This is a genomic window from Achromobacter sp. D7-1, from assembly GCF_059760445.1.
This window is the reverse complement of the sequence record NZ_JCBAMT010000065.1, coordinates 1-41,037: the sequence shown is the minus strand read 5'-3', so window position 1 is coordinate 41,037 and position 41,037 is coordinate 1. Positions and strand designations below refer to the sequence as shown.

At 68.3% G+C, this 41,037-nt stretch carries 45 protein-coding genes; 21 read left to right on the top strand and 24 right to left on the bottom strand.

Features of this window, described 5'->3' with window-relative positions; genetic code table 11:
* Positions 1 to 61: 61 nt before the first annotated feature.
* Both AC6LKD_RS23725 and AC6LKD_RS23720 read right to left on the bottom strand, forming a co-directional pair.
* On the bottom strand, positions 62 to 1,027 hold the full coding sequence (locus tag AC6LKD_RS23725) for a Bug family tripartite tricarboxylate transporter substrate binding protein (protein ID WP_013392978.1): 966 nt from the start codon (positions 1,025 to 1,027) through the stop codon (positions 62 to 64).
* A 28-nt stretch (positions 1,028 to 1,055) separates the two neighbouring features.
* Positions 1,056 to 3,128, bottom strand: coding sequence for a metallophosphoesterase (locus AC6LKD_RS23720; protein ID WP_498117651.1), 2,073 nt, complete (start codon positions 3,126 to 3,128; stop codon positions 1,056 to 1,058).
* A gap of 108 nt (positions 3,129 to 3,236) precedes the next feature.
* Between AC6LKD_RS23720 and AC6LKD_RS23715 the strand changes: the two genes are divergently transcribed.
* Both AC6LKD_RS23715 and AC6LKD_RS23710 read left to right on the top strand, forming a co-directional pair.
* The gene (locus AC6LKD_RS23715; RefSeq protein ID WP_013392980.1) at positions 3,237 to 4,052 is read left to right on the top strand and encodes an IclR family transcriptional regulator; all 816 of its coding nucleotides are present in this window, start codon (positions 3,237 to 3,239) and stop codon (positions 4,050 to 4,052) included.
* A 68-nt stretch (positions 4,053 to 4,120) separates the two neighbouring features.
* Complete coding sequence (locus tag AC6LKD_RS23710; protein WP_207471718.1) at positions 4,121 to 4,576, top strand: BPTD_2524 family lipoprotein; 456 nt, start codon at positions 4,121 to 4,123, stop codon at positions 4,574 to 4,576.
* A 36-nt stretch (positions 4,577 to 4,612) separates the two neighbouring features.
* Here the strand turns inward: AC6LKD_RS23710 and AC6LKD_RS23705 are convergent, their stop codons facing one another.
* On the bottom strand, positions 4,613 to 5,035 hold the full coding sequence (locus AC6LKD_RS23705; protein WP_013392982.1) for a PaaI family thioesterase: 423 nt from the start codon (positions 5,033 to 5,035) through the stop codon (positions 4,613 to 4,615).
* Between the two features lie 103 nt (positions 5,036 to 5,138).
* On the opposite strand from AC6LKD_RS23705, the gene dinB reads away from it, so the two are divergent.
* Positions 5,139 to 6,218 (top strand): DNA polymerase IV, encoded by a 1,080-nt coding sequence (dinB, locus tag AC6LKD_RS23700; protein ID WP_498117650.1) that lies wholly within the window; start codon positions 5,139 to 5,141, stop codon positions 6,216 to 6,218.
* 83 nt (positions 6,219 to 6,301) lie between these two features.
* Here the strand turns inward: dinB and AC6LKD_RS23695 are convergent, their stop codons facing one another.
* The 19 genes from AC6LKD_RS23695 to AC6LKD_RS23605 all read right to left on the bottom strand — a co-directional run bounded on the left by AC6LKD_RS23695 (position 6,302) and on the right by AC6LKD_RS23605 (position 22,149).
* Positions 6,302 to 6,763 carry a GatB/YqeY domain-containing protein gene (locus AC6LKD_RS23695; RefSeq protein WP_013392984.1) on the bottom strand — a complete coding sequence of 154 codons (462 nt, stop codon included), beginning with the start codon at positions 6,761 to 6,763 and terminating at the stop codon, positions 6,302 to 6,304.
* A 78-nt stretch (positions 6,764 to 6,841) separates the two neighbouring features.
* Positions 6,842 to 7,282 (bottom strand): excinuclease, encoded by a 441-nt coding sequence (locus AC6LKD_RS23690; RefSeq protein ID WP_492275437.1) that lies wholly within the window; start codon positions 7,280 to 7,282, stop codon positions 6,842 to 6,844.
* 47 nt (positions 7,283 to 7,329) lie between these two features.
* Positions 7,330 to 8,553, bottom strand: a complete 1,224-nt coding sequence (locus tag AC6LKD_RS23685; protein WP_498117649.1) for a beta-ketoacyl-ACP synthase — start codon at positions 8,551 to 8,553, stop codon at positions 7,330 to 7,332.
* Entirely contained in the window at positions 8,553 to 9,284 is a 732-nt protein-coding gene (gene fabG, locus AC6LKD_RS23680; protein ID WP_498117648.1) for a 3-oxoacyl-ACP reductase FabG, read from the bottom strand. The genes AC6LKD_RS23685 and fabG overlap by 1 nt, the downstream gene beginning before the upstream one ends.
* Entirely contained in the window at positions 9,281 to 9,736 is a 456-nt protein-coding gene (locus AC6LKD_RS23675; protein WP_498117647.1) for a hotdog family protein, read from the bottom strand. Before AC6LKD_RS23675 ends, fabG begins: the two co-directional genes overlap by 4 nt.
* Complete coding sequence (locus tag AC6LKD_RS23670; RefSeq protein ID WP_498117645.1) at positions 9,733 to 10,932, bottom strand: beta-ketoacyl-ACP synthase; 1,200 nt, start codon at positions 10,930 to 10,932, stop codon at positions 9,733 to 9,735. The genes AC6LKD_RS23675 and AC6LKD_RS23670 overlap by 4 nt, the downstream gene beginning before the upstream one ends.
* Entirely contained in the window at positions 10,929 to 11,486 is a 558-nt protein-coding gene (locus AC6LKD_RS23665; RefSeq protein ID WP_498117644.1) for a DUF3261 domain-containing protein, read from the bottom strand. The genes AC6LKD_RS23670 and AC6LKD_RS23665 overlap by 4 nt, the downstream gene beginning before the upstream one ends.
* Before the next feature lie 8 nt (positions 11,487 to 11,494).
* Positions 11,495 to 12,742: an NAD(P)/FAD-dependent oxidoreductase gene (locus AC6LKD_RS23660; protein WP_085947859.1), complete on the bottom strand. Its 1,248-nt coding sequence runs from the start codon at positions 12,740 to 12,742 to the stop codon at positions 11,495 to 11,497.
* A 15-nt stretch (positions 12,743 to 12,757) separates the two neighbouring features.
* Positions 12,758 to 15,109, bottom strand: coding sequence for an MMPL family transporter (locus AC6LKD_RS23655; protein ID WP_498117643.1), 2,352 nt, complete (start codon positions 15,107 to 15,109; stop codon positions 12,758 to 12,760).
* Positions 15,093 to 15,710 (bottom strand): outer membrane lipoprotein carrier protein LolA, encoded by a 618-nt coding sequence (locus tag AC6LKD_RS23650; protein WP_498117642.1) that lies wholly within the window; start codon positions 15,708 to 15,710, stop codon positions 15,093 to 15,095. Before AC6LKD_RS23650 ends, AC6LKD_RS23655 begins: the two co-directional genes overlap by 17 nt.
* A complete protein-coding gene (locus AC6LKD_RS23645) occupies positions 15,707 to 16,150 on the bottom strand; it encodes an acyl-CoA thioesterase (protein WP_498117640.1) in 444 nt (147 codons plus the stop codon). The genes AC6LKD_RS23650 and AC6LKD_RS23645 overlap by 4 nt, the downstream gene beginning before the upstream one ends.
* A complete protein-coding gene (locus tag AC6LKD_RS23640; protein ID WP_498117638.1) occupies positions 16,143 to 17,066 on the bottom strand; it encodes a lysophospholipid acyltransferase family protein in 924 nt (307 codons plus the stop codon). Before AC6LKD_RS23640 ends, AC6LKD_RS23645 begins: the two co-directional genes overlap by 8 nt.
* Positions 17,063 to 17,815: a glycosyltransferase family 2 protein gene (locus AC6LKD_RS23635; protein WP_498117637.1), complete on the bottom strand. Its 753-nt coding sequence runs from the start codon at positions 17,813 to 17,815 to the stop codon at positions 17,063 to 17,065. Before AC6LKD_RS23635 ends, AC6LKD_RS23640 begins: the two co-directional genes overlap by 4 nt.
* A complete protein-coding gene (locus AC6LKD_RS23630) occupies positions 17,802 to 19,502 on the bottom strand; it encodes an ApeI family dehydratase (RefSeq protein ID WP_498117636.1) in 1,701 nt (566 codons plus the stop codon). The genes AC6LKD_RS23635 and AC6LKD_RS23630 overlap by 14 nt, the downstream gene beginning before the upstream one ends.
* A 3-nt stretch (positions 19,503 to 19,505) precedes the next feature.
* Positions 19,506 to 20,054 (bottom strand): COG4648 family protein, encoded by a 549-nt coding sequence (locus tag AC6LKD_RS23625; RefSeq protein WP_498117635.1) that lies wholly within the window; start codon positions 20,052 to 20,054, stop codon positions 19,506 to 19,508.
* Positions 20,051 to 20,305 (bottom strand): acyl carrier protein, encoded by a 255-nt coding sequence (locus AC6LKD_RS23620; protein ID WP_013392999.1) that lies wholly within the window; start codon positions 20,303 to 20,305, stop codon positions 20,051 to 20,053. Before AC6LKD_RS23620 ends, AC6LKD_RS23625 begins: the two co-directional genes overlap by 4 nt.
* A 17-nt stretch (positions 20,306 to 20,322) precedes the next feature.
* A complete protein-coding gene (locus tag AC6LKD_RS23615; protein WP_013393000.1) occupies positions 20,323 to 20,583 on the bottom strand; it encodes a phosphopantetheine-binding protein in 261 nt (86 codons plus the stop codon).
* Between the two features lie 4 nt (positions 20,584 to 20,587).
* Positions 20,588 to 21,427, bottom strand: coding sequence for a lysophospholipid acyltransferase family protein (locus AC6LKD_RS23610; RefSeq protein WP_498117634.1), 840 nt, complete (start codon positions 21,425 to 21,427; stop codon positions 20,588 to 20,590).
* Positions 21,424 to 22,149, bottom strand: a complete 726-nt coding sequence (locus AC6LKD_RS23605) for a beta-ketoacyl synthase chain length factor (protein ID WP_013393002.1) — start codon at positions 22,147 to 22,149, stop codon at positions 21,424 to 21,426. Before AC6LKD_RS23605 ends, AC6LKD_RS23610 begins: the two co-directional genes overlap by 4 nt.
* 112 nt (positions 22,150 to 22,261) lie before the next feature.
* On the opposite strand from AC6LKD_RS23605, the gene AC6LKD_RS23600 reads away from it, so the two are divergent.
* The 7 genes from AC6LKD_RS23600 (at position 22,262) to AC6LKD_RS23570 (ending at position 29,030) form a co-directional block, all read left to right on the top strand.
* Positions 22,262 to 22,918 (top strand): 4'-phosphopantetheinyl transferase family protein, encoded by a 657-nt coding sequence (locus tag AC6LKD_RS23600; protein WP_498117633.1) that lies wholly within the window; start codon positions 22,262 to 22,264, stop codon positions 22,916 to 22,918.
* 89 nt (positions 22,919 to 23,007) lie between these two features.
* A complete protein-coding gene (gene hmpA / locus AC6LKD_RS23595) occupies positions 23,008 to 24,225 on the top strand; it encodes an NO-inducible flavohemoprotein (protein WP_498117632.1) in 1,218 nt (405 codons plus the stop codon).
* Positions 24,226 to 24,286: 61 nt separating this feature from the next.
* Positions 24,287 to 24,724 carry an Rrf2 family transcriptional regulator gene (locus AC6LKD_RS23590; protein ID WP_013393005.1) on the top strand — a complete coding sequence of 146 codons (438 nt, stop codon included), beginning with the start codon at positions 24,287 to 24,289 and terminating at the stop codon, positions 24,722 to 24,724.
* A gap of 108 nt (positions 24,725 to 24,832) precedes the next feature.
* A complete protein-coding gene (locus AC6LKD_RS23585) occupies positions 24,833 to 26,083 on the top strand; it encodes a D-amino acid dehydrogenase (RefSeq protein ID WP_498117631.1) in 1,251 nt (416 codons plus the stop codon).
* Positions 26,084 to 26,239: 156 nt separating this feature from the next.
* A complete protein-coding gene (locus tag AC6LKD_RS23580) occupies positions 26,240 to 27,142 on the top strand; it encodes a DMT family transporter (RefSeq protein WP_013393007.1) in 903 nt (300 codons plus the stop codon).
* A 73-nt stretch (positions 27,143 to 27,215) separates the two neighbouring features.
* Positions 27,216 to 28,175, top strand: a complete 960-nt coding sequence (locus AC6LKD_RS23575) for a proline dehydrogenase family protein (RefSeq protein ID WP_498117630.1) — start codon at positions 27,216 to 27,218, stop codon at positions 28,173 to 28,175.
* 21 nt (positions 28,176 to 28,196) lie between these two features.
* Entirely contained in the window at positions 28,197 to 29,030 is an 834-nt protein-coding gene (locus tag AC6LKD_RS23570) for a helix-turn-helix transcriptional regulator (RefSeq protein ID WP_498117629.1), read from the top strand.
* On the opposite strand, the gene AC6LKD_RS23565 is transcribed toward AC6LKD_RS23570, so the two are convergent.
* The gene (locus AC6LKD_RS23565; protein WP_498117628.1) at positions 28,949 to 29,620 is read right to left on the bottom strand and encodes a flavodoxin family protein; all 672 of its coding nucleotides are present in this window, start codon (positions 29,618 to 29,620) and stop codon (positions 28,949 to 28,951) included. The genes AC6LKD_RS23570 and AC6LKD_RS23565 overlap by 82 nt on opposite strands.
* A gap of 129 nt (positions 29,621 to 29,749) precedes the next feature.
* On the opposite strand from AC6LKD_RS23565, the gene AC6LKD_RS23560 reads away from it, so the two are divergent.
* The 10 genes from AC6LKD_RS23560 to AC6LKD_RS23515 all read left to right on the top strand — a co-directional run bounded on the left by AC6LKD_RS23560 (position 29,750) and on the right by AC6LKD_RS23515 (position 38,650).
* Positions 29,750 to 30,640, top strand: coding sequence for a LysR substrate-binding domain-containing protein (locus AC6LKD_RS23560; protein WP_498117627.1), 891 nt, complete (start codon positions 29,750 to 29,752; stop codon positions 30,638 to 30,640).
* Entirely contained in the window at positions 30,637 to 31,656 is a 1,020-nt protein-coding gene (locus AC6LKD_RS23555; RefSeq protein ID WP_013393012.1) for an AraC family transcriptional regulator, read from the top strand. Before AC6LKD_RS23560 ends, AC6LKD_RS23555 begins: the two co-directional genes overlap by 4 nt.
* A gap of 146 nt (positions 31,657 to 31,802) precedes the next feature.
* Positions 31,803 to 32,771, top strand: coding sequence for a Bug family tripartite tricarboxylate transporter substrate binding protein (locus tag AC6LKD_RS23550; protein WP_013393013.1), 969 nt, complete (start codon positions 31,803 to 31,805; stop codon positions 32,769 to 32,771).
* Positions 32,772 to 32,920: 149 nt separating this feature from the next.
* Positions 32,921 to 33,976: a beta-keto acid cleavage family enzyme gene (locus AC6LKD_RS23545; RefSeq protein WP_013393014.1), complete on the top strand. Its 1,056-nt coding sequence runs from the start codon at positions 32,921 to 32,923 to the stop codon at positions 33,974 to 33,976.
* A gap of 49 nt (positions 33,977 to 34,025) precedes the next feature.
* Entirely contained in the window at positions 34,026 to 35,015 is a 990-nt protein-coding gene (locus tag AC6LKD_RS23540) for a Bug family tripartite tricarboxylate transporter substrate binding protein (RefSeq protein ID WP_013393015.1), read from the top strand.
* A gap of 6 nt (positions 35,016 to 35,021) precedes the next feature.
* Positions 35,022 to 35,480 (top strand): hypothetical protein, encoded by a 459-nt coding sequence (locus AC6LKD_RS23535; RefSeq protein WP_498117626.1) that lies wholly within the window; start codon positions 35,022 to 35,024, stop codon positions 35,478 to 35,480.
* Positions 35,477 to 35,842, top strand: a complete 366-nt coding sequence (locus AC6LKD_RS23530; RefSeq protein WP_013393017.1) for a hypothetical protein — start codon at positions 35,477 to 35,479, stop codon at positions 35,840 to 35,842. The genes AC6LKD_RS23535 and AC6LKD_RS23530 overlap by 4 nt, the downstream gene beginning before the upstream one ends.
* Before the next feature lie 104 nt (positions 35,843 to 35,946).
* Positions 35,947 to 36,852, top strand: a complete 906-nt coding sequence (locus tag AC6LKD_RS23525) for a LysR family transcriptional regulator (RefSeq protein ID WP_013393018.1) — start codon at positions 35,947 to 35,949, stop codon at positions 36,850 to 36,852.
* Between the two features lie 157 nt (positions 36,853 to 37,009).
* Positions 37,010 to 37,648, top strand: a complete 639-nt coding sequence (locus AC6LKD_RS23520; RefSeq protein WP_492275439.1) for a glutathione S-transferase family protein — start codon at positions 37,010 to 37,012, stop codon at positions 37,646 to 37,648.
* A 27-nt stretch (positions 37,649 to 37,675) separates the two neighbouring features.
* Positions 37,676 to 38,650 (top strand): pyridoxamine 5'-phosphate oxidase family protein, encoded by a 975-nt coding sequence (locus AC6LKD_RS23515; protein ID WP_498117625.1) that lies wholly within the window; start codon positions 37,676 to 37,678, stop codon positions 38,648 to 38,650.
* 7 nt (positions 38,651 to 38,657) lie between these two features.
* Here AC6LKD_RS23515 and AC6LKD_RS23510 read toward each other — a convergent pair whose 3' ends face one another.
* On the bottom strand, positions 38,658 to 39,113 hold the full coding sequence (locus AC6LKD_RS23510; RefSeq protein WP_013393021.1) for a winged helix-turn-helix transcriptional regulator: 456 nt from the start codon (positions 39,111 to 39,113) through the stop codon (positions 38,658 to 38,660).
* 128 nt (positions 39,114 to 39,241) lie between these two features.
* Between AC6LKD_RS23510 and AC6LKD_RS23505 the strand changes: the two genes are divergently transcribed.
* Entirely contained in the window at positions 39,242 to 40,465 is a 1,224-nt protein-coding gene (locus AC6LKD_RS23505; RefSeq protein ID WP_498117623.1) for an MFS transporter, read from the top strand.
* The last annotated feature ends 572 nt before the right edge of the window (positions 40,466 to 41,037 follow it).

Below are 41,037 nucleotides of genomic sequence, written 5' to 3'. Positions count from 1 at the left end.
TGCCATAGCGGCGCGGGCGGTGTCGAACCGCCCGCGGGCCCGCGCCGGGCGAGGTCTACGCCTACTGCGGCTCCAGGCCGGTCGCCTTGACGATGGCGCCGTACTTGGCCATTTCGGCGCCGATGTAGGCCTTGAATTCCTGGGGCGGCTTGTAGGCAATGGCCAGTCCCTGGCCTTGCAGCTTTTCCTTTACGTCGGCGGACTGCAATGCCTGGGCCGTGTCCTTGGAGATACGGTCCACCAGGGCCGGCGGCATGCCGGCGGGGCCGAACAGGCCGAACCAGTTGGAAATGTCGAAGTCGTCCAGGCCCACCTCCTTGGCCGTCGGCGTCGAGGGCAGGACGTCCTGGCGCCGGGGGCCGGCGATGAACAGCGGGTGCAGCTTGCCGGCGCCGATCTGGCCGATGATGGCCGGCGCGGTGGCGAAGAAGATGTCGATCTGGCCGCCCACCAGGTCTGCCACGGCCAGGGCCGTGCCGCGGTAGGGCACATGCGTCAGGTTCATGCCTGAGCGCACCCGCAGCAGTTCGCCTGCCAGATGCTGCTGGCCGCCCATGCCGGGCGAGCCGTAGACCAGCGGCGCTTTTGCGCCCTGGCGCTTCAGGTCGGCGTAGGTGGTGGCGGGCAGCTTGGGACCGCTGACCAGCACCAGCGGCGCATCCGCGACCAGGGCGATGGGCTGCAGGTCCTTCAAGGGGTCGTAGCGCATCTGCTTGTAGACCAGCTTGTTGATCGAGACCTCGGGCGTGTAGGCCAGCAGCAGGGTGTAGCCGTCGGGCGTGGCGCGCGCTACCTGTTCGGCGCCTATCATGCCGCTGGCGCCGGACTTGTTCTCCACGATGACCTGCTGACCCCAGCTCGTGCTCAGCTTGGCCGCGAGGATGCGGGCGATCACGTCGGTGGCGCCTCCCGGCGTGTAGGCGACGATCAGGCGCACCGGCTTGTCGGGGTAGGGCTGGGCCTGGGCGAACAGCGGCAGGCAGGCGGCGGCCAGCAAGCCCGCGAGTTTGATTGCGTATCGAAACATGGGGTGGCTCCTGTGCGGTTGCGTGAGTTCAGTTGCGCTGGATCAGCAGCAATGCCTGGCCGGGCAGAGGCAGGCGCGCGTACCCGGTCCAATCGTCCCCTGCTTGCAGCACGCGCTGGGCCGTCAGATCGACGACGCGCTTGAATGCGCCAGCCTCGACCTGGCGTTGCAGCGCCGGGCCGCAGCCGTAGGCCAGTTCATAGGTCTGCCCGCCAGACTGGTAGCGGCACAGGCGCAGGCCGGCCTCGCCGTCGATCCGTTCAACCGATCCGTCGCCCGCGGCTTGGCCTGCGAAGACCGCGTTCAATGCCGCCAGCGCCAGTCCAGCCGGCCGCGGGTCGTAGCGGCGGTCGATCAGGCCGTTGCGCGGAAAGTAGCCCCGGTCCACGTCCATGAAGGTGTCGAAGGAATAGCTGACCGTGTCGGTGGTCCGGGCCGCCAGGAAGGCTTCGGCCACCAGCGCGGCGATGGCGGTGTCGTCGTCGTTCGCCGCCGCCAGGCGGTCGGCCAGCTTGACGCCCACGTTTACGGTCGCGCCCCAGTCCCGCGCCTGGCTGGCCAGTTGCTGATGCGTGGCAATGAGGTCGGCGCCCCAGTCCAGGCGCACGGTGAAACCGTCCAGGTTCTTCTGTGCGAAGTGCGGCAACAGGGCGGTCTGGGCCGCCTCCAGTTCGGAGGCGCGCAGTCCCGTGTTGACGAAATGGCTGTAGTGCTTGCCGTCGAAGTGCTCGTCGTCCGCGCCGGTCCTGATCTTGCAATAGAGCAGGCGGGCGTCGGTATGTTCGCGCAGGCGCTGCAAGGCCGCGCCCGCGTCCGCCAGCGCCTGGGCGTTGAGGTTGATCTCGATGGCAGCAATGGCCACGCCGTGCTGGCGCGCCTGTTGCAGCAGTTTGGCGTCCGGCAGGCCCAGCGAGGTCAGCACGAAGCGGTGGCCGACGTCCGACATGAGGCGGGCGCGGCGCAACGTCTTGTCGTCGCGCAGGTCCTGCGCCGGAATCTTGAGGGTGCGCAGCCCCATCTCCCACATGGACATCAGGGGGTAGTCGTTGCGCGCCAGCTTGCGGCCGAATTCCTGCACGCCGCCGGTGCAGGGGATCTCGACGATTTCGGCCCAGGGGTGCCGCATCTCGACCGCGATGCCGTCGCAGGCGGCGGTCTTGGTGTGGACCGTGGGCAGGGTGCGCGCCGCCGTCTTGCCGTCATCGGCTACGCCGCGCATGGCGCCATGCGTACGGATCAGCTTGGCCACATGGCCCTGCTCGTGCACGTCGACGATGAAATAGCCGAATTTCTCGACGTCGCCGCGGCCGAATTCGTCCGCCGGCGGCACGCGATAGAACTCCGAGAAGTCATGCCGCAGGAAGGCGGTGGACGGCAGCATGTAGATCTCCGCGCGGCCGATGACGTCATACCAGAAGTTGTGGACGTGGCCGGCGAAAACGCCTTCCACGCGCGGATCGGCCAGGCGCGACAGCAGCCAGCCGCGGCCGGGCTCGTCGATGTTGTCGTAGGAGCCGCGCTCGTCCGCATCGTGCAGATAGGGCGGATAGTGCAGCGACACGAACACGCGGCCGCTGGCGCTGGCCAATTGCTCATCGATCCAGGCGCGTTGCGCGGCATCCGCCGCCAGTCCGGAGTTGAACAGCAGGGAGTTCAGGAACAGGAAGCGGGCGCCGCCATGGTCCACCGCGTAATAGTCCGGCCCGAACACCTGGCGGTACTTGTCGAGGTAGTCGTCGCAGACGATGTCGGCCGGCATCCAGTCGATGCGCTTGTCGCCGACGTCATGGTTGCCGGGTACCAGGTGCAGGGGCATGTCGATCTGCCCGGCGATGGCCTTGAAGCGACCGGCGGCCTCCTCGAACGAGGGCATGCTGGGCACCGGGTGGACGATGTCGCCCAGGTGGATCGTGAAGGCGGGGGCGGGATCGAGGGCGGCAATGTCGGCGAAGACGTGCCGCGCGCGGGCATTGGCGCGGGCGTTGGTAGCAAAGGGCGATGCGCAGGTGTCTTCGGATTCGTTGACGTGGGTGTCGGCCACGACGGCAAAGCTGAACAGGCGGGCGCCCAAGGGCTGGCGGGAAAAGCGGGGATTCGTCATCAACTGGCCTTTCAATTTCAATAAATGGAATTCAAGTGTTTATAGTGAACGGAATGTTTGTATTTCGGCAGGCGATATACTGTCAATGCTCCGGAACCCTAGGCCGCCATGCATTCCAAAACCCCGCTCAACTACGAACTCGAATCCCGCGCCTCGCTGGAAGCGCACCCGCGATTTGCCTCCACGCTCTCCAATGGCCTGGACGTGCTCAAGTGTTTTTCTGCGTCCGAGCCGCAGTTGGGCAACAAGGAAATCGCCGAAATGCTCGGCCTGACGCGCCCGACCGTGTCCAGGCTGACGTTCACGCTGGTGGGGCTGGGCTATCTGCGGCGCGACGAACGCACCGGCAAGTACTCGCTGGGTCCGGCCGTGCTGACGCTGGGCTATCCCCTGCTGGTGCATCTGACGTTGCGGCAGCTGGCCGCGCACGACATGATCGAACTGGCGCGCTATGCCAAGGGGCCGGTGTCCATGGCCATCCGCGACCGGCTGCAGGTGGTCTATGTGGAAACGGTGCACGATGGCGCGTCGAACGCCTCGCGCCCGGATATCGGGTCGGCGCGCCCCTTGCTGCGTACCGCCACTGGGCGCGCGCTGCTCTACGCGCAGACGCCGCAAGAGCGCGAGCTCATCTGCGGCCGCCTGGCCGAGGAGTATCCGGAGGACTGGGAGCGTTTCGGACCGTCATTGCAGCCGGCGTTCGAGGCCATCGATCAGCACGGCTTCTGCGTGGTCAGCAAGGATTGGCGGGCCGAGCTGTGCGGCATCGCCACGCCCATGCGCTATCGATCCAATGACCTGCCGCTGGCCTTCAACGTGACGATTCCGTCCGACAACCTGGACGAAAAGCATGTCTACGAAACCCTGGGCCCGCGCCTGCGGACCCTGGTCAAGAACCTGGAGTACCGCATCGGGATCATGTGAACGAGGGCGGCGTTTATCGCGCGCGGCGGATATGCGGGATAATCGCGGGCACTGATCTGGAGATACACATGTACTGGAAACTGGTCGCGGCTTCGGCGCTGGCCCTGGGCCTGGCAGGCTGCTCGATGGGCATTTCGTCCGGCGGTTCGTCGCCGCACAGCGAATTCAAGGCCCCGGTGAGCTTCAAGGATGCCTACGACGCGGCGATCCGGCAGGCCAATGCCTGCCTGCGCAGCACCGACAACGCCTACCGCGTGGTGGACACCCTGAACGAAAGCGCGCAGTCCGGGGTGGTGCAGGTGCTGGCGCCCTACAGCGACAATGAAATGACGCGGGTCGAATTGAAGGCGGCCGGCCCCAAGACCACCGATGTGCGCATCGTGGTGTGGGGCAAGGGCACCTGGGACGCGGCCGCGATGCGCGCGATGCAGGACGCGGTCTATTACAGCCTGGTGTCGTGCAGCAGCTACATGCCGCTGGACCCGCGTCCGCCGGTCAAGCCCTCGCGCGACCTGCCCAACTGACGCGCAGGCGCCGGCGGCTTGCCGCCGCCTGCGCGCTCAGTCGCCGCCAGGACGGCGGCGGATGATCTTGAACGTGGCGGTGGCGCGCGCTACCAATTCACCGTCGGCGCGCCGGACCTCGCCTTCGCAGAAAGCGATCGAGGCGCCGCGGCGCAGGCAGCGCGCCTCGATCACCAGGTCGCCCGTGCCGGGCGACAGGAACGAGGTGTTCATGTCTATGGTGGCCATGCCTTCGGTGCCGTCGGCCGAGCCGCGCGCGGCGGCGCTGAGGGTGAAGTCCAGCACGCTCATCAGCGTGCCGCCATGCACGTCGCCGCGACTGTTGGTCAGGTCGGCGCGCCAGGGCAGCGAGGTGCGGGCGTAGGCCGGCGCGATGCTCTCGGGCACCAGGCCGACGAAATGCATGAAGGGAATGGTCAGGCCGAAGTAGTCGGTTTGGGTGGTTGAGGGTGCAGTCATGGACCGTTGCGGGCGGGAATGGGAAGTCGGTTGTCGCCGGTCATAATATATGTTTTTGCCACGGGACTTCAGGCGATGAACGGCTCATGGGGGCAGCACCACCATGAATGAATTACGCAAGATCGTGCACGTGGACATGGACGCGTTCTACGCGTCCGTGGAACAGCGCGACAACCCGGACCTGCGCGGCAAGCCCGTGGTCGTGGCCTGGACCGGACCGCGCTCGGTGGTGTGCGCCGCGTCCTATGAGGCGCGGCGTTTTGGCATCCATTCGGCCATGTCCGCGGCCCGGGCCGAGCGCCTGTGCCCGCATGCGATCTACGTGCCGCCGGATTTCAACCGCTATCGGGATGTCTCGCGCCAGGTCAGGCAGATCTTCGCCCGCCATACCGACCTGATCGAACCCTTGTCGCTGGACGAGGCCTACCTCGACGTCACGGTCAACAAGCTGGGGCTGCCTTCGGCCACTGAGGTCGCCCAGGTCATCCGGCACCAGATCCGCGAGGAAACCGGACTGACGGCCTCGGCCGGCGTCGCGCCCAACAAATTCCTGGCCAAGATCGCGTCCGACTGGAACAAGCCGGACGGCCTGTTCGTGGTCCGGCCTGCCAAGGTGCTGGCCTTCCTGGAACCCTTGCCGGTGCGCAAGGTGCCGGGCGTGGGCAAGGTGACGCAGGCGCGCCTGGAGCAGTTGGGCATCCATACGGTGGGGGACCTGGCCACGCACAGCGCCCAGGAACTGGAGCACTATTTCGGCCGCTACGGCCGGCGCCTGTACGAACTGGCGCGCGGCATCGACGAGCGCGAGGTGCAGACCGACCAGCCCTTGCAGCAGGTCTCGTCGGAGACCACGTTCTCGCAGGATATCCGCCTGGACGCGGTGGGCGAGGCCATCGACCGCATGGCGGAACGCGTGTGGGACCAGGCGCTGAAGAAGGGCGCCTTGGGCCGCACCGTGGTGCTCAAGCTGAAGACGGACCGTTTCCGCATCCTGACGCGCAGCCAGACCAGCCCGGGTCCGCCCGGATCGGCGGCGGAGCTGGCAGCCGTTGCCAGGCTGCTATGCGAGCGCGTGGATTTGCCGCCGGAGACGTTGTACCGGCTGGCGGGGGTGGGAATGAGCAACTTCGCCGACCCGCAGGAGCAAACGCGCCAGCCCGATCTGTTCGGGGGCGCGTTCTGAACTGAGCGGGGCGGCTGGCTACCGTGCCTGGCGGGAAGCCTGAGCGGCAGCCAGGCACGGGCGGCAGCCAGCCCCGGCAGGGCTCAGGCCAGGCGGGCCTTCACTTGCTGGGACAGCGCGGTCATGTCGGCGCGGCCGGCCAGGGCCTGCTTCAGCAGGGCCATGACCTTGCCCATGGCGGGCGCGCCGGTCACGCCTTGGGCGGCCACTTCGGCCAGCGCGGCGTCGATGGCGGCCGCGACTTCCTCGGGCGTGGCGGCTTGCGGCAGGAACTCCTGCAGCACCAGCAGTTCGGCCTTTTCCTGTTCGGCGGTTTCGGTGCGGCCGGCCTGTTCGAACGCGGCGATGGACTCGCGGCGCTGCTTGACCTGCTTTTCGATGATGGCGGTGATCTCGGCGTCGTTCAGGTCGCGGCGTTCGTCCACTTCCTTCTGCTTGACGGCCGCCAGCAGGAAGCGCAGCGTGGTCAGGCGTTCGGCGGCCTTGGCGCGCATCGCGTCCTTGACGGCATCGGAGAGGCGGGTCTTGAGCGTAGCAGTGCTCATGGGTAAACCTTTGTGGTGTTGCGTCAAACAAGCAGTGTAAACCGGCGGCCGGCGATCTGGCAGTGGCCGTGCCGCCCCTTACTTCACCTTGGCCAGGTCGCCGCGCAGGGCGACGCCGGCCACCATGGCGCCGGCATGGCATTCGTAGTCGGTCTTGCTGCTGTATTCGTTCTTGCGGTAGTAGCTGACGATATTGGTCACCGCGTTCGCGCCGGCCTTCTTGGCCGCTTCGTGCAGCGCGATGATGGCGGATTGGGCCACCCACAGGCAGGCGTCTTCGTCCTTCTTGGCGAAGGCGTTGGTCTTGCGGTTGGTGATGACGCCCGCTTCCAGCACCGCGCCCTTGGGGCCGGTGCCGGCCAGGTAGAACTTGACGCTGCCGTCGATCTTGCCGGCGGCCTGGGCGGCTTCGACCGCGGCCTGCATCGGCAGATGGACGGTACGATCCGCGGCGAGGGCCGGCGCGGCGCAGGCCAACGACAGGAACAGGGCGGCGGACAGCTTGTAAGAGACGTTCATGGCAGGCATTCCATTCATTTGAGGGGAAAACGCGGCTGATGCGGACATCATCGCCAGCGGCGGAAAATCAACGACGTGTTGATGCCGCCGAAGGCGAAGTTGTTGTTCATGACATATTCGTTACTCATGCCGCGGCCTTCGGTCAGGTAGTCGAGTTCGCCGCAGCGCGGGTCGACGTTGCGCAGGTTGAGCGTGGGCGCATACCAGTCGCGATTGAGCATTTCGATGCTGAACCAGGACTCCAGCACGCCGCAGGCGCCCAGGGTGTGGCCCAAATAGCTCTTTTGCGAGCTGATCGGCATGCGGCTGCCGAACAGGCCGTGGGTGGCCTGGGTTTCGGCGATGTCGCCCTGTTCGGTCGCGGTGCCGTGGCCGTTGACGTAGCCGATGGCCTCGGGCGGCAGGTTGGCGTCGGCCAGCGCCATTTCCATGGCGATGCGCATGGTGCTGGCCTCGGGCCGCGTGATGTGGGTGCCGTCCGAATTGCTGCCGAAGCCGACGATTTCCGCATGGATGCGCGCGCCGCGCGCCAGCGCATGGTCCAGCGATTCCAGCACCAGCATGCCGCCGCCTTCGCCGATCACCAGGCCGTCGCGGTCGCGGTCGTAGGGGCGGGGCGTGAGCTCGGGCGTGTCGTTCTTCTGGCTGGTCGCATAAAGCGCGTCGAACACCAGGGCTTCGCTGGCGCAGAGTTCTTCCGCGCCGCCCGCCAGCATCAGCTCCTGGCGGCCGTAGCGGATGGCCTCGTAGGCATAGCCTATGCCCTGGCTGCCCGAGGTGCAGGCGCTGGACGTCGGAATGATGCGGCCCTTCAGCTCGAAGAAGATGCCGACGTTGGCCGCGGTCGTGTGGGGCATCATGCGGACATAGGAGTTGGCGTTCAGGTCGTCCGTCACCCCATTGAGCAGCATGTTGCCGAAGGCGCGGATTTCCGCCGTGCTGCCCACCGAGGAGCCGCAGGCCACGCCCATGCGGCCGTCGGCGATGCGCGGATCGCCCAGCAGCGCCGCGTCATCCAGCGCCAGCTCGGCCGCCCGCACCGCCAGCTGGGAAACCCGCCCCATGCTGCGCAGCTGCTTGCGGGTCCAGTGCGCGGGCGTCCGGAAGTCTTCGATGGGGCCCGCCAGGCGGGTATTGAGTTCGGCGTAGCGCGACCAGTCGGGCATGACGCGGATCGCGCTGCGGCCCGCCTGGAACGCCTGCTGCACGCTGGCCCAGTCGTTGCCGAGCGCGCTGATGCCGGCCATGCCGGTGATGACGACGCGCTTCATCAGCACAGCCCTCCGTTGACGGCGATGACCTGGCGCGTGATGTAGGCGGCGCCAGGAGACATCAGGAACACGACGGCGGCGGCCACTTCCTCGGGGCGCCCCATGCGCTGCGCCGGCACGGCCTTCAGGATTTCCTCGACCGGCACGTGCTCGTCGATCATGTCGGTGTCGATCAGCCCCGGCGCCACGCAGTTGACGGTGATCTGGCGCTTGGCCAGTTCCACCGCCAGGGCCTTGGCGGCGCCGATCAGGCCGGCCTTGGACGCGCTGTAGTTGACCTGGCCGCGGTTGCCCACCAGGCCGGACACGGACGCCATGCAGACCACGCGGCCGGCTGCGCGGCGGCGGATCATGGGCATGGCGAGCGGGCTGAGCACGTTGTAGAAGCCGTCCAGATTGGTGCGCAGCACCTGGTCCCAGTCATCGCCGGTCAGGGCGGGAAACGCGCCGTCGCGGGTCAGGCCGGCGTTCAGCACCACGCCGTAATAGGCGCCGTGCGCGTCGATGTCGGCCTGCAGCGCGACGGCGCATTGCTGGCGGTCGGCCACGTCGAATTGCAGCACGCGCGCCTGGCGTCCGCGCGCCTGGACTTCGGCCTGCACGGCGTGCGCCTGGTCGAGTTGCTGGCGGCAGTGCAGCACCAGGTCGTGGCCGGCGTCGGCCAGGGCCAGCGCGATGGCGCGGCCGATGCCGCGGCTCGAGCCGGTTACGAGGATGGGGGCAGCGCTCATTCGGGTGATTCTTCCTGGATAAAAGCGGTGGGGTCCTTGGGCTGATAGACGTTCAGCCTGGCCTCGGCCAGCAGGCGCGCGTCGTCGCGCAGTTCGCATTCGAAGACGCTCATGCCGCTGGCGTCGACCAGCCCGCGGCGCGCGTGGATGGTCAGGCGGGCGCCGGCAGGCAGCGCGTCGGCATGGCATTCGTAGCGCCGCGTGCCGAGCAGAAAGCCCAGTTTGACGGGCTCGCCGGCCTGGCGCGCCTGGCAGCCGGCCCAGGCGCCCACGGCTTGCGCCATCAGCTCCATGCCCATCCATGGCGGCAGCGAGCCGTCGGGCAGCGAGTAGGGACCGGGTTTGACCATGGCGCGCGCGGTAATGCGGTCGGCATCCTGGCTGCAGACCTCGTCGATCAGGATCATGTCGCCGGCGTGCGGCAACAGGCTGGAGATGGGCCAGGACGTCATGGCTGCGCTCCCAGGACCAGGCTGGCGTTGTTGCCGCCGAAGGCGAAGGAATTGCTCATGGCCAGGCGTGGCCGGCCCTGCGCGTAGCGGTGCTGCGCGGTGCTGAAATCCAGCGCCGGCAGCGCCGGATCGGCCTGGCCGTCCCAAACGTGGGGCATCAGCAGGCCAGCGGCATTGCCGGCGGACAGGGTGGCCCAGGCCAACGCCGCTTCCAGCGCGCCGGCCGCGCCCAGCGCGTGGCCGGTGAGCGCCTTGGTCGAGGCGCAGGGCACGCCCTGCGGAAAGACGGCATGCATGGCCTGGCTTTCCATGGCGTCGTTGTGCGTGGTGCCAGTGCCGTGCAGATTGACCCAGCCTATGTTGCCCGCGTCCACGCCGGCGGATTGCAGGGCGGCCTGCATGGCTGCCCGCGCGCCGGCGCCGCTGGGCTCGGGTGCGGACATGTGCCAGGCGTCGGAGCTGGCGCCGCCGCCCAGCAGCGCCACGGACCGCTCGTCGGCGGGTTCGCGCTCCATCAGGAACAGGACGCCGGCTTCGCCGATATTGATGCCGCGGCGGTTGGCCGAGAATGGCAGGCACAGCGTGTCGTCGATGGCTTCCAGTGTGGCGAAGCCGTTGATGGTCAGGCGGCACAAGGTATCGGCGCCGCCGCAGACCACCGCGTCGCACAGGCCCGAGGCCAGTAGCCGGCGCGCTGACAGCAGGGCGCGGGCGCTGGAGGTGCAGGCCGTGGATAGCGTGTAGGCCGGTCCGGTGACGCCCAGCCAATCCGCGAAGAACGCGGCGGGCGACGACAGGGCCTGGCGGCGGTAGTCGTAGCTGTCCGGCCACGCGCCCTGCGCCGCCAGTTGGCGGAAGGCGGGCGCGTTGTCATTGACGCCGGAGGTGCTGGTGCCCAGCACCACGGCGACGCGGGCGGCGCCATGGCGGGCCACCGCGGCGCGCAATTGCGGTTCGATCTGGAGCGCGGCGGCCAGCAGCAATTGATTGTTGCGGCTGCGATGATGGGCGGGCAGCGTCTCGGGGATGGGAGGCAGCGCGCCTGCATGGCCGCCCAGCATCAGCGTGCGGCCATGAACCCAGTCCGATTGCGGACGCATGCCCGAAGTGTCGCCGGCGAATGCGGCGCGGGCCACGGCGTCGATGCCGGCGCCCAGCGCGCACACCACGCCGGGCGTACCCAACCAGCTGTTCATGGCTGCTCCTTCAAGGGCGAGATCCGCCAGGTGACCCTGTCGGCGGTGGTGATGGTGAATGTGCCGGCTTGCGCGGCTTGCGGCCAGCGCACGCTCCAGCGCGGGCGGCCGCCTTCCAGCAGCTCGCGTTGGGACGCGCCGCCGTCCTGCCGGCTGGCGCGCCAGTGGCCGGCGCCGTAGGCCGCGTCCAGCTCCGCTTCGGGCGTCCACGCGAAGATCAGGGCGGCGAACAGATCGCGCGCCTGGGCGTTGGGCCGCAGGAAGCCGTCATTGCGCCATTGCCCGTGTTCCAGCATCTGCCGCGCCTGCGGTACGCCCATGGGGTCGAACAGCGACCAGCGCAAGGCGGCGCCTTCGCGCTGCACCACCAGCAGCGTGTCCAGGGCGGGCTGGCCGGCGGCGGACTGCACCACGTGCAACTGCCGCGGTAGCGAAAAGTCCGCGTCGCGCGCCGGCACGGGCGGCGCGCCCGCGCAGCCCGCCAGCAGGGCGAGCGCCGCGGCCGCGGCCAAGGCGCGCGCGGCGGAGAGGAGGAAGCTGCGGGCGGCGGCCATGGTCGGGATCAGGCGGGCAGCGGCTGCGTTTCGGCGCCGCGGCAAAGCTCGCTCAGCATGCGCAGGCGGCGTTGCGGGTTGGCGACGAAGGGGTTGTTCTGGTCCCAGGCGTAGCCCGCCAGGATGGAACTGATCATGCGGCGGATCTCGGGCTGCGCGTTCTCGTAGAAGACCACGTCCTGGAATTCGCCGCTGTACCAGCCCTGGACATAGGCGCGGAACGTTTCCACGCCCACCATCAGCGGATCGGCGAAGTCGGCCTGCCAGTCGACCTGGTCGCCGCTCAGTTGGCGATGCAGCGCGTCGGCCGCCAGCTTGGACGAGCGCAGGGCGATGGTGACGCCGGAAGAAAAGACCGGGTCCAGAAATTCTGCCGCGTTGCCCAGCAGCGCGTAGCCGGGGCCGTGCAGTTGCCGCACGCTGGCCGAATAGCCGCCGATGGTATTGGCGGGCGTATCCCAGACCGCGTTCTGCAAGACGCGCTTGAGGTTGGGCGCGGCATCGGCCATCTCGCGCAGCGTGGCCATCAGGTCCTGGCCGGGGCCGCCGAAAAGGTTCTCGCCGCCGACGACGCCGAACGAGCAGCGGCCATTGGAGAAGGGGATCAGCCAGTACCAGATGCCGCGTTCTTCCGGGTGCACGCTGATCAGGATCTTCTCGCGGTCGAAGCCGGGATCGTCGATGCGGTCTTCGATATGGGTAAAGATGGCCTTGCGTGGCGGCATCGACGAGGGGCGCTCCAGGTCCAGCAGGCGCGCCAGCACGCGGCCGTAGCCGCTGGCGTCGAGGACGAACCGGCTCTTCACCTGGTAGGGCGTGCCGTCGGCGCGACGCACGTCCAGCAAGGGGCCGTCGCCGCCGAAATCGGCTGCCGTCACTTCCTGCAAGTAGCGCACCTCCACGCCCTGGCGGGCGGCATCGTCCGCCAGCACTTTGTCGAAGTGCGCGCGCTGCACCTGGAACGTGGTGCCGGGGCCGGCGCTGAACTTGTCGCGGAAATCGAAGTGCGTGTAGCGGTCGCCGCAGGCGAAGGCCGCGCCGTTCTTGACCTGGAAGCCAGCGGCTTGCACCGCCGGCAGCATGCCTGCTTCTTCCACGAATTCCAGGCAATGGGCCAGCAGGCTTTCGCCGATGGAAAAGCGCGGGAACTGCTGGCGTTCCAGCATCAGGACATCATGTCCTTGTCGTTTCAACAGGGCGGCGGCGACCGCGCCCGCGGGGCCTGCGCCGATGACTACAACTTCCCGATGTTCCATGCCAGGTATGTCCATTTAGTTATTGAAAGCAGGATGCGGCGCGGTCTCGCGCGGCGGGTTGATCCAGGGCGCCCAGAGCAGCGAGAAGGCCACGCCCAGGGCCACCGCGAGTCCGAAATTGGCGATGGCGGGGGTCTGGCTGATGGCGAGCAGGCCGAAGGACAGCAAGGTGGTGGCGGCGCCCAGCAGGATGCCGACCAGGCTGGCGGCCGCGCCCGCGACTCGCTCGTACATGAAGATGGCGTAATCCACGCCGATGGCGGAAACCAGCAACAGGCCGAACAGGCTGAACAGGGTGAGCGGCTGGCCCAGGTAGCCCAGCGCGGCCAGGCTGCATGCGGTGGCCGCCAGCGGCACGGCCAGGATGCGCCAGGCGGCGGCGCGTCCCAGGGTCAGCAGCAGCAGGGCGGCCGCGACCACGTAGGACAACAGCTTGAGTTCGGCGGCTTCGACCCGCGTCGCCGCGAACATGCGGTTCAATTCGCCGCTGCGGTCCACCAGCGTGACGTCCGGCGCGGCGCGGGCGATGGCCTCCAGCGCGGACGCGTCGCGCAGGCCCAGCAATGTCACCATGCCTGCGGCTTGCCCATCGCGCATGCCCAGCCACAGCGGTCGCCAGCGTTCCGCCAGCGGACCTTGCAGCGCTTCGTCGATTGTCTGCGGCGGCAGCGCGGCCATGGACTGGAGTTCCTGGCGCAAGGCTTCGTAGGGGATGCCGAGGTCGGTGACCGGCTTCCAGACTTCCGGTTGCGTGGCCAGCGCGGCCAGCTTCGAACCCAGCGCCTGCTGCGCGGCGGCTGGCGAGACCAGCTGGCTCAAAGCGTTGTAGGCAGCGAGATCGCCGCGCGCAACCAGGGTATCCAGCGCCTGCGACACCAGCGCCTGCCTGCGCAGCAGTTCGTCGGCATCAGGCGCGCGCACCAGGAAGAATTGGCTGGTCGGCATGAAGCCCGTGATTTCGCCGATCTGGCGGGCCTGTTGCAGCAAGGGCGCGGGCAGGCTCAGCCACTGCCGCAGATCGTCCTGGATGCTCAGCCGGCCGATGCCGCCGGCGGTGGCGGCGAACAAGGCCAGGGCGCCCAGCCAGAGCATGGCGCGGCGGCCGGCCACACGTGCGCGCGCGCGCAGCGCGGCCTCGGCAAAGCGCAGCAGCGGCTGCCAGGGGCGGGGCCGCCAGCCATCCATCCAGGCCGGCAACTGGCACACGGTGCAGGCGTACGCGCCCAGCAGGCCGGCGGCCGAGAACACCGCGGTCTGCGTCAGCGCCGGAAACGGGGTGAACGCCAGCGCGACGTAGCCGACCAGGCTGGCGGCGAGGCTGATGGTGAGCCCGGGCAGGACGCGCCGCAGGGCGGGCCAGGCCTGCCAGTCGGCCATGCCGTAGCTCTTGCCCAGCCAGTGCATGGGGAAATCCACCGCGACGCCGATCAGGCTGGCGCCGATCACCAGGGTCAGGACGTGGATGGAGCCGAACACGGCCACGCAGGCCACCGCGCCCGTCAACAGTCCGACGGCGACCGGCACGAAGGCCAGCAGCGCGCGCACGCGCCGCAGCGCCAAAAGCAGGACCAGGACGATGCCGATGGTGGCCACGGTGCCGATCCAGCTGCTTTCTGCGACCGCTTGCGCCCGGCCCGCGGCCGCGTACAAGGGGCCGCCCGCCACCAGCAGTTCGGCGCCGGCCGCGCTCAGGGCCTGGCGGTCCAGTTCGAGTTGAGCGGCGATCTGCTGGGGGGCAGCGGCGTCGAAGGCGTCGCCGCGGGTTTCGGCGCGCACCAGCACCCAGCGCCTGCCGCCGTGCTCGGCCTGCAGGGTACCCGTGCCCATGTCGTACTGCACGGCGCCGCCGGGGCGCAGCGCCTGCTCGGCGCGGCGCGTGAGGCCCAGCCAGTCCTGGTCCACCGGCACCAGGCCGGAGGACGAAAACGGGTCCGACAGTTCGCGCGCGCGGCGCTGGGCGTAGGCGGCGGGGTCGGTCTCAAGCTGGCGCCGGTCCGCCGCAGGCAGCATGGCCAGGCGGCCGGACAGCAATTGCGCGCGCAGCGCGGCCACGTCGACCTGCAGTTCCACCTGCACGGATGAGTACAGGCCGCTGTCCGTCCAACGCTGCGCCAGCAGGCGCGCGGGCGTGGCGGAGTCCGCGCCGGAAGTCGCGGCGACCAGCGCGATGAGCTGGCGCGACAAGGGCTCCTGGATGCGGGCCTCGGCCAGCTGACGCGTGGCGTCGGCGCCGGCTTGCGGCACCAGTTCCATCAGGTTGGCCGACACCGGCCAGCCGTGGCGGCTTTGCCAGGCGCCGGCGCAAAGAATCAGCAGCAGCCCCAGCTTGAACAGCCGCGGCAGCCAGCGCTCAATCGGCGAACGCACGTTGCTCCTCGGCGCTCAGGGCCTGCGCGGCTTGCGCATCCGTCATCTGCAGCACGCTGCGGTCGCCCTGCGTCTCGCGCAGTTCGATGCGGTCCACCAGCGCGCCGCCGTTGATCTGGATGTTGTCGAAGATCTGGCGCAGCAGGACCGAGCGCGGCGTCAGCAGCAACTGCCATGCTTCCGCCCGGCCGGTGAGCGTCAGGTCGAAGTTTTCGCGCAGTCCGGCGGTGTCTCCCGCCAGCACCGACAGGAACAGCCGGTTCTCGCGGCCGGCACCGGAATGCTGCGGCAGGGCCTGCCATTTGCCGGCTTCGTCGCGCCGGAAGATGCCGTTGGCGTTGATGCGCAAGTCCTGCGCGATCGGCGTGCGCAGCAGCCATAGCAGGCCCTTGCCCGCCGCCAGCGTGAAGTCGCCGCGGCTGGTCAGCGGCTGCGGCAGCGAGCGCAGGAACTTCTGCTGCACGAAGTGGCCGCGCACCACGGGCGTGGCGCTCAACTGCCGCTGCAGATCGACCAGGTCGAAGGCCCGGGCGGCAAAGGGCAGCAGCGCCAGGGCCAGCAGGGCACACAGGCGGCGCGCGAAAACCAGGCAGCGCTTCATGCGGGTGTCTCCATCGATTGCAGCTTGCGCTTCACGGCATCGACCAGCGCCGCGGGCGAGGCCAGCTGCATTTCGCGGGTCTGGATGCAGACCGCCACCTGTTCGGACGTGGCGCGCGTCAGGCGCTGGCCGCTGGCGGCGTCCAGGATCAGATAGTTGATCTTTAGGCGGTGTTCCCATTCCACCAGTTCGGCGCGCACCAGCAGGCGCTGGCCGAACTGCGCGGGTTGCGCATAGCGCAGATGCAGGTCGATCACTGGCCAGGCGTAGCCGCTGGCGCGCATGGCGTCGTAGTTGTGCCCCAGCCGGTCCAGCAGTTCGCAGCGGGCCTGCTCCAGGTACTTCACATAGTGGCCGTGCCAGACGACGTGGAGCGAATCGACGTCGAAGAAGGGCACGCGGATTTCGACTTCAGCGCCGATGGCGCCTCGTTTACGCATCGTCTTTCCAGAAGGGATAAAAGTTGAACCATTGCAGCGGCGCCTGGCGGCAGTGCGCGGCAAGCCGGCAGGCATAGCGCTGGGCCACTTCGGCGATCCGGGCCTGGCGCGTGGCGCGCGTCCATTCGATGCAGTCGGACAGGCGTTCCATCGCCACGCGGTAGCGCGCGCCGTGGCGCGTGCAGAACAGCAGATTGACCGGGCAGCGCAGCAGCCCGGCCAGCAGCCAGGGGCCTTGCGGGAGCAGGGCGGTGGCGCCCAGGAAATCCACGGGCGTGCAGCGGTCGCCTTGCAGCGGCACGCGGTCGCCGGCAATGGCCAGCCATTCGCCGCGGTCCAGGCGCTGCGCCAGGTCCAGCATGGCGGGAGCATCCAGCTCGCTGACCTGGATCATGCGCAGCCCGCCGCCGGCGTCATGCAGCAGGCGGCTGAAATGAGCCGCGTGCTTGTCATGGACCAGCACGTTGAGATGCAAGGTGCCGCTCTGTTCCGCCAGCGCGCGGCAGACCTCGATATTGCCCAGGTGCGAGCCGACCAGGATCTGGCCGCGGTTCCTGCCCATCTGCGCGTGCAGGCCGTCGGGGTCGGAGATGTCCAGGTCGGCCATGGCGATCTTGCCTTGCCAGACATCCAGCTTGTCCAGGATGGCGTTGGCGAACGCGAGGTACTGGCGATAGACGGGCATGCGGCGCGGCAGCGGCTCGGCCAGCGCCCCGGATTGCGCCAGCCGGCGCTGGTAGGCCGCGATCGAGCGCCGGGCGCGGCCGCCGGAGACATAGAAATACAGCACGACCATCCAGACCACGGGCGCGACGAGTCTGCGTCCCAAAGTGCGTGCCGCCCAGGTGGTCAGGCGCATCAACGCGGCGCTGCCGCGTTCGGGCTGGCCGGCCCAATGCTGGTCGGCGGCGCTCATGGCTGCGGGCCTCCCGCAAGCCGCCGCCACAGCAGGGCCGGCGAGCGCGCCAGCATGCCAAAGAAGAGGCGCGCATGCATGCGGCTGATCAGCAGGTTGTCGCGCAGGCCCTTGAAGTGCGAGATGCCGCCTTCCGGATAGGCCACGCGCGTCGGCAGCCACACCATCGCCACGCCGCGCCAATGCAGTCGCACCAGGACGGCGATGTCGAAGTCCATGCGCCGGCCCACTTGTGCGCCGTCGATCACCGGCAGCACCCGGGCCAGCGGGTAGACGCGAAAGCCGCACATGGCGTCGGGGATGTCGAGCGAAAGCGTATTGATCCAGACCCACACGCGCGTCAGCCAGCGGCCGTAGAGGCGGCTGCGCGGCACGTCGTCGCCATAGACCGGCGCGCCGCAGATGAGGGCGCGGGGCTGGGCGCGGGAGGCTGCCGCGAAGGCGGCCGCGTCCGCCAGGGCGTGCTGGCCGTCGGCGTCCACCTGCAAGGCATGGGTATAGCCCAGCGCGGCCGCCGCGCGCAGCCCGTCCTGCACCGCCGCGCCCTTGCCGCCGTTGGCCGCGCGCCGCAGCAGATGCGTATGCGGTTGGGCCGCCAGCGCATCCAGCGTGGCCGCGCAAGCCGGCGCGGAGCCGTCGTCCACCAGCACGCAGGGCAGGCCCTGCGCGGCGAGTTGCGCGTGCACCGCGATTACCGTGGCGCCGTGGTTGTACACGGGAATGAGCGCGCACAGCTTATGCGGGGTCATGGCTGCCCGCCTGCAGAATGCGGCCGGAAGAGCAGGGCGCGTCGTTGAGCGTGAAGGCGAAATACAGCTTCTGCTTCGAGGCGTCCCATTTCAGCGCCAGCACCGCCACGTCGCCCGGGCGCAGCAGCCGTTGGAATTTCAGGGCTTCCATGCCCGCGAAGCGCAACTCGGGATGGAGGTCGCGTTGCGCCAGTGACATGGCCCAGCCGATCTGGACCACCCCGGGCACCACGGGGGCGGTGGGGAAATGGCCGCTGAAATGGGCCAGGTCGCAGGGGATTTCCAGCGTGTAGCGGCGTTCGTGGTCCGCCGGGGGCGGTAGCGCCACCGCTACGGGCGCGAGCGGCCGGGGGCCGGCTGCCGCCTCGAATGCGCTGCGCGGCAGCTTGCCCTGGGCGTTGGCGGGCAGCTGTGCAAAGAAGCGCCAGGTGCGGGGGATGGCCAGCGATTCGAAGCCTGCGCTCAGGTGCGCGCGCAAGGCGTCCACCACCGCCTTGCGGCCCTGGTTGCGCAAGGCATGCAGGCCGCCGGCCGACAGGGCCACCAGGGCCGCCAGGCGCGCGGCCCCGGCTAATGCGCCCAGGCGCGCCTCCGCCACATAGGGATGGCGCGCCAGCGCCTGCTCCAGCATGGGCAGGGAAATGCGTTTTTCCTCGATCTTCACGATGCGGTCGAGGCGCCCAAGCAGGCGGAAGCCGCCATCGGCGAGTTCCGCGCCATCGGCGGTCTGCGCCTCGGCCGGGTTGACCCAGGGCGATTGCACGCGCAGCGCGCCTTCGTCGTTGAGATCCACGGTCACGCCAGGCAGCGGCCGCCAGGAGCTGTTGCCTTCGCGCCAGGCGACGGCCCCGGTTTCGGAGCTGCCGTAGATCTCGCTGGGGCGCAGGCCCAGATGCTGCGCGATATGGTCGGAGGCCTCGGCGGGCAGTTCGCCGCCGGAGGAGTGGACGCGGGTCAGCCGGCCGCGCAGCCGGGTCCAGTCCAGCCGTTGTCCCAGGCGGCGCAGCAGCGCGGGGCTGGCGATCCAGGTGCAGGCTGGATGGCGCAGGCTGGCCTGCTGCAGCTCTTCGGGATAGAGACGTTGCAGCCGGTCCAGCTGGCGTCCTGCGCACAACGGCCACAGCACTCTGAAGGGCAGGCCGTACATGTGCTGCGCCGATACGCTGCCCAGCACGGGACCGTGCGCATCGGGCCATTGCTGCTGCAGCGCACGGACTTCTTCCATCAATTGCCGCCAGTGCTTGGCGATATGCTTGGGCGTGCCGCTGGAGCCGGAGGTGCACAGCACCAGCGTCAGCGCCGGGTCCAGCGCGGCGGGCGCCAGCGGCGCGCCGTCTTGCAGGTCGGCCAGGCGGCATAGTCGTTGCGCCGGCAGCGGCAGTTCCGCGTCGCTCAGCCAGGCGTCCACCGTGGCGTCGAGCGTGGCGCAGGTCTGCGCCTGGGCGTCGCCCGGCAGGATCGCGACCACGCCGGCGCGCCAGCAGGCGAATAGCGCGATGGCCATCTGGGCTGCGTCTTCGAACCAGAGCGCGACGCGCCGCAGCGACCGCGCCTGCAAGGCGCCGGCGGCCTGCAGGCTGGCGCGCGCGAATGCCTCGCGCGTCAGGGGCGGCTCATCGGCGACCAGGGCGCCGGCCAGGTCGGGCGGGACGGGCAGCAGCAACTGCGCGAGATCGGTCCAGGCCATGCTTTACGCCGCCTTGGCGGCCGCGGGGCGCAGCAGCCATTCGCCCGCCATCAGCAAGCCCATGAGCACATAGCTCACGGCGCCGTTGTAGGCGGTCCACCAGCTCCAGGGTCCCCAGGCCGCCAGCGCCGCGGCCACGCTGCCGTTCAGGACAAAGAAGGCGCACCACACGCGGGTGACGTTGCGGGTGTAGCGCACGCCCTCGAGCGGCAGGTCGGGGTGGCGCAGCCGGGCCAATTGTTCGATCACGGGGCGGCCGCGCCGCAGGCTGGCGCCGAAGATCGCCAGCATCATGCCGTTGACCAGCACCGGATACCAGCGCAGCCAGGCTTGCGAATTCGAGATGGCCAGGATCAGGCAGAACGCCACCGCCACGGCGGGCAGCAGGCGCGCGCCCGGCCGGGCGGTATCCGCGGTCAGGCCGCGGGCCAGCCACAGCAGCGCCAGCGGCAGGGCCAGCCACGCGGCGCTCACCCGCCCCAGCGCCGCATGGACGGCGAAGGGATAGGCGATGCCGGCCACGGCCAGGGCTGCCGCCACGCCGCGTTTCATGCGGCGGGATCCTGCTTCTGGCACATGGCTTGCACCACGTCTTCGACGGTGCGAACCGTGCGGAAGTCATTGGCGTCGAGCTTGCGGCCAGTCTGGCGGCGTACGTGGTCGATGAGGTCGATGGCGTCGATGCTGTCGATCTCCAGATCCGTGTACAGGTTCGCCTCGGGCGTGATGCGTTCCGGTTCGATCTCGAACAGTTCGACCAGCGCGCCGCGCAGAGTATTGAAGATTTCGTCGCGGGTATGCATCCTGGACTCCGTATCCATTAGGCGCGGCGTTGCGCGCTGACAAACTCGGCCAGCTTGGCGATGCTGGCGAAATGCTCGCGCATGTTGCGCGTTTCGGGATCGATGGTGATGCCGTAGCGCTTCTGCAGCGCAAGGCCCAGCTCCAGGGCGTCCACCGAATCCAGCCCGAGCCCGTCGCCGAACAGGTGGGCGTCGCTATCGATATCGTCGGGCGCGATGTCTTCCAGGCCCAGCGATTCGATGACGAGGGTCTTCAGTTCAAATTCCAGTTGGTTCATCCGGCTAGGACTCCACTTCCACCGCCTGGGGCGGTTGTTCGTTCATGAGTGCGCCGGCGGGCGCGGCATGCGCCAGCTCGGCTTCGAAATAGGCGTGCAGGTAATCATTCATCTTGCGCCCTGCGATCGGCAGCGGATGCGCGCCGCTCCAGGTGGCGGGGTCGATGTCCTCTCCCACGCGGATCACGTAGCGCATGCGGCAGGGCGGGATCCGGTACCAAGGTTCGCCCTTGGTCAGGCTGCGGGGATTCATGCTGATGACCACGGGCGTCACCACGCGCGCGCCGCGCAGCGCGATGGCGCAGGCGCCGCGATGGAAGCGCGGCATGGCGTCGCGCGGCGTGCGCGTGCCTTCGGGAAAGACAATCAGGGTTTCGCCTGCGCGCAGCGCGTCTGCCGCGCGGTCGAACATGTCGAAGCTTTCGTCATTGGTGATGTACCCGGCATTGGCCACCGGGCCGCGGGTGAACGGATTGGTCGCCAGGCCGTGCTTGACGATGCAGTTGGCGTTCTTGACGTGGCCGACCAGGAACACCACGTCCAGCAGCGAAGGGTGGTTGGCCAGGATCATCTGGCCGGGCTGGCCGAGCCGTTCGGCGCCCTTGAATTCCACGGTCAGGATGCCAGTGCGGACCATGAAGCGGATGAACAGGCGGAAGGTGCGGTTCAGCGCGCCGCGCGCTCGGCGTTGGCGGTCCGCCTTGTCGCCGGGCAGCAGACGCTGCGGCGGGAACACCAGCACGCGCAACAGCACGCCGCCGATCCCGAAGAGAGTGAAGGCCATGCCTGTGGCGAACAGGCGCCAGAGCCAGAAGTCCTGCCGGGCAGGCGTAGCGCTCGTCATGCAGTGCGTGTCCAGGTCCATAGTCGGGAGCGGTTGGCGTGTCGCCAGTCGGGCGTGCGCAGCAAGAGGTGGCGCAGCAGGTTCAGGGGATTGGGCCAGGCCTGCGCCGCGTCGGCGGCAACCGGGGTTTGCGGGGCCAGGGTCAGCGTCCAGTCCGCGCCGGGGCGCAGGTGCAAGGCGAGCGCATAAGAGTAAGGCGCGTCATCCACCCAGGAGGTGTAAGGCGCGGGCGGACGTTCCTCGGCCAACACCACAAGCACGTCCTGGTGGCCTGCATCGAACAGCATGGACGCTTCGATGAAGGCATGTTCCAGGCCATCGTCTTCCGCCGACAAGGCCACGGATTCGGTGGTTTCGCGGCGTATGATCGACCACTGCGCGGCGATGGCGTTGTGCACGGACAGGCCGAAGGCCGTGGGCGACAAAGGTTCGTCCGCCGCCAGCGCCTGCAGCAGGCCGAAGTTGCGCGTGGTTTCGCCATGGCGGGAGGCAAACACCAGCGGCATGGCGGGCCGCCCCTCGGCTATCGGCCACGCGCAGTCGAACACGCCGCGAGCCAGAGGGCTCAAGCGGCGGCGTTGCAAGGGGGGCAGGAAGTCCAGGCGAGGCGGGTTCTGATTTCCGATCGGGCAGAACGGATGTTCGGCCCATTCCAACCAGTCGCTGGGGCTATCGATTCCTTGCGCCCAACCCTGCCATTGCGCGATCGAAAACGTCAACATAGCGCGCGATTCTACTATGGCGATGTCAGGCCATTTTGATTTAAAACGTTACATAATACACAATATTTCCCGTATTTCTTACACTCCAGCTTGCTATTTGTTACTTACTCCCGTGAACGTTCAGGAACTTTTCATCTGGTGGGCAGACCAAGGCGCCGCCGCCAGCTACCGCAGCCAGGAGCTGTCGGCCGAGGATGCGGTGCGCGCCCCGGCGCTGCGCAGTTCGAAGGCGCAGAGCGATTGGCGGGTCAGCAGGGCGTTGCTGCAAAGCGTCAGGCAGGCCGCGCCGGACGCGGCCACCTCGCTTAGCCATAGTGGCGGCCATGCGGTCTGCGCGGCGGCGCCCCGGGGATGGGCGCTAGGCGCCGACCTGGAGCGCATCCGGCCGCGCGCGGTGTTGCGCCTGGCCGAATGGGTTTGCACACCCGTCGAACGCGAGGCGCTGGCCGGCCTGCAGGGCGCGGCGCAGCTAGAGCGCTTCTATCTCTTGTGGACTCTGAAGGAAGCCTTCATCAAGGCGGCCGGCCTGGATTTCCCTGCGGACATGGCGTCGGTGGGCCTGGCGCCCGATGACAAGACGGGATGGCGCCTGCGCGCGCCGCCTGGACGGTGGCGCGCTTGTTCCTATCGCCTGGGGGATGACTGGATCGCGTCCGCGGCCTGGCGAGCCGGGGCTGACAGCGTTTTACGTCCCCAATGGCGGGCCGAAGCGGCTTGCGTGTTACCAACGCTTGCCATCCTGGGCGAGTGGGGCGCCGGACAGGAATGAACTCAGCGGCGTTTTTCTGCGGGCATTTAAAGATGTATTATAAATACATGTTTAATGGCGATTCCGATCGCGCCACAAAGGAGCAGTAGATGTTGAGCCCCCAAATCCGCGCCCTGGTCAAAGGTACGGCCCCCGTTCTCAAGACGCACGGCGTCGCGCTGACCAAGCATTTCTATGCCCGCATGTTCAAGCACAACCCCGAGCTCAAGCAGGTCTTCAACCAGGCCCACCAGGCGGGCGGCGAGCAGCAGCACGCGCTGGCCGGCGCGGTCACGGCCTATGCCGAGCACATCGACGATCCCTCGGTGCTGATGCCCGTGGTGACGCGCATCGTGCACAAGCACGTCAGCCTGGGCATACGGCCCGAGCATTACCAGATCGTGGGCAAGCATCTGCTGGCCTCGATCAGCGAAGTGCTGGGCGAGGCGGCCACGGACGAACTGATCGCTGCCTGGGCCGCGGCCTACGGCCAACTGGCCGACCTGCTGATCGCCGAAGAGGCGCGCCTGTACGCGGAATCGGCCGCCAAGCCGGGCGGGTGGACGGGCTGGCGCGCCTTCCGCGTGGTGGGCAAGCAGCGCGAAAGCGCCGAGATCACGTCTTTCTACCTGGCGCCGGCCGATGGCGGCGAGGTGCCGGCCTACCGTCCCGGCCAGTACGTGTCGGTGCGCGTGTTCGTGCCCGAGCTGGGCCTGATGCAGCCGCGCCAGTACAGCCTGTCCGACGCGCCGGGGCAGGACCGCCTGCGCATCTCGGTCAAGCGCGAAGCGGGCGGCGCCGATACGCCGGCCGGCCGCGTGTCCAACGCCCTGCATGACCGCCTGGAAGAGGGCGGGGTGCTGGACGTGGCGCCGCCCCAGGGCGATTTCTATTTGCGCGAGGAAGGCAATGCGCCGGTGGTGCTGCTGAGCGGCGGCGTGGGCTTGACGCCCATGGTTTCCATCCTGAACCATCTGGTGGGCCTGAACGACGAACGCCAGATCCGCTTTGTGCACGGCTGCCGCAACAACTCGGTCCACGCCTTGCGCGACCACGTCAACGACATCGCCGCCGAACGCGCCAATGTGCGCAAGGCGGTGTTCTATGAGGAAGTTGGCCACGGCGACCAGCCTGGGCGCGATTACGACTACGCCGGCCGGGTGGACCTGAACGCCATCCGCGACGAGGTCATCGTGCCCGGCGCGGACTACTACCTGTGTGGCCCGGCGGCCTTCATGCGCGCGCAGCGTGAGGCCCTGACCGGCCTGGGCGTGCCGGCAGACCGCATCCACGCCGAAGCCTTCGGCACCGGCGGTGCGCCCGCCTGAGCGGTGTATTCTGGCGGCCTGAGCTCTCGGGCCGCCAGCGCCCATCCCTTTCATCCCAGCCATGCAACTGACCCGATTCACCGATTTCGGCCTGCGCGTCCTGATGTACCTGACGCAATGCCGCGACCGGCCCGCCGCCGTCACCATCCCGGAGATCGCCGACCGCTTCAGCGTGTCGCGCAATCATCTGGTGAAGGTGGCGCACTTCATGGCGCAGCAAGGGTGGGTCAGCACCTCGCGCGGCAAGGGCGGCGGGTTGCGGCTGTCGAGGTCCGCCGGCGATTACCGGCTGGGCGATCTGATCCGGCAGCTGGAGCAGCAGGGGCCGCTGATCGACTGCCGCGAGCCTCCCTGTGCGCTGGACGGCTCATGCCGCTTGTCCGGCGTGCTGGCGCAGACCCTGCAGGCCTTCTACGAGGCGCTCAACGGCTACACCCTGGCCGACCTGGTGCGCGACCCCACGGCCGCGGCCATCATCAAGCTGCACCGCGCCGCCTGAGGCGGGGCATGATGTTTTGTTATGGACCCTGCGGAGTTTGGCATTTGCCGGACGGGCGCGGCGCATCCCAGAATAGAGCGTTTCCCCTGTCTTTCTGGATCTATGAGTATGCGGGTTTGCGTAATCGGCGCTGGCGTCGTGGGTGTCGCGTCGGCCTATTTCCTGGCGCGCCAGGGCCATGACGTGGTGCTGGTGGACAGCCAGGCGCGTCCGGCCGAGGTCTCCAGCTACGCCAACGGCGGCCAGCTCAGCTATAGCTATGTGGCGCCTTTGGCCGGTCCGGGCGTGCTGTCCAGCGTGCCGGGCTGGCTGCTGCGCGAGGATTCCCCGCTGCGTTTCCGGCCCAGGCTGGATCCCCATCAATGGCGTTGGTGCCTGCAGTTCGCGCTGGCGTGCCGGGCCTCGGTGGCCAAGGCTTCCACGGCCCAACTGGCGAGCCTGTCCTATCTCAGCCGTGACGTGATGCATTCCCTGCTGGAGCAGGAAGACCTGGCGTTCGGCCATCTGAAGAACGGCAAGCTGATTGCCTACCGCAGCGCGGCCTTGCTGGACAAGGCGCGCGAACTGGTGGCCTATCAGGCCGCCCACGGCGCCGACCAGCAGGTGCTGGACGCGGCGCAGACCCTGGCCCTGGAGCCGGCGCTGGCCGGCATGGGCGGCAGCCTGGCGGGCGCCATCTATACCCCCAGCGAAGAGGCGGGCGACTGCCGCCAGTTCACCGAAGCGCTGTTCGACCGCCTGCAGTCCATGGCCAATGTGCAATGCGCCATGTCCAATCCGGTGTCGGGACTGCAGCGCGAGGGCCGCCGCATCGTGGCGGTGAACACGCGCGACGGCGACATCGGCGCCGATGCCATCGTGCTGGCCACCGGCGTCGGCACGCGCGCGCTGCTCAAGCCCCTGGGCCACGACGTGCCGCTGTATCCGCTGAAGGGCTACAGCCTGAGCGTGCCGCTGGATGAGGACGACGAGTCGGTGGCGCCGCGCATCAGCGTGACCGACTATGAGCGGCGCATCGTCTACGCCCGCGTGGGCGGCGTGCTGCGGATCGCGGCCATGGTCGACATCGGCAGCGCCGACGCCGGCATCGACACGGCGCGCATCGGGCTGCTCAAGCGCCAGGTGCACGAGGCTTTCCCGGCGCTGGACCTGCGCCAAGCCGAGCCCTGGGCAGGGCTGCGTCCGGCCACCCCTACCGGCAAGCCGCTGATCGGGCGCAGCCCTGCGGCCGACAACCTGTGGCTCAACATCGGGCAGGGTGCGCTGGGCTTTACCCTGGCCTGCGGCAGCGCCGCGCTGTTGACGGCCCAGATGGGCGGGCTGGAGCTGCCGCTGGATCCCGCGCCATTCCGTCCCTGACACGGGCAATGTCCGTTTTGCGATAGCCGCTGCCTTTTCATCGGCAGACGGACCGGATCGCGCTCAATAGGATAGCGATACTCCGGCCGCTTGCGCAGCCTCCAGGGGCGCCGCAAGCGGCCGGAGACCATCCCTTATCCTCCGAGCGCAACCATCATGTCCTACCTGTTTCCGTTGTTCGCCATTCTGTTCTGGGCGGGCAACGTCATTGTCTCCAAGATGGCCGCCAGTGCCATCTCGCCCACCGCCATCACCTTCTACCGGCTGGTGCTGGCCCTGTTCCTGATGGGCCTGTTCACCGCCGGCCCGGCCTGGCGCAATCGCAAGACCATCCTGCGCCACTGGCCCAAGCTGGCGCTGTACGGCGCCCTGTCTTCGGCGCTGTTCCAGGCGCTGTCCTACCGCGCCGCCGAAACCACCACCGCCACCAACATGGCGATCCTGACGGCGCTGATCCCCTTGCTGAGCATGCTGCTCAGCGTGGTGATCCTGCGCGATCCGCTGACCCTGGGCATGGCGGCCGGCGGCGCGCTGTCGTTCCTGGGCCTGCTGTACCTGGTGGGGCAGGGCGACATGCTGAGCGTGTTCCAGCACGGCATCCACGTCGGCGACGGCCTGATGCTGCTGGCGGCTTTGTCCTATGCGCTGTACGGCGTGCTGCTGCGCCATTGGAAGGTGCCGCTGCCGGCCTGGCAATCCACTTTCGTGCAATCGATCTTCGCGCTGCTCTATATGCTGCCGCTCTATCTGCGCGTGCCGGCGGCGCAGGCTGCGCTGGACATGAACACGATTCCGCTGATCCTGTACGCCGGCATCTTCTCGTCGGTGCTGCTGTCCTATCTGTGGATCGAAGGGGTGCATCGCCTGGGGCCCAACCGCTGCAGCATCTTTATCAACCTGTTGCCGCTGTTCACCGCGCTGGCCGCCTTCGTCCTGTTGCGCGAGCAATTGCACCTGTACCATCTGCTGGGCGGCGCGGTGACGCTGGCCGGCGTGCTGCTGGCGCAGACGGTGCAGCGTCCGCTGTTCGGCCGCGCCCGCGCGCTGGCGCTGGACTAGGAACTTTTCACTGGCGTTCAAGACGCACACCCGCCGTCCCGGCACAGTGGCTCTCTTTGCAGGGAGAGAGCCCATGAGCATGTTCCAGAGAACCGCCATCGCGCTGGCGCGCAGCCCGGGCGTGGGGCGGGCGATGCGGGCCATGGCGGCCCGCACGTCGCTGGCGGCCCGTTTCGTCGGCGGCGCCGACGTGGACGCCGCGGTCCGCACGGCCGCCAGGCTGCGCGAGGCGCACGGGATTCGCGCATCGCTCTTTTACCTGGGCGAATACGTCGACGATCCCGAGTCCATCGAGCACAACGTGGCGCAGGCCGTGGGTGCCTGCCGGGCGCTGGCGCATGCCGGGCTGGACGTGCACGTATCCGTCGATCCCACGGCCATCGGCTATATGCGCGACGATGGGCTGGGCCGGGACAATGCCCGGCGCATCGGCCTGGCGGCGCGCCGCGGGGTCGGCCTGGGGCGCGACTGGATGGTGTTGGACATGGAGGATTCCTCCATCTGCGACCGCACCTGCGCTTTGCATCGCGAATTGCTGGCGGCCGGCATCCCGGCAGGCCTGACCCTGCAGGCGCAGCGGCGGCGCACGCCGCTGGACCTGGTCTGGGCGATCCGCCAGCGTACCTCGCTGCGGCTGGTCAAGGGCGCGTTTCCGGAGCGCGAACTGGACCACGCCGGCCGCGCGCGCATCGACCAGGCCTACCTGGACGCAGCCACCATCATGCTGTCGCGCGAGGCGCTGGAGTCGGGTTTCCAACCGGTCTTCGGCACGCATGACGACCGCCTGGCTGGCGCCATCATGGAACTGGCGCGGGAACGCGGCTGGCCGCCAGATGCCTTCGAATTCGAAATGCTCTACGGCGTGCGTCCGGACTGGCAACTCGCGCTGCGTCGTTTGGGCTATAACGTCAGGGTCTATCTGCCCTTCGGCGGCGACTGGTGGCCTTATGCCGTGCGCCGCGTGGGAGAAAACCCGCGCAACGCGTGGCTGCTGGCCCGCACGCTGACTTCGGACCAGAGCTACTTCGGCTAGGCGACTCACGCATACGCATCTATGGCGGTTTCCCAACACATCTGGCATTGCGGCGCCGGCCTGCCCGGCGACGTGCTGATCGCGGACCTGCGCGCCTACCGCTATGCGCCGCATTTCCACGATGCCTGGTCCATCGGCGCCATCGCGCAGGGGCGCTGCGCCTTTACCGTGCATGGCGAGGCGCAGCTCGCGGGCGAGGGCGATCTGGTGGCGATCGCGCCCGGGCAGGTCCACACGGGCGGCACCTCGGACGCGCCGCTGGCGTATCGCATGGCTTATATCGATGCGGCCTGGTTCCGAAACCACGAACTCGCGCTGTTTGCCGGCGGCGCTGCGCTGCCCGGCCCCGTCATCCGCGATCCAGCGTTATGCCAGGCATGGTTGGACGCGCTCACCCCCGACGCCATCGCCGACTCGGAGCGCCGCGAACGTATTTCCGCGGCCCTGTTCGGGCTGCTGGCGGCGCATGCGCAGACCGCGGTGGTTCCTGCCGACGACGCGTCCGACGTGTGCGCGCTGCTGCGCGAGCGCATGGCCTCGGACCCGGCGTGCGCGCCGGACCTGGAAGCCCTGGCGGCGACCCAGGACCGCCACCGCACCACCCTGGTCAAACAATTCGCGCGGCGCTATGGCCTGCCGCCGCTGGCCTGGCTGCGCAATTGGCGGGTGGCGCGTGCGCGTGTCCTGCTGCGCGACGGTCTGGCGCTGGCGGATGCGGCGCAAGCCGTGGGCTTCGCCGACCAGGCCCATCTGACCCGCGTTTTCAAGCAGGTCTACGGCAGCACGCCCGGCGTGCTGCGCAGGGCGGGGGCGGTTTCCCAGACATTGCGCGCGCGCGGCGTTTCGACCCGGTAGTCCGAATACTTGTGGGTAAAGAATGCAGCGCCCAGTTCGGCCGCCGCTTGCAGCGGCTGCCGCGGGTCCGCCGCGATCTCGCCGCGCAGGTTGCCGGCGCCATGCACATAGCCGACGAAATCCGAATGGGTGTAGCGCGCGTATTCCTGGATCTGGTGCACGATGCCTAGCGCCGCGCCCGGGTAGGTTTCCTCGGACGCCACCGCCAGGCCCAGGCGCTTGCCGACCATGCGCTGCTTGACCCGCTCCGGTTCGGGGCCCTGGCCGGCGTAATGGCTGAACGAACGGTCGAAGAAAGCCTTGGTCTGCGCCGACATGCCGTACCAGTAGATCGGGGTGCAGATCAGGACGCCGTCGGCCGGCAGGAAGTGCTCCAGGAACAGCTCGGCATAGCGGTCGGCGGGCGCGGTGGCGTGCCGCAGGTCCGGCAGGAAGGACTGGATGTAGTCGTCCAGGAACAGCAGCGTGGCCGAGGTGCCCGCCGTCTCGGCGCCCTGCAGCGCGGCCGCGCCCAGGGCCGCGCTGTTGCCGTCGCGCCGCGGGCTGCCGACCAGGATCAACAGGCGCTTGGTGGGGTGATCTGAATTCATGTTGGATTCCTTGTGTGGGCATGGCTTCTGCCATACGGTTGAGGAAATTTAGTATTCCTGCCTGATGGGCGACAAATGATGAATCCTTGAGTAAGATGAATTGATTTCATCCATAAGGCTAGGGATCCCATGTTCGCCACGCTACCGGTGACGGCGCTGCGCACCTTCGAGGCGGCCGCCCGGCTGCTCAGCTTCAAGCTGGCCGCGGCCGAACTGGCCGTCACGGCCACGGCCGTGTCCCATCAGGTCAAGGCGCTGGAACGCCACGTGGGCTACGCCCTGTTCGAACGCGTGCCGCGCGGCGTGCGCCTGACGGAGAAGGGCGCGCGCCTCTTCGCGGGCGTGCATGGCGCCTTGCTCGATGTGGCGCAGACCCTGGACGCCTTGCGCGCCGCGCCGGCCTCGGGCGCGCTAACCCTGTCGACCACGCATTCGTTCGCGGCCTTGTGGCTGGTGCCAAGGCTGGGGCGCTTCCATGCCGCGTTTCCGCAATACCAGCTGAACCTGAACACCAGCCCCGAACCCGTGGACCTGCTGCGCGACGCCAGCATGGACCTGGCCATCCGCTACAGCCGCGCGCGCTGGCCCGGGCTGCACGCGGCCTGTACGCTGCAGGAATGGTTCGGCGTCTATGGCGCGCCCGCGCTGGTTGCGCGGCCGGGCAAGCGCGCGCCGTCGCTGGTCACTGTGCGCTGGCGCGATTCGCAGCTATACGATCAGGGCTGGCAGGACTGGTGCGAGGCCGCCGGCCTGCCTTCCTGGCGCAAGCCGGCGGCGCTGCACGCCTACGAGGAAGAGCACTACGCGCTGCAGGCCGCCATCGCCGGCCAGGGGCTGGTGCTGGCCAGTTCCGTCATGGTGTCGGACAGCGTGGCGGCGGGCACGCTGGTGGCGTACCGGCCCGAGATCAGGGTGGCGGGGGCGGCCTATACCGCGCTGTGCGCGCCGGGCCGCGAACGCCATCCGCCGGTCAAGGCGTTCTTGGGGTGGCTGCGCAAGGAATTCGAGGCACGGGCATGAGGCAGGTCTCCCAACTGATGCGCAGCGGCAGTTTGAACGGCTACGTCGAGCTGGTCGAGTCGCTGGGCCGGGATCCCCATGCCTTCATGCGCAGCGTGGGGCTGGAGGCCAGATTCCTGCAAGACCCGGAAATGCTGATCCCGCGCGACGCGGCACGCGAGCTGCTGGAAATCACGGCCCGCGCGACGCGCATCGAAGACTTCGCGCTGCGCCTGGCGGCGCGGCGCAAGTTATCGGCGCTCGGCCCCATCAGCCTGGTGCTGCGGGAGGAAGCGACGCCGAGGCAGGCGCTCGATACGCTGTGCCGCTACCTGAAGCTGGTGAACGCGTCGCTCATCATCCGGGTTGAAGACACCGGCGGGCTGGTGATCATCCGCGAAGACCTGCTGCCCACGCCCGGATTGCAGATGCGGCAGTCGGTGGAGTTGGCGGTGGGCACCATGTTCTGCATATTGAGCGAGCTGATCGGGCAGCAGTGGCAGCCGCTGGAGGTCTGCTTCTCGCACCGGCCACCTGAGGACGTTACCGCGCATCGCGCCTTTTTCAGGCGCAACGTCAAATTCAACCAGGAATTCAACGGGCTGGTGTGCTCGTCCGCCGATCTGTCCAGGCCGCGGGAGCAGGGCGATCAGGTGGCCGCCGGCCTGGCCCGCAAATACCTGGAAGCGGCCATGACCGGCCGCGGCGAAAGCGCGCAGGAGACCTGCCGGCGGATCATCCTGGCGCTGCTGCCTGGCGGCGCCTGCTCCGCGCCGGAGGTGGCGCGCTTTCTGCACGTCGACCGCCGCACGCTGCATCGCCGCCTCGGAGCGGAAGGCCTGTCTTTCAGCCGCGTGCTGGACGAGGTGCGCCGGGACCTGGTCCAGCACCATTTGCGCGAGAGCGATCTGCCGCTGGGCGAGGTGGCGGAATTGCTGGGCTTCTCCAGGCCCAGCAGCTTCAGCCATTGGTTCCGCGACCAATTCGGATGCAGTCCCTCAGCGTGGAGCAGGGCGGGTCCGGCCAGGCCGGCCTGAATGCTGTCCCAAATTGACAAGTTTATGTCCCAGAATAGCAAGTAAGCGCGCGCAGAGCGATGGATACTTGTGGCCATAGACCAGACATTGCGCTTTCCAGGAAAGGGAACCCGCGCATCAGTCCGGCAAAGAGCCAGGAGACAAAGATGAAACTGCATCAATACGCGCGTTCGGCCTTGGCGTTGGCCGGATGGTCGCTGGCGTTCAGCGTCTGGGCTGCGGACGGCAAGCCCTTGCGCGTCATCGTGCCGGGTCCGGCAGGCGGCACCGTGGACATCGCCGCCCGCGTGATCGGGCAGCAGGTGTCGGCCGACACCGGCCGGCCGGTCATCATCGAGAACCGGCCCGGCGCGACCGGATCGATCGGCCTCAGCGCCATGCTGAAGGCCGACCCCGACGGCAACACGATCGCGCTGGGGCCGAGCAATATGCTGGTCGAAGCGCCGCAGGTGATGAAGGTGCCATACGACCCGCTCAAGGACATCGTGACCATCGCCCGGGTTGCGTACACCAGCTATGCGCTCGTCAGCGCCGCCGACTATCCGGCCAAGGATTTCCAGAGCCTGGTTGCGCATCTGAAGGCGCGCAAAGGCAAGTCGTCTTTCGCCAGCTACGGAACAGGCACGGTGTCGCAGTATTCGGGCCTGATCTTCAGCAGCCAGGCCGGGCTGGACATGCAGCACGTCGCCTACACGGGGTCGCCGCAGGCGCTGCAGGACGTCATAGGCGGCCAGGTCGACATCATGTTCGACGGCATGGTCACATCCTTGCCCCTGATCAGGAGCGGCCGGCTGCGCCCCTATGCGGTCGCCGGGAAAAACCGCTACAGGGATCTGCCCGAGGTGCCGACGATGACCGAACTGGGCTATCCGGAGATCCAGTTCCAGGGGCAGGTTTGTTTTTATGGTTCGAGCAAGCTGCCGTCCGATGTCCTGGTCAGGCTCCAGGCCGTCATCAGCAAGGCGGCGGCCGTGCCGGCGGTGCAGCAGAAGCTGGCGGACGTGGGGCTGGAGCCCGACGTGAACATCGACAGTGCCGCGCTGCTGGCTGAAAACAGGCAGACCTCGCAGCGCAACGCCGCCATCGTCAAGAAGTTCGACATCCGGGCCAACTGACCCGCCTTCCATTGCTTTCAGCGCCGCGCCTTTAGGGGCGGCCGGCACGCGCCGGCACGCCCGTGGACCACGCGCGCCGGTATTCCCGCGCTTCCCTCATGTAGCGCGATCCACGCAGTCTTCACCCACCCAGTCGGAGCACCCTCGCCATGAACTTTCTAGACGGCCACCTGTATCCCGAAAACCAGCAGCCCCTGATCATCACCGCCGCGCCCTATGCGCCGGGCTGGATACCCTCGGACTTTCCGGAGGATATTCCGGTATCCATGCAGGATCAGATCCAGAAGGCGGTGGATTGCTATGAAGCCGGCGCCACCGTGCTGCATCTGCATGTGCGCGAGGCCGACGGCAAAGGCAGCAAGCGCCTCTCCAAGTTCAACGAGCTGATCGCCGGGGTGCGCGAGGCCGTGCCCGAGATGGTCATTCAGGTGGGCGGCTCCATCAGCTTCGCGCCGGAAGAGGGGCAGGCCGCCAAATGGCTGAGCGACGACACCCGGCACATGCTGGCCGAACTGACGCCCAGGCCCGACCAGGTGACGGTCACCGTCAACACCTCGCAGATGAACGTCACTGAACACGCAGGCGAGGATGATTTCCGGGGCGTGTCTCGCGGCTTTCCCCACCTGTACTCCACCTACAAGGACATGGTCGTGCCCGCGAATCCCAGCTGGGTCGAGGAGCATATCCGGCGCCTGACCGCAGCCGGCATCCAGAGCGAGTTCCAGTGCTACAACATCAACAGCTTCGAAACCATAGAACGTATGATCCGCCGCGGTGTCTACAAAGGGCCGCTGGTGATGAACTGGGTGGCCATCAGCGGCGGCATGGACCAGGCCAATATCTACAACCTGGCCAACATGTTGCGCGCGGTACCCGACGGCGCCGTGGTCACGGTAGAAAGCTCCGTCCTCAACGTGCTGCCTGTCAACATGATAGGCATCGCCCTTGGCCTGCACGTGCGCTGCGGCATCGAGGACGTGCTCTGGAACCAGTCCCGCACGGGAAAGATGAGTTCCGTCGAGCAGATCAGGCAGCTGGTGCGCATCGCCGGCGAGTTCGGCCGCCCCATCGCTACGGCGCAGCAGGCGCGCGAGATCATGAAGATCGGCGTCTTCTACGAAACGGCCGAAGAAACGCTGCAGGCCAACGGCTTCGCGCCCAACCGCAACGGCGGCAACCAAGGTTTCCTGCGCAAGCCCGTCTGACGCTTTCCGCCGGGCCGCGCGCGTCCGCACCATGATCCAGGATGAAAACATGACGATCTCATTGACCCGTAGGGAACTCTTGCTGGGCGCGGCGGCGTCGCTGGCGAGCCGTCTGGTGTTGGCGCAGGGCGGCGGCGATTGGCCGGCGCGACCCGTCAAGGTAATCGTGCCGGGCGGCGCGGGCGGAGTGTTGGACACGCTGGCCCGGCAGCTCTACGCACGGCTGAACGACACGCTGGGCCAGCCTTTCGTCATAGAGAACCGCCCGGGCGCGAACGGCTTGATTGGCTCGTCCGCGGTCAAGAATGCCGTGCCCGACGGCTACACCATCCTGCACAGCACGGCTTCGTCGATGGTGATGGCCGAAGCGCTGAATCCGGCCTTGCCAGTGCAGACCCTGCGCGACCTGGAACCCGTTGCGCTGTCTTCCGTGGGAGGCGTGCTGCTGGTGGCGCATGCTTCGGTGCCGGCCAGGACCTTGCCCGAGCTGGTGGATCTGTTGCGCCGCGAGCCAGGCAAGTACCAGTCCTACGGCAGTTGGGGCATGGGGTCCAACGGACACCTGACCATGGAGTGGATCAAGCAGCGCGCGGGGCTGAGCATCAACCACGTACCCTACAAGACCACGCCCGCGCTGCTGACGAACATCGTGTCGGGCGAGATTCCCGTGGGCTGGGTCGACGTGGTGTCTCCCCTGGGTTTCATCGAGCAGGGCAAGCTGCGCGGTATCGCGCTCACGGGCACCGTGCGCAGTCCCAGGCTGCCGGACGTGCAGGTGTTGTCGGAACAGGGCTATCCCTTTACCGCTGCTGGCTGGCAGGGTGTTTTTGCGCCCAGGAACACGCCGCCCGAGGTGCTGGAGCGCCTGCATGCGGCCATCAATCATGAACTGGAACAGCCGGCGTTCCTGGATGCGCTGCGCCAGGCCAACGTGCCGCCATCCGCTGCCGTCAGCCGCCAGGCGTTCGCCCAGACCATCACGCAAGACCTTGCCGCCTGGCGCAAGATCGTGGTGGACGGAAACATCAAGGCCGAGTAAAGCGCCATGCAGATATCCTCCCATGCAGACAAGATAGGCCGTCTGTTGCGGCTGCGCGAACGGCTCGATCCCTTGCGGGATTTCGAGCTCTGGTACTGGACCTGTCTTACCGCGGGCACCAATATCTGGAACGCATCGCTGCACGCCGCAGGCCTCACCAGCGAGGACCGCGCTTTTTCCACCATTCCTGGCGTGCATGTGGTGCCGCAGGCGGACGGCGGCTGGCGCAGGGAACTGCGTGGCCCCGGCGACGTAAGCCACGTGGGCTGGCCCGCCATTGCCGGTGACCTGCCGCAGCCTGTCCAGCGCCTGGAGGCCGCCTTGCACGCATTGGAGGAACATCGCGACCCCTGCCTGCGCGGCGACCGCAAGCCGACCCAGGCCATCGTCGATGATTGCCAGGACGCGATGTTGCAGGCCATCTCCGTTTACCGGACTCTGGTCCGTCCGGAGGTGCGCCCATGATTGCGGAACTTCACCGCGACAAGGCGGAGCGCATCGAAGCCTCGCTGGCCCGGTTGGGCGACGAGGACTGGGAGATCCGGATCGAGGCGGCCATGCTGGCGGGCACGCATTGGATCAACTTCGCCTTGCACCAAGCGGGCGTCAGCGAGGCGTCCGAGGACATGGTGCACGCTTCCATGTGCATGGTCAGCGTCCTGCGCAAGTACCGACTTGCGGCGCCGGAACTGATCGAGGCGCTGGAGGAGATCGAGGAGCTTCGTCCGCTGTACGTGCGAGGCGACATGGACGGCGCGGCGCGGGCGGCGCGTCGCGCGCTGGAATTGCTGGGCTTCATCGGGGAGCGCGCGCGCAGGCTGGCCTGAATCCGGCGGCCTTGCACGCTTGTGCGCAAGGCCGGAGAGAGGATTGACGCGCCCCTGCGTGCGCTTCTACTCTCTCCCGACAATCAGCGCGGAGGCCGCCAGGCGTGAATCGATTCCATGAAATGAGCGTGTTCCTGGCGGTGGCCGAGGCACAGAGTTTCGCCGCGGCGGCGCGGCGCCTGGAAATGTCGGCGCCCACCGTCACGCGCAGCGTTTCGGCGCTGGAGCGGCGGCTGGGCGCCTTGCTGCTGGTGCGCACCACGCGCAGCCTGCGTTTGACCGAGGCCGGCCAGCGCTATGCCGACGACTGCCGCCGCATCCTCGATGAGGTGGAGCAGGCCGACGATGCCGTCGCCGGCGCCATGGCCGCGCCGCGCGGCGCGCTCAGCATCACCGCGCCCGCGTTCTTCGGCGAATTGCACGTGATGCCGGCCGTGCTGGGCTATCTGCGCGTGCACCGCGAGGTCTCGGTGCGCACGCTGCTGGTGGACCGCGTGGTGAACCTGCTGGACGAGCGCGTGGACGTGGCGGTGCGCATCGGCGCCTTGCCGGATTCCACGCTGACGGCGGTGCCGGTGGGGCAGGTGCGTCGCGTGGTCTGCGCCGCGCCCGCCTTCCTGCGCGAACATGGCGTGCCGCAGGACCTGGAGTCGCTGGCGCGCTTTTGTACGGTCACCGCGGCCATGGAGGGGCGCACGCCGCAATGGCGATTCCAGCAGGACGGCCAGCCCAGGAACCTGCGCGTCGATTCGCAGCTGACGGTCACCTCGTTCCAGGCGGCGGTGCTGGCGGCGTGCGAGGGCTGGGGCCTGACGCAGGTGGTGTCCTACCAGGTGGCGCGGCACCTGGCCAGCGGCGCCCTGGAGGTGGTGCTGCGGGATTTCGAGCTGCCGCCGCTGCCCGTGCACCTGGTGTATCCGGAAGGCCGCAAGAGCTCCGCCAAGGTGCGCAGCTTCGTCGAATTCTGCGTCGAGGCCTTGCGCCGCGACCTGGCGGCGCTGCCCGCGTAGCGCCCCAGCCCGCGGCTGCGCCCGCAGGAGCGCATGGAGGGACAGGGCCACGCCCCGTTTCTTTCATCCGAAGCAAGAGTGTCTTGCAGACGCTGGCCGTTCACGCGCGGCCGGCGCCGGTCCAAGATGGAACCTGTATCCGACTTGGAGCCCACTCATGCAAACCGCCCAGACCCCTGCGCTGACGTTCTACAGCTTCCCCCTGTCCGGCCACGCCCATCGCGTCGCCCTGATGCTGTCCCTGCTGGAGGTGCCGCACCGCAAGGTGGATGTGGACCTGCGCGGCGGCGAGCACAAGCGCCCCGCATTCCTGGCCCTCAATTCCTTTGGCCAGGTGCCGGTCATCGACGACAACGGCGTCGTGGTGGCCGATTCCACCGCGATCCTGGTCTATCTGGCCAAGCGCTACAACGGCCAGGCCTGGCTGCCGGAGGATCCCGCCGGCGCGGCAGCGGTACAGCGCTGGTTGTCGGTGGCCTCGGGGCAACTGGTGAACGGTCCGAATGCGGCGCGCCTGGTGGTGCTGTTCGGCGCGTCCCATGACGTGGACAGCACGTTGGCCCGCGCGCATGCCTTGCTGCAGGTCATGGACGGCGAACTGACGGCGCGCGATTTCCTGGCGGGGGCGGCGCCCACCATCGCGGATGTGGCTTGTTATGCCTACGTGGCGCACGCGCCGGAAGGTAATGTGTCGCTGGAAGCCTATCCTCACGTGCGCGCCTGGCTGCGCCGCATCGAAAGCCTGCCGCGCTTCGTGCCCATGCCCAAGTCGCCCGTGGGCCTGCTGGCTGCCTGAGGGCGCGCGCCGCGCAAGGAGAATGCCATGGCCATCGCAGAACCTGTCGCCGTCCCGCCGTCACCGTGGCATGCGGGCGAACGCCTGCTGCAACAACAGGCGGGCGTCGCCGAACGCATGGCAGTGGCGGGACCCAAAGTCATCCGCGACTACATGCCGGACCAGCACCGCATCTTTTTCGAGCAATTGCCCTTTGTGGTGGTGGGCGCGGTGGACGGGCAGGGCGATCCCTGGGCCGGCGTGCTGGAAGGCCTGCCGGGTTTCGTGACCTCGCCCGATCCGCGCAGCCTGCGCGTGTCCGCGGTGCCGGACGCCGACGACCCGCTGCTGGCCGGCATGGGGCCGGATCAGCAGCTGGGCCTGCTGGGCATCGAACTGCACACGCGCCGGCGCAACCGCGCCAACGGCCGCATCGCGGCCTGGGACGGCAAGCGTTTCGAGGTGGCGGTGACGCAGTCCTTCGGCAACTGCCCGCAGTACATCCAGGCGCGCGAGTTCCAGTTTTCGCGATCGCCCGCCTTGCGTTTTCCCGGCACGCCGCAAGAACGCGGCGGGCTGGACGATGCGGCGCGGGCGCTGATCGCCCGGTCCGACACGTTTTTCGTGGCGACCTATGCGGACGAGGGCGGCCGCAGGGTCGATGTCTCGCATCGCGGCGGCAAGCCGGGATTCGTGCGGGTGGATGGCGACGTGCTGACCATTCCCGATTTTTCCGGCAACCGCTTCTTCAACACCTTGGGCAACATGGTGCTCAACCCGCGCGCCGGGCTGCTGTTCATCGATTTCGAGCGCGGCGACGTGCTGCAACTGACCGGCGCGGCCGAAGTGGTGCTGGACAGCCCGGAGATCGTGCAGTTCGATGGCGCCGAACGGCTGTGGCGGGTGCATGCGCGCCGGGTAGTCCGCCGGCCCGGGGCGCTGGCCTTGCGCTGGCGCTTCGATTCCTATTCGCCGACCGCGCTGGCGACCGGGCAGTGGCCGTCCGCAGCGAGAACTGCGTAGGCCGGACCTAGCCCGCCAGAGCGGTCTTCTGCACCACGGCGTCGTCCGGGCCGAGCAGGCGGCCGTCCTGCGCCCGGATTTCCAGCTTGCGCACCGGTTGGCCGCGCTTGCGGTCTATCAGCGTCGAGTGGGGTTCGGCGGCGCCGTAGTAGTGCTCTTCGCCCCATTGGCGCAAGCCCACGATCACCGGGAAGAGCGCGCGGCCTTTGTCCGTCAGCACGTATTCCTGGTAGGCGCTGCCATCCGAGGCCGGCGCCACTTCCAGGATGCCATGCGCCACCAGCGTGCGCAGGCGGTCGCTGAGGATGTTCTTGGCCACGCCCAGGCTTTTCTGCAGCTCGCCGAAACGCCGCAATCCATCGAAGGCGTCGCGCACGATCAGCAGCGACCACCAGTCGCCGATCGCGTCCAGGGAGCGTGCCACCGGGCAGGCGGCGCCTTCGAGACTAGTGCGTTTGACCATATCGGATCCTCGCTGAGGGGAATGACGGCAATGGGTGGCAACGGCTGCTTTGTCGAAATTTCGGTTGCATTATAAAACCTTCAAACCTACTATTTTGGTTTTATAACGCAACCAAATTGGAGAAAGACATGCCTGCTCGACCAGAACCCGCCGACCCCGCATCCCCTGGCCCGATGCCCAGATCGTTGGTGATGCTGCTGGCGGTCGCCTGCGCCCTGAGCGTGGCGAACGTGTATTACGCCCAGCCCTTGCTGGACGCCATCGGCCGCGAGTTTGGCATCGCCGAAGGCGCGGTGGGCATCGTGGTCACGGCCACGCAGCTGGGCTGCGCGCTGGCGCTGCTGTTGGTGGTGCCGCTGGGCGACCTGCTGGACCGGCGGCGCTTGATGCTGGGGCAACTGGCGTTGCTGGTGCTGTCTTTGGTGGCGGTGGCGCTGTCGGCCGGTACGCCCTGGTTGCTGATGGGCATGGTGGCGCTGGGCCTTTTTGGGACCGCGATGACGCAGGGTCTTCTGGCCCTGTCCGCGGCGCTGGCCGCGCCGGGCGAGCGCGGCCGCGTGGTCGGCGCGGCGCAGGGCGGGGTAGTGATCGGCCTGCTGCTGGCGCGCACGCTGGCCGGGGCCGTGGCGGACCTGTGGGGCTGGCGCGCGGTCTACGTAGTGTCGGCGGCGCTGGCCGCCGTGCTGGCCGTGGTGCTGGCGCGGCGCCTGCCGCAACGCCGGCTGCCCGCGGTGGAGATGGGCTATTGGGCTTTGCTGCGCTCGCTCTACGGCCTGCTGGCCACCGAGCGCGTACTGCGCGTGCGCGGCATGATCGCGCTGCTGATGTTCGCCGCCTTCAGCGCCTTCTGGACCGCGCTGGTGCTGCCCCTGAGCGCGCCGCCGCATTCCCTCACGCACAGCGCGGTGGGCGCGTTCGGGCTGGTGGGTGTGGCGGGCGTGCTGATGGCGGCGCGCGCCGGCCGGCTGGCGGACAGCGGGCAGGGCGAGCGGACCACGGCCGTGGGGTTGGCGCTGCTATGCCTGGCCTGGGTGCCGATCGCCTTTCTGGATCAGAGCCTGTGGCTGCTGGCGTTGGGCGTGCTGGTCCTGGATATCGCTTTGCAGGCGCTGCACGTGACTAACCAGACCATGATCTTCAGCGTGAATCCGCAGGCGCATAGTAGATTGGTCGGGGGCTACATGATGTTCTACGCGGTGGGGAGCGGGTTGGGGTCTATCGCTTCGACTGCGGTTTATGCTCAGGCGGGCTGGCTGGGGGTGTGCTTGTTGGGGGCGGGTATCAGTGTTGTGGCGCTGGCGTTCTGGGCGGTGACGTTGCCGCGTGGTGAGCGTTTGGCTGTTGGTTCTTAGGATGCTTGTCGTGGGGTTCTTTAGACGCCTGTCGCGTCGTGGGCTCGCGATGCGCGGGGCTGCGATTGCGGTCCGGAGCCTTCGCTCCGGACTTGCCTCGGCGGCCCCCCCTTCGTCATCTTCGTCCTCGCCTACGGCGACTCCTTCAGATTCCCTCGGGCTTATCGACGCCCCGCGCATCGCGAGCCCACGACGCGACAGGCTCGGCTGGTTGAATCTTCACGGCCGCTGGGGCGGGTGGTGTGCTTGGCGTTTTGGCCACGGTCGGTGGGGTGTTGGCGTGTCTTGCGGGGCCCGCCCCAGGCCGGCCGCCCGGGCGGCCTCTTGGGGCTTACGCGGCGTCTTGCGTCGCGCGATGGCGCTGCGCGCGGGTGACGAGGGCGTTCTCGTGGTGACGCGCGCGGCTGGCGAGAGCCAGGTTTGAATTTGGTGGGCGCTGCGTTCGGGTTGATGGCGAAGCGCACGGGTTGGCCAGTAATCGTCATTTCAACGCGGGTGCCGGATGGGTGGCGCGCGTCCGGATCTGCATGCGCAAGCGGCTATTCGCCGCGCGCCACCCATCACCGCCCATT

Bases quoted from the DNA above. Each gene is read 5' to 3' on its own strand.
- AC6LKD_RS23725 (WP_013392978.1), bottom strand. From the start codon at position 1,027: ATGTTTCGATACGCAATCAAACTCGCGGGCTTGCTGGCCGCCGCCTGC.
- AC6LKD_RS23720 (WP_498117651.1), bottom strand. From the start codon at position 3,128: ATGACGAATCCCCGCTTTTCCCGCCAGCCCTTGGGCGCCCGCCTGTTC.
- AC6LKD_RS23715 (WP_013392980.1), top strand. From the start codon at position 3,237: ATGCATTCCAAAACCCCGCTCAACTACGAACTCGAATCCCGCGCCTCG.
- AC6LKD_RS23710 (WP_207471718.1), top strand. From the start codon at position 4,121: ATGTACTGGAAACTGGTCGCGGCTTCGGCGCTGGCCCTGGGCCTGGCA.
- AC6LKD_RS23705 (WP_013392982.1), bottom strand. From the start codon at position 5,035: ATGACTGCACCCTCAACCACCCAAACCGACTACTTCGGCCTGACCATT.
- dinB (WP_498117650.1), top strand. From the start codon at position 5,139: ATGAATGAATTACGCAAGATCGTGCACGTGGACATGGACGCGTTCTAC.
- AC6LKD_RS23695 (WP_013392984.1), bottom strand. From the start codon at position 6,763: ATGAGCACTGCTACGCTCAAGACCCGCCTCTCCGATGCCGTCAAGGAC.
- AC6LKD_RS23690 (WP_492275437.1), bottom strand. From the start codon at position 7,282: ATGAACGTCTCTTACAAGCTGTCCGCCGCCCTGTTCCTGTCGTTGGCC.
- AC6LKD_RS23685 (WP_498117649.1), bottom strand. From the start codon at position 8,553: ATGAAGCGCGTCGTCATCACCGGCATGGCCGGCATCAGCGCGCTCGGC.
- fabG (WP_498117648.1), bottom strand. From the start codon at position 9,284: ATGAGCGCTGCCCCCATCCTCGTAACCGGCTCGAGCCGCGGCATCGGC.
- AC6LKD_RS23675 (WP_498117647.1), bottom strand. From the start codon at position 9,736: ATGACGTCCTGGCCCATCTCCAGCCTGTTGCCGCACGCCGGCGACATG.
- AC6LKD_RS23670 (WP_498117645.1), bottom strand. From the start codon at position 10,932: ATGAACAGCTGGTTGGGTACGCCCGGCGTGGTGTGCGCGCTGGGCGCC.
- AC6LKD_RS23665 (WP_498117644.1), bottom strand. From the start codon at position 11,486: ATGGCCGCCGCCCGCAGCTTCCTCCTCTCCGCCGCGCGCGCCTTGGCC.
- AC6LKD_RS23660 (WP_085947859.1), bottom strand. From the start codon at position 12,742: ATGGAACATCGGGAAGTTGTAGTCATCGGCGCAGGCCCCGCGGGCGCG.
- AC6LKD_RS23650 (WP_498117642.1), bottom strand. From the start codon at position 15,710: ATGAAGCGCTGCCTGGTTTTCGCGCGCCGCCTGTGTGCCCTGCTGGCC.
- AC6LKD_RS23645 (WP_498117640.1), bottom strand. From the start codon at position 16,150: ATGCGTAAACGAGGCGCCATCGGCGCTGAAGTCGAAATCCGCGTGCCC.
- AC6LKD_RS23640 (WP_498117638.1), bottom strand. From the start codon at position 17,066: ATGAGCGCCGCCGACCAGCATTGGGCCGGCCAGCCCGAACGCGGCAGC.
- AC6LKD_RS23635 (WP_498117637.1), bottom strand. From the start codon at position 17,815: ATGACCCCGCATAAGCTGTGCGCGCTCATTCCCGTGTACAACCACGGC.
- AC6LKD_RS23630 (WP_498117636.1), bottom strand. From the start codon at position 19,502: ATGGCCTGGACCGATCTCGCGCAGTTGCTGCTGCCCGTCCCGCCCGAC.
- AC6LKD_RS23625 (WP_498117635.1), bottom strand. From the start codon at position 20,054: ATGAAACGCGGCGTGGCGGCAGCCCTGGCCGTGGCCGGCATCGCCTAT.
- AC6LKD_RS23620 (WP_013392999.1), bottom strand. From the start codon at position 20,305: ATGCATACCCGCGACGAAATCTTCAATACTCTGCGCGGCGCGCTGGTC.
- AC6LKD_RS23615 (WP_013393000.1), bottom strand. From the start codon at position 20,583: ATGAACCAACTGGAATTTGAACTGAAGACCCTCGTCATCGAATCGCTG.
- AC6LKD_RS23610 (WP_498117634.1), bottom strand. From the start codon at position 21,427: ATGACGAGCGCTACGCCTGCCCGGCAGGACTTCTGGCTCTGGCGCCTG.
- AC6LKD_RS23605 (WP_013393002.1), bottom strand. From the start codon at position 22,149: ATGTTGACGTTTTCGATCGCGCAATGGCAGGGTTGGGCGCAAGGAATC.
- hmpA (WP_498117632.1), top strand. From the start codon at position 23,008: ATGTTGAGCCCCCAAATCCGCGCCCTGGTCAAAGGTACGGCCCCCGTT.
- AC6LKD_RS23590 (WP_013393005.1), top strand. From the start codon at position 24,287: ATGCAACTGACCCGATTCACCGATTTCGGCCTGCGCGTCCTGATGTAC.
- AC6LKD_RS23585 (WP_498117631.1), top strand. From the start codon at position 24,833: ATGCGGGTTTGCGTAATCGGCGCTGGCGTCGTGGGTGTCGCGTCGGCC.
- AC6LKD_RS23580 (WP_013393007.1), top strand. From the start codon at position 26,240: ATGTCCTACCTGTTTCCGTTGTTCGCCATTCTGTTCTGGGCGGGCAAC.
- AC6LKD_RS23575 (WP_498117630.1), top strand. From the start codon at position 27,216: ATGAGCATGTTCCAGAGAACCGCCATCGCGCTGGCGCGCAGCCCGGGC.
- AC6LKD_RS23570 (WP_498117629.1), top strand. From the start codon at position 28,197: ATGGCGGTTTCCCAACACATCTGGCATTGCGGCGCCGGCCTGCCCGGC.
- AC6LKD_RS23565 (WP_498117628.1), bottom strand. From the start codon at position 29,620: ATGAATTCAGATCACCCCACCAAGCGCCTGTTGATCCTGGTCGGCAGC.
- AC6LKD_RS23560 (WP_498117627.1), top strand. From the start codon at position 29,750: ATGTTCGCCACGCTACCGGTGACGGCGCTGCGCACCTTCGAGGCGGCC.
- AC6LKD_RS23555 (WP_013393012.1), top strand. From the start codon at position 30,637: ATGAGGCAGGTCTCCCAACTGATGCGCAGCGGCAGTTTGAACGGCTAC.
- AC6LKD_RS23550 (WP_013393013.1), top strand. From the start codon at position 31,803: ATGAAACTGCATCAATACGCGCGTTCGGCCTTGGCGTTGGCCGGATGG.
- AC6LKD_RS23545 (WP_013393014.1), top strand. From the start codon at position 32,921: ATGAACTTTCTAGACGGCCACCTGTATCCCGAAAACCAGCAGCCCCTG.
- AC6LKD_RS23540 (WP_013393015.1), top strand. From the start codon at position 34,026: ATGACGATCTCATTGACCCGTAGGGAACTCTTGCTGGGCGCGGCGGCG.
- AC6LKD_RS23535 (WP_498117626.1), top strand. From the start codon at position 35,022: ATGCAGATATCCTCCCATGCAGACAAGATAGGCCGTCTGTTGCGGCTG.
- AC6LKD_RS23530 (WP_013393017.1), top strand. From the start codon at position 35,477: ATGATTGCGGAACTTCACCGCGACAAGGCGGAGCGCATCGAAGCCTCG.
- AC6LKD_RS23520 (WP_492275439.1), top strand. From the start codon at position 37,010: ATGCAAACCGCCCAGACCCCTGCGCTGACGTTCTACAGCTTCCCCCTG.
- AC6LKD_RS23515 (WP_498117625.1), top strand. From the start codon at position 37,676: ATGGCCATCGCAGAACCTGTCGCCGTCCCGCCGTCACCGTGGCATGCG.
- AC6LKD_RS23510 (WP_013393021.1), bottom strand. From the start codon at position 39,113: ATGGTCAAACGCACTAGTCTCGAAGGCGCCGCCTGCCCGGTGGCACGC.
- AC6LKD_RS23505 (WP_498117623.1), top strand. From the start codon at position 39,242: ATGCCTGCTCGACCAGAACCCGCCGACCCCGCATCCCCTGGCCCGATG.